The sequence below is a fragment of the Arcticibacter sp. genome, assembly GCF_053551015.1.
In genome coordinates, this window is sequence record NZ_JBMQOB010000019.1 from 1 (window position 1) to 57671 (window position 57671).

The window sequence follows — 57671 nt, forward strand, 5'->3', positions numbered from 1 at the left end:
CGAAAATTAAAGCCGATCAGGCTAAAACGGATCCGGTACTTGCTAGCTGATTTTCTGATGCCCGGGGGTACCCGGATGTCCGTCTTGGAATCAAACGCTCCCATAAACACACGGATCTTCCCTTGTTCATCACGCTCTACCTGATGATTGAACTGCAGCACTTCCTTCAATGGGCTGTTGATATTGAATTCCATTCCCACGATACTGCTCAAGTCTGCATCATGAAGGTCCCTCCTGCCTCCACTGCCACTCACGCTCCCCCGGATGCCCCGGTACACCAGTTGTGTGCTCCTACTGGCCGCCTGGCCATCCCGGTGGACATACGCTGGCTGGAAGGCTTGACGAATAACCGCAGCGGTCGTACTGGAAAGGCCAAACTCCGTAGCGGCACGAATACTTTCCGTGGTCTGCTTAAACTTACGGGGCTTTCCCTGAATAATGTTCATATTACGGTATCTGCGATATATTACAGATCCGGCAGTGCCATGCACCATGCCTTTGTTGTCTACTTTTGCCATTGCTATGCTTTTTTGTTGGGAACAAGATAGGGCAGACAATGGCAGGTGTCGATTTTCTAGCAATTTAAAACCGAATCTTCCCAAATAGAGCGCGTTTTTCTCAAAGTTGGGCCCCTGTCTTAGCATGGATATCCACTCTATGAGCACCCGTACCTTGAGACAACAGGCAGTATAAAGTCCCACGTTTTGCTGCTACAGTCGGACTTATCCGGGAAGTAATCCGGCCCGATATGGCGCATAAATAGATTTTTTTCATGCTTTTAGTAGGGTTGGTTAAACAACATATGGATGCGATTCAAGATGAGGGCCGGATTTTCTTCTGAGTAAAGTTCTTTCACCTACTGTTCTGGGCAGAAATCCTGAAGGAACCGATAGCAATCACAACAGGCTCGAAAATCCAAATCTCATGGATAACAGACCTCTACTGATCGAAAGGCATCACCGCCTTAATAAGAAATCTTCTGAGGCTTCCAGCTAGGACCGTCTATTACGAAAATTCCATCCCTGAAGTACAAAGGCTCAATACCCATCTGCGGTATGGGTTGACCTGTTTCATCTGTCGAATCGAAGGTCTTTCCATCAAAGATCATATAATGGCATGAACTCCAGAGTTTACCGTCGGGGCCTTCAAAAATAGCATTGTGGCCTGTTTCGCAATAAGGGTCCTTCGTATCATCGAACTGCAAATTTGCGTAACCTCCACTTTTGGCCATCTCCTCCCGGTACTTCCGTTTTCGGGTACCAAAGATCGGTTCAGGTGAGGCTAATTCCCAGGGACCTAAGGGACTGGGCGCCTTTAAAAGACCCACTTCATATCCGCGGGTCCATGCAGAAAAAAACATATAGTAAACACCTGCTCTTTTAAGCACAAAGGGGCCCTCAATCCCACCGACCATCCAACCGGGATTGCCTGCATCTTTTGCTCCGCGGATCTTCTCAAGTTCGCCGATGATCTTACCTGATGGCAAGTCTATTTTTGCCTGAAACAGTCCGTTTCCGCTGCAGTACATATACGTTTGTCCGTCTTCATCTTCAAACAGCGTAGCGTCGTTGTTGTATTGAGGTGTTAGGGGCCCGTTGACCAGCTTGTAGGGACCGGTTACTGCATCTGCAACAAATAGCCATACACTATGCGTGCTCATTCCTTTGGGATCCTGCTCCGTAACCTTTCCGCTGTTTACGGTTAGCCAAAACTTGCTCTGGATATAGTGTATTTCCGATGCCCAGAAACGGCCGTTATAGGGACAATCTGCAGGTAACTTGCTCCCGTCAATAATGAATGAATGTTGTTTCCAGTTAATCATATCGTCCGAGACGAGTAGTCTCACGCCGGGATTATAGCCGGTCCAGACAGGGGAGGAGGTCCCTGTAGCATACCATTTGTCTGCAACCTTGATAATGAAATGATCGCGCATTGCTATAGAGGTATCGCGTATGATGGGATTGGTGTAGCTGAAAGCAGAGATTTTCTTTTTTGCCTGGTTCTTCTGCGAGGGTACAACATTCCCTGACCTGATAAATACGGGTCGCTCATCTGTACTTACTACCTGCGCCTGAAGAGGGTTAAACGCATAAAGTTGAATGCATGAAAGGCATACAAACACAAATTGAGTTGCTCTTTTTAATATTTTCATCGTTATCGGCAGGCTTGGGTTTCAGACGCGTACTTATCGGTAGAACCACCAGGTGGGTAATTCAACTGATTAAAAAATCTTCTTCTTATTCACCACCACATTCTTCAGCTTGAAGTTCTCGATGATCGATGTGTCAATGTCGAGGTACTTCTCCGCGCTTACGTCGATATTTTCGAACCGGAAATCCGCCAGTTTATATTTGAAGCCTTTTCCACCTGCATTGTCACCAGATGCGCCCACATTAAAGAAGTTTTCACAGTCGAGTTTGATATTGCGCATGGTAATATGACGACCGTTTGAGGTTCCGGCAACGTCTTCTCCTTTTAAATCGAAAAATTGTGTCCAGGGACGGATGAAGATGAAGTTGCCGATATCACTGCCCTGGATGTCTTCTACCAGCACATATTCATAATTCTGCGGAGTATCCGGACGCATTTTCAGCCAAAGCAGACGCTCTGCATGGTTAATCTTGATGCGACGCAAAATGATGTTGCGGTCTTGCACAGACTCACTTCCGAAAGTCAGAGCACCGTGACAAAACCCGTAGGTGCAATCTTCGATAATGATGTTTTCATTGCTTCCGTTAGTAGGATCTGTATCTGCATGAGGGCCTTTTCCCCCTTTTAACGCCACAGCGTCGTCGTTTACAGACATATAGCAGTTCTTAATCAGAACGTTTTTACAAGCGTCTATATCCACGGCGTCTGTGCTGGGCGCCTTAACAGGCTCTTTAGGTGAGTAGATGTACAGGTCAAGAAGCTTGACATTCTCGCATTTATAGAGGTGGGTTGTCCAGAATGGGGAGTTCATCAGGCGTACCCCCGAAAGCTGTACGTTTTTGCTGTTCGAGATATATACGAGGCGGGGTCTCATCTCGTCCATATTGGTACATTTAGGATTGAACTGCCTTCTTAACCAGAATGCTTTCCAGTAACGGAGCCCGTTCCCGTCAATAGTTCCTTTGCCAGAAATAGTAAATCCGTCGAGCCCGTCTGCATTTACCAGTGCTGCGAAGTACTTAAGAGTTTGACCTTCCATGCGGGTCATCACCAGAGGAAAATTGGTAATGTCATCACTGCCTTTTAACTTCCCCCCATCTTCTACGTGCAGGTGAGTCCCTTTTTTGAAGAACAGGGATCCACTTAGAAACGTTCCCTTCGGAATCACAATTACTCCGCCGCCATTTGCCGAAGCCTGATCGATAATGGACTGGATGCGTTGTGTCTGGATAATCGTGCTGTCGTTTTGGACTTCATAGTCGGTTATACGATAGTGTTTTCCAAGCTTGCTGATATCTGTAGGTTTGTTCTGCCGGAACCATTCAGGAATGGGTGTTCCATCCGGAAATACTTCTTTGGAAAAGGCATCTAGGTTTAGCGATAATGAAAATAGGAGCAGCAGGGCAAGCCTGAATTTCTTCGTCATCATGAATGGTTGGTTCTTGGGTTAAAATGGTTAGGAACGGTTTGAACATTCCTTTTAATATAAGTTTACGCGCCAAATCTACAAAAAGGCAGCAGTTTCAAGGTATCTCTGAGGTAACTTAAATATAACGGAAGCGAGTCGTAGTGAGGTCCGGCATGTTTTCTATACCCTCCTGATGTATCCGGAGTAGATCATCTCCTTATCAATTTTTTCTCAACGGTCTCCCGCAGGCCTCTCCGGTTTTTTCCTCATCGGGATAAACTTTGCAGAAATGTGACGACTGTCATTTTTTACTTCCCCTAATAGTCTCTCTTTTGCATAGAAGACAAATTTGTCTTTTAATATCAAAAGGCGAGAATACTTCAAAACCCAGGCTTATGAAAAGGAATAAAAATCTTGTAGAACTATCAAAGGATCACCACCATGGATTATTACTGGGGTGGAAGATAAAACAAGGCTTAAAGTCAGGAGTACCTCTGTCTGAACTGACCAGCTATGTTAAATATTTCGCTTCAGCCGCACTATTTCCGCACTTTGATGAAGAAGAGAATCAGTTGCTGCCTTTCCTTGATGCGCAGGACTCGTACCGTATCCGCACCATACAGGAACACCTGCAACTGAAACAAATGATTGGAGAGCTGTCGGGGTCTGAGCCGACTGATGAAGCTCTTCTTCTTGCATTTACCGGCGCCCTGGACGCGCACATCCGCTTCGAAGAACGTGAGCTTTTCCCCTACATGGAGAAGCTGTTGGATGATGAGCAACTGGAAGAAGCCGGAAAGCTTCTGGCTGAACAGCATCAGCCTTATGTTGAAAGTTATCCGAATGAATTCTGGTCCCGCTAACTCCATTTTGCCGATTAGATTATGAGTTTCATCCATCGCATCAGCTTTGAACGCTGGACCTTCCTCAGCTTCATCATCCTCGCATTTTTCGGAGCTATCCTGAGATATATGCTGTGCTATCCATTGCACGGTCTCAACTATATGAACATCCTGCACGCCCATTCGCATTATGCCTTTGGCGGATGGGTTTTTCTTGCTTTGGTTATCCTTGTCAACCGCAACCTGCAACGGCCAGTTTCAGCCTCTATGAAATGGCTCCTGCTTTTCGCGCTGATCAGTTCGCTGGGCATGCTGGTCAGCTTCTCGCTGCAAGGGTACAAAGTTGTTTCTATCGCGTTTTCAACACTCTTCTTATTGGCTACCTACTGGTTCGCAGTAATCACGCTGCCCAGGCTTCGTCTGAAAGATCATCCGAACGCCGTGCTGCTGATAAAAGCGGGGATTTGGTGTTTGGTCATCTCTTCTATAGGTCCCCTGGCATTGGGTGTACTGAAGGCCACCGGAAATACTGGTGCGATATACCAGAATGCCATCTACTTTTATCTCCATTTTCAGATGAACGGATGGATGCTGCTGACTGCCCTGGGGCTCGTAGTTAAAGAATATCTCTCTGCTGGCCGCTCCCAGGCATCTGTTCGTCCCTGGCTGTACACCTTTATTCTGTCGACCTTTCCGCTGTTTATTATTTTTACCCTCTGGTCAAAGCCATTTCCCTGGATCAGTGAGCTTGCCTTTATAATCGCACTGGTCAACGCGGTCAGCTGGTTCGGTATGATGCAGAAGATGGGAGGCCTACTGAAAGGCTTGCCTCTCCTGATCCGCATCGCACTTCTGGCGGTCTCTCTTAAGGTGCTTTTTCAGATCCTCGTTTGTATTCCTCAGGTAGGACAGTGGACCTTCTCTAATCGTAATCTCATTATCGGCTATGTGCATCTGATCACCCTCGGCTGTGTAACGCCCGTTCTCCTGCATCTTTTCACACGGAAACTGCAGATTAAAAAGCTGGAGATGCTGTACATCAGCCTTGTGGTGATATACCTTGTTCTTCTTTTTATTCAGCCGCTGCTGAGCCTGTATCGTATTTCAATCCCCAACTACCAGCAGCTTCTGCTTGGAATCTCGGTCTTGTTCTGCCTCTCGGGCCTGTGCTATTACATAAAGCTATTCTGCCGACCTCAAACCCGGAAATTCACTTCACAACCATTTAACATATCACTTCAAAACAATTTTAATTTATGAAAGCAACAACCAGACTATGGTGGGCCTTCGGGCTGGTAGTGGGGATATCATTTGCGGTACTCCTCTACTATGGATTTGAAATCTACCAGAAGGCACCGCCTGTACCTTTGAAGGTAGTCACCACTCAAAATGAAGAGCTATTCAGGGGTCAGGATATCAAAGACGGGCAGAATGTATGGCAAAGCATGGGAGGTCAGGAGGTTGGTTCTATCTGGGGTCATGGTGCGTATGTAGCTCCCGACTGGACTGCCGACTGGCTTCACCGTGAAGCCTTGTTTATTCTGAATCTTTGGTCTGAACAAGACTTCGGAAAAGGCTATGATCAACTTTCTGATGAACAACAGGCCGGTTTACAGATCCGCCTTCAAAAGGAATTGCGCATCAATACCTATGATCCTGAAACGAAGATCCTGACGGTTTCTCCAGTCAGAGCACAGGCATTTGAGCACCTCCGTCAATATTACTCGGCCCTGTTTACCGACGATCCTGCCTTCAACCAGCTGAGAGACGATTATGCTATTGCAAAAAACTCAATTAAGGACCCCGTGCGAATGAAGCAGATGAATACCTTTTTCTTCTGGGCTAGTTGGGCCTGCGTGACCAATCGTCCGGGCGAAACAGTTTCTTATACGCACAACTGGCCGCCTGATAAGCTGATCGGCAATATTGCTACCGGAGACCTTATCATGTGGACAGGCTTCAGCGTGATCATGTTGCTGCTAGGTATCGGGATCCTGGCCTTCTACAATGCCAAAACCAATGAAGCTGAGCATGAAGAAGAGGTGCCTGAGACTGATCCGATGATGAACAGCTCGTCCACACCATCTATGCGGGCCACATTGAAATACTTCTGGATCGTATCGGCACTGATGCTCGTACAGGTGATACTGGGCGTTGTGACTGCGCACTTTGGCGTGGAAGGAGGGGGCTTTTACGGCATACCTTTAGACGAAGTGATGCCTTATTCGCTAAGCCGCACCTGGCACGTACAGCTGGGTATCTTCTGGATTGCTACGTCATGGCTGGCAACAGGACTCTATATCGCACCGGCTGTGTCTGATTATGAACCGAAGTTTCAGAAGCTGGGCGTAGATGTCCTGTTTATTGCCCTGATCATTGTGGTGGTAGGTTCTATGATTGGCCAGTGGTACGGCGTGATGCAGCGCCTGGGACTGGCAGAAAACTTTTGGCTTGGCCATCAAGGCTATGAGTACGTGGATCTTGGTCGTCTATGGCAGATCCTGTTGTTTGTGGGATTATTCCTTTGGTTATTCCTGATGGTCAGAGCCCTGCTTCCGGCCTTGCGCAAAAAAACAGGAAGCCGTCACCTGCTGATCATGTTCATCATCGCTTCAGCAGCAATTGCCCTCTTCTACGGTGCCGGTCTGATGTGGGGACGCCAAACGAACCTGGCTATCGCCGAGTACTGGCGCTGGTGGGTTGTCCATCTGTGGGTAGAAGGCTTCTTCGAAGTATTTGCCACCGTAGTCGCCGCCTTCCTTTTTGTTCGCATGAAGCTGCTGAACGAGAAGTCGGCCACCCTGAACGTTCTTTTCGCTACCATCATCTTCCTTTCCGGTGGTATCCTGGGCACGTTTCACCACCTCTACTTCTCAGGTACGCCGAAGGCCATCATGGCCCTGGGTGCCAGCTTTAGTGCGCTTGAAGTGGTACCATTGGTGCTCATCGGTTACGAGGCCTATCATAACTACCGCCTTAGTGGTAAGAAAGGCTGGGTGCGAGGTTACAAATGGCCGATATATTGTCTCATAGCGGTGGCCTTCTGGAACTTCCTGGGTGCCGGGATCTTCGGGTTCATTATCAATCCGCCTGTGGCATTGTACTACATGCAGGGTCTGAATACGACTCCGTTGCACGGACATACTGCTCTCTTCGGTGTGTATGGGGTGCTGGGAATTGGTCTGATGCTCTTCGTGCTGAAAGGACTCTACCGCCAGAATGTGTGGAAGGATGGCTTGATCGGTTTTGCTTTCTGGTCCATCAACATCGGTCTGATGCTCATGGCTTTGCTCAGCCTGCTGCCTATGGGTATGCTTCAGGCCATCGCCAGTGTGAACGAGGGGATGTGGTACGCCCGCTCTGCCGAATTTATGCAGCAGCCGCTGATGGAAACCTTCCGCTGGCTGAGGGCGATAGGGGATACGATCTTTGCTATCGGAACGGTAGCGCTCGCCGTGTTCGTGATAGGTCTGAAGTTCGGTTGGAGCTTCAAAAAAGATGAATTCGACATCCGCCAGGATAAAAAATAGTCATTCTGGAAGAAGCCGCTGCCGCCCGCTAGCGGCTTCTTCTTTTTAAGAGATCATCGGGGCTAAAAGCTTTCATACTCTACATTTGGCGTTCCCGTAGCACTGTTCCAGGCCCTTATTCCGCCTTCGAGATAATAGATATTGTCGAATCCCTGTCGCTCGTTCATCTCAACAGCCAGCTGGGCTGCACGCTCCCCGTCTTCTGATAAAAGCACAACGATAATATCCTGGTGAATATCATCCAGCTTATCGGCAAACTGACGTTCGGGTATATGCAGGTAGTTCCATGACTCATCAGGGCTTCCGATCGGCGTGTCGCGGAGATCAACCAACTGAAGTGGCTCTTTATACCTGATTTTGATGTCCAGCAACTTCGGACTAATCGAACGTATTCGCGAGGGTTCAGAGCGTTGCTCCGTTTCTGCCGCCAGATAGATGGATTGCAGGGATGTCAGATTCCGGTATTCTTCTACCGGCTCCACGCGCAGGGTACTCAGCTGATTACTGAACACATTAAACGTAACCAGTTTACCGCTGCTGATCTGGCCGATCTCAGCGATAACCTTTACTGCTTCATTTGCTATCATGCAGCTGATCAAGGCAGGCAAGGTAGCCAGGCCGATCTTAGCAGATCGCTGTATCAGCGGACCCGCATCCTTGTCTTTGATCAGGCACCTCAGCGTTGCGCCCCCCTTATAGTTCAGCACGCTATAACTTCCCGAAGGGAAATCGAGGACGCCATAGATCAGGGGTTTACCCACAATCACACAGGCGTCATTGATCAGGAGGGAGCGTTCCGGTACCTGCGCCACATCCACCACCAGGTCGTATCCGGCAATCAGATCCAGTACACTTTCCCTGTCTGGAGCTTGTTCATGCAGACGGATGCGTACGTCCGGATTGACTTCACGGAGCCTGGAAGCAAGTATCTGCGTTTTCAGCTTGCCTTCGTCGCCGCCGCGAAAAACAGGCTCGGAGGGCAACTCGCCCCGCCGGATCTTTTGGTCTGAAATAATACCCAGATGACCGATGCCCATCGAACAGAGATAGGTGAGCAGGGGAGATGCCAGTGCACCTGCGCCGTTAACAAGTACCCGCGCGTTATTCAACGCTTCTTGTCCCGGCACGCCGAAGCCCGGTATCTGGATGTGATCTCCATATTGTTGAAGGAATAAACTGGTGTCTTCCATGTTGAATAAATAGGAGGTGAATGGATTGCCGAGATGTGTCGGGCATATTTTCAGAAAACAAAAGCCATAGGGTCTTGTTTAAAAAATGTTGTAAGCTGTATTTACCTATGGCCCCGACAGGATATCCTTAATGGATCCAAGCCAATTAGTTCACTAACGCGACGACGCTATGTTTTCACTAAATAAACAAGCTTTAATCAACGCTACCGTAGTTTCCGCTATCACCATAGCTCTTGTTTTTTACGGTTCGCGCGAGCTCCAGAACTTCGATCCGGCACTGATTGCTTATCTCTTCGGAACCGTTTTTGCGTTCTTCGGAGTAGTTTACCGCTATTCAGTCTGGCTGCAGCGACCCCCCACCCGCATGTACTATAAACGAACCTGGGAGCTGATCTGGAACCGGCAGTTCTTTTCGCACCTCGCCTTTTTTATCAAAGAGTTCGTTCAGAATATCGGTTTCCAAAAGTTCATCTATCCGCGCGGCAGAAGCCGCTGGATCGGCCATTTTCTCATGGCGGCAGGTTGTACGCTCGCCTTTCTTATTACCTTCCCGCTGACCTTCGGCTGGATCCACTTTACCCTGAATCCGGAATCGGCAATTAACCCTGCCGACACAAAGCTCTACGAGGCGCATTTCTTCGGTTTTAAAGTCATGGAATTTGAACTGGGATCCTTTATGGCATTCATGACCTTTCACGCCTTGAACTGGTCGTCATGGATGGTCATCATCGGTGTCCTGATCTTTATGAGGCGTCGGCTGACCAAGCCGGGGCTGATCTCCACACAGTCTTTTGAAGGCGACTTGCTGCCGCTGATCCTGCTCCTGGCTATATCGGTAACGGGATTGGGTCTGACGTATAGTTATGAGTTCATGAAAGGTTTCGCCTACGATTTTATGGCAGTCACGCATGCCATCACCGTCATCATGTTCCTCATCTGGATTCCTTTTGGGAAGTTCTTTCATATTATCCAGCGCCCCGCTCAGCTCGGTGCGCATATCTATAAGCGCGAAGGTATACGCCGTGGCATGGCGGTCTGTCCGCATACCGGTAAAGAGTTCGCTACCCAGATGCATATAGATGATCTGAAGGACGTAACAAAGGAACTGGGCTTTGATTTTACCCTGGAGGATGGTACGTCTCACCTTGACCTCAGTCCCGAGGGCAAGCGCTCCCGACTGGCTATGGCACATTTGAAAGCTCGTCAGGAAAATGGCGGAAAGCTATTTGGTTAACATCTTTAAACTTGAATTATGGCAAGATTGCCTGTACCAGCAGAAAAACTGATTGATGAATTTGGTCCTCACCTGAATTATCCGCCGAAAGAAGGATATTCCGGGAGGGACGAACCGGATAAGGAGGTAAAGACCCATTGCTGTTTTTGCGGCATGCAATGTGGGATGAAGCTTTTGGTGAAGGATAATAAAGTAGTAGGGTTTGAGCCCTGGATGGAGTTTCCCTACAACCAGGGGCGGCTTTGTCCCAAGGGTGTGGAACGATATCTGCAGAATAACCATCCCGACCGGCTCCTATATCCGCTGCAAAGAGAGGAGGGGCTCGGCTTCAAAAGGCTATCCTGGGATGCTGCCATGGAGAAGACCGTATCTGAGATCAAACGTATTCAGCAGCAGCACGGCAACAATGCCTTTGCCATGCTCTCCGGCGTTTCTTTGAGTAATGAAAAAAGCTACCTGGTTGGCAAGTTTGCGCGGGTTGCGTTGAAGACAGCCAATCTTGATTATAACGGGCGTCTTTGCATGGTTAGTGCAGGTGCCGGGAATAAGAAGGCCTTCGGTCTCGACCGGATCTCCAACAGCTTTGAAGATCTGGAGCGCGCCGAAGTCATCATCATCACGGGCGCTAACGTCAGCGAAACATTCCCTACGCTGACTCATTGGATCTGGAGAGCGCGGGATTACGGTGCCAAGCTGATTGTGGTCGATCCGCGTATGATCCCGCTTGCCCGTACAGCAGACCTGCATCTGCCCGTCAGACCGGGAACGGACTCCGCCCTCTATGGGGCGATCCTGAAGTATCTGGCAGATCACGATATGCTCGACCACGACTTTATCGATAATCATACCAGCGGTTTTCAGGAAGCTCTGGATGCCGTGCAGGATTATACGCTGGAGTGGGCGGAAGAGATTACCGGAATTGAGAAGGAAAAAATTGAGCTCGCCGCACAGTGGTGGGGGAAGGCCAATACCAGCTTCCTGTTACACGCCAGAGGCATTGAACACCATACCAAAGGTGTGGATAACGTGTTAGGATGTATCAACATCGTGCTCGCAACCGGCAGGATCGGAAAGCCTTATTGCGGTTACGGCACCATAACCGGTCAGGGAAATGGCCAGGGCGGACGTGAACACGGACACAAATGTGATCAGCTGCCGGGAAACCGGGATATCACCAATCCCGAACACCGGAAGATCGTATCCGATATCTGGGGCATAGACGAAAAGGATCTTCCCGGCAAGGGGCTGACAGCCTATGAGCTGGTTGAAGCCATTCACCGCGGCGAGATCAAGGGCCTGATCTCCATCTGTTTCAATCCGATCGTGTCTCTTCCCAATAACAATTTCGTGCGTGAGGCTTTCGAGAAGCTGGAGTTCTATGCTTGTATTGACTTCTTTATGAACGAAACCTCGCGACATGCCGATATTATCTTTCCAGGTTCTCTTCAAGAGGAAGAGGAGGGAACCGTCACTTCTGCTGAAGGACGTGTTATCCGGGTAAGGAAAGTGGTTGATTGTCCGGGGGAAGCAAGGCCCGACACATCTATCATTCTGGAGCTGGCTGAACGCCTCGGTGCGGGAGATAAGTTTAAGTTTGAAACCTCTGAAGATATCTTCAATGAGCTGCGTGTCGCCTCCCGCGGAAGTACCGCCGATTATTACGGCATCACCTATAAGAAGATTGAGGATAACATGGGCATCTTTTGGCCATGTCCTACACTGGATCATCCGGGAACGAAGCGACTCTGGGAAGACAAGAAGTTTTGTACTCCCGATCAGAAGGCCCATTTCAACCCCGTTAAATATCGTGAGCCGGGTGAGGTGACCGACGAAGAATATCCGGTAGTGATGACCACCGGTCGTGTGGTGTCGCAATACCTCAGCGGAACGCAGACCCGTCGTATCGGTAAGCTGGTGGATAACTTCCCTGAACCCAAGGTAGAAATCCACCCACTGCTGGCTAAGAAATACAATATCCGACAGGACGAAATTATCAGGGTGGTGACGCGCCGCGGCACAGCAGAGTTTCCGGCTAACATAGTGGAAACGATCCGTACAGACACGATCTTCCTGCCGTATCACTGGCCGGGACGTAAGTCGGCCAATCAATTCACTACCGGAAACCTGGATCCGATATCCAAGATTCCTGAATTCAAAGTCTGTGCATGCAGGCTGGAAGGTACCGGTACCTTTGCTGAACCATCAACCGATTCAAAGGCTTACGCCAGCACTTAACCTATTTTGAGATCTTAAACGAACAGATATGCCTGTAACAAATTATATGACCAACCAGGAGTTCTTTGTGGACATGCAACGTTGTATCGGATGCAAAGCCTGCGAGATGGCTTGTGCCGAATGCGAAACGAACGGCCACGAGTCGATGATCCATGTCAACTATGTTGACCGTGCCGTAACCATCCAGACTACCGTTCAGGTTTGCATGCACTGTGATGATCCTGCCTGTGCGAATGTTTGTCCCGCCGATGCCATTTCCAAAGATGAGTTTGGCGTTGTTCATACAGCTAACACAGCCAGATGTATCGGCTGCTCTAACTGCGTGATGGCTTGTCCGTTCGGCGTTCCTAAAAAGAACGAAGCATATGACCTGATGATGAAGTGCAACATGTGCTATGACCGCACCAGCGCAGGCAAAAAGCCGATGTGCGCTACGGTTTGTCCCACTCAGGCGCTCTTCTACGGAACCCGCGCTGAGATGGCTATGATGCGCCCGAACAGCACGCCCGTTAATAACTTCATCTTCGGTAACGAAAACGTCAGTACCAAAGTCAATATCATGATGCCAAAAGGCTCAACAGTTTTACGAGTAGATTAGATAGTATGGCTACAGATAACAAGGATAATCACTGGAAAGAAGATTTCCCGATCCAGCAACTGGAATCCAGACAGGTCACCAGGAGGGATTTTGCCAAATTCTTATGTCTTGTTTCGGGGGGACTGGCTACCGGAAGTGGCTATGTTGCTGCGAAAGCCCACCTCTTTCCGGAAGAAGAAATGGCCGGCGAACACTTCGTTTGCAGAAAGGATGAACTCCCCCTTGGCGGCACGAAGTCCTTCGTGATCCCGGGTAGTACCATCCCTTATGTCCTGATTCACCTGGAAGACGGCGAACTGCGTGCTTACGAACAAAAATGCACACACCTGTCATGTGCCGTTTTTTATAAACCGGGAACGGGACATATCGAATGTCCTTGCCACAATGGTTGGTTTGATGCCCGCACGGGTGAAGTACTGGCAGGGCCACCCCCAAGGGCGCTTCCGCGGCTTGACGTGGTAGTAAAAGGCGATGACGTCTTTGTTAAAGCCTTTTCGGGCTCAGATGAACAGGTTCAATCTTAAAAAAGGATAATATGAGTACTTTCAGAGAAGGACAAAATCAGGCGCATCCTAACAAAAGCAATACGCTCATTCTGGCTTTGATCGTCATCCTGATGGTTAATGTCAGTATTCAGATCTGGTTGCTATATACCGCTCTTAATAATGCGCTGGCACAGAATAAACACATTGCCATTCCAGCATTCCTTGCCTCGCTCTTCTTATTCCTGATCGGATTTTTCTGGTTGTATTACCTGCCGACAGGAGCTAAAAAGAGAAAGGTCAAGCAAAACGTTAATTATTCAGACACTTACCATTGAAGATTACTTCTCCGGTAAGTGTTCAAACTTATCCTGAAGGTCAGGCGATCGCCTGGCCATCATTTTCGTTATCACCAGGTGCATCCAGACGAGACATATCATCGAAAGTACCCAGATGAACATCCATGAACTTGTCCAGAGTCCCGTTCCTGTTAACAGATAGCCGAAGAGGATCGGTCCAACGAAACCACCGAGTCCGCCCATTAGGCCCACCATACCGCCAACAAGGCCGATCTGAGTAGGGAAATACTCCGGAATGTGTTTGAACACCGCAGCTGTACCGATACCCCAGGTTACGCCTACGAGCAGCACCAATACAATGAAAACCGACATATTTGCCTGGAAGTAGATTCGCGTGGTACCTTGTGCAATCAGCTGTTTCTTCGTTACTTTATCGCCTGGTTTTACGAGTACCTCATGCCAGGTTTCTTTGCTCGGGAAAATCATGGTTGTATTCCGCGTGTGGTCAAAAATACGGTCCTTTGGCTTGATGGTATAGGGTTTTCCGTCGACAGCTATTGAATGTGGCGTCACAGCAGTTACCGTTCCCGCCCTAGTTGCCATTATACCGGCCCCCGGAGAAGCGATCTCCATGCGCGGAATGATCAGGAAGAAGCTCAGGATAACAGACATCCCCAATACACCGTACATGACCTTACGGGCGCCGTACTTATCGGAAAGGAAGCCGCCCACCGCTCTGAAGAGTCCCGCCGGAAGGCTGAAGCATGACGCAAACAGTCCGGCCATAACCAGATTCGTCTGATACACGTTCACGAAGTAAGGTACCAGCCATTGTGAAAAAGCGACGAAGCATCCGAATACCAGAAAATAATACAGCCCGAAGCGCCATACGCGTACTTCGCTCAGGGGCGAGAGAAGCTGCATAAGGGATTTGCCTGTAGCCATGGGTTTTCTGTTCTCAGCGAAAAGAAAAAACAGGATGCCCACCAGCAGCAGGCAAGCCGCATAAATGACCGGCATTTGCCGCCATCCATCCGGGTTAGCCCCATGGTCGGTCAGTGTATTCAGAAGAGAGGGGCCGACCAGGGTGGTTACAGAAGCACCTGCAGCTCCCGTGCCGAAAATGCCTATCGCCCGACCTTGCCAGCTCTGGGGATACCAGACCGAGGTATAGGCTACACCAACGGCGAAGCTGGTACCAGCCAGTCCGAAAAAGAAGCTTAATATCAGAAAAGAGGTGTAGCTATTGGCGTAAGAAAGGAGAAACAAGGGGATGGAACAAAATACCAGCAGGGTCCCGAAGACCCACTTTCCACCGAATTTATCGGTCAGAATGCCGATGGGCAGACGCAGGAGTGATCCTGTCAATACCGGTACGCCGAGCAGCCAGCCAATGTCAACCATGCTCCATTCAAAGATGCCATTATCGGTAAGGTAGGTTACCAGTACACCATTGATCATCCAGGCAGCAAAGCTGACAAGGAACCCGAGTGTATTCAAGAAAAGAATCCGATGAGATTTAAGTCCTGGTTGAGTCTCTGTTATCATGGTAGATGAATTGGAGTTTCTATACACTACAGTCTAAACGGCCTGAATGTTTGTTGCGGGCGGCTTCGAGCGCCCTTGAAAAGCTCGATACTCCTGTTCTGGGCTGTGCCTTAGCTTTAAAACCTCTACGGAGATCAGCAATCTGCTTCCGGGGAATATGCAGATCTACTGCTGTTTCTGCCAGACAAGGGGCAAGTAGAAGCTTGCGTTATTTTCAAAGTTACCTTACAACAGATCCTAATTTTATTTGTTAGATATAGCTAACTTTCTATATTTGATTTGCAAAACAAATAATTTAGATCATATGAAAGTGCTCTCCGCTTTAATACTTATAATTCTCTGTTCAGTGTCGGCACGTGCTCAAACCGGTACGCTAATGGGCAGGGTGACAGATTCGTACGGTCATGTCATAGAAATGGCTTCGGTGTCTCTGCCGCAGTTAAAGATCGGAACGTCAGTAGATAGCCTGGGCTATTACCGCATCACGGGAATACCGAAAGGTCACTGGAAGGTTCAGGCGTCCTTTGTTGGATACCAGCTTTGGTCGGGCCATATTGATGTGGACGACTCCATTACAGTGACCCGTGACATTGTACTGCAGGCATCGAATGCCTCGCTGAATGAAGTGGTGGTATCTGGAACCATGAAGGAAGTTTCTAAACTCGACAGCCCGGTGCCTGTTGAAGTATATACATCGAAGTTCTTCAGAGCCAACCCCACGCCTTCGGTCTTTGATGCGCTTCAGAATATCAATGGTGTTCGTCCCCAACTGAACTGCAATGTCTGCAGTACCGGCGACATTCACATCAACGGTCTGGAAGGGCCCTATACCATGATCCTGATTGACGGCATGCCGATCGTGAGTGGCTTGTCTACGGTTTACGGACTGAGTGGTATCCCGCAGTCGCTGATCGATCGTGTCGAGATCGTAAAGGGACCTGCCTCTACCTTGTACGGGAGTGAGGCGGTAGGCGGACTGATTAACATTATTACCAAAAACCCGGTAAGCGCGCCCCTGGTATCGGCAGATGTTTTTGGCACGAGCTGGGCGGAGGTAAATGCCGATCTGGCGGCTAAGTTTCAGGTCGGTAAGAAAGCGCATTCACTGATCGGTGTGAACTATTTCAATTATCAGAACCCGATCGATAATAATAAAGACGGCTTCACGGATATCACCTTGCAGAACAGAATTTCAATATTCAACAAGTGGAGCTTCAACAGAAAAGAGAACAGGATCTTATCGATGGCTGCGCGCTATGTATATGAGGATCGCTGGGGAGGTCAGATGAACTGGAACCGGAATTATCGGGGAGGAGATGAGGTATATGGGGAAAGCATCTACACCAAACGGTGGGAGTACTTCGGGACTTATCAGCTCCCTGTGAAGGAGAAAATCACCTTTATGTTCAGCGCTAACGGACATGATCAGAACAGCGTTTATGGAACGACCATCTATCATGCCGACCAATATGTAGGTTTTGGACAGCTCTCCTGGAACAAAGGGATCGGGAGGCATGATATCCTGGCGGGACTGGCCTATCGCTACACGTATTACGACGATAATACACCGGCTACACGGTCGTTTGAAGATCCGCAAAGGAACAGACCATCGCATACCAGTCTGCCGGGTATTTTTCTGCAGGATGAGATTAGCCTGAATGAGAACAATAAGCTGCTTCTTGGATTGCGCTACGATTATAACTCCATTCACGGCAGTATCCTGACGCCCCGGATTAATTATAAGTGGAACTCTGCGGACAAGAACAACGTTCTGCGCCTGAGTGTCGGAAATGGCTACCGGGTGGCTAATGTGTTCACAGAAGATCATGCGGCACTTAGCGGATCAAGGGAGGTTGTGTTTCGCAGTGATCTTCAGCCTGAGACATCCTGGAATGCAAATATCAATTTCGTGAAAAAGATCTTCTTGTCTGACGGCGGTTTGCTCGGTCTTGACGCAACGGGATTCTATACCCGTTTCAGTAATAAGATTATTGCCGACTATGAGACTAATCCGCAGGAGATCATCTTCGATAATTTGTCGGGATACGCGGTTTCCAAAGGTATTTCTCTCAATATAGACCTTTCCTTGCCGAGCGGACTGAAGTTCCTGCTGGGGGGTACTGCAATGGACGTTTACAGTCAGGAGGAAGGCTTGCGGCTGCGCCAGTTGTTCACGGAACAGTTTACGGGTGTTTGGAATGTGGGGTATGCATTCAAAGGTTTGGGAATGACGGTCGATTATACAGGGAATTTATATGGCCCCATGCGCTTACCTTTGCTTAGTGATACAGACCCGCGTCGGGATCATTCGCCCTGGTGGAGCATCCAGAATATTCAGCTGACGAAAGCGGCGGGTAAAGGTCTGGAGATCTTCGGAGGTGTGAAGAATCTGTTGAACTGGACACCGAACAGGGGGAATCCCTTCATTATTGCCCGTTCGCATGATCCGTTTGATAAGCAGGTGCAGTTTGACATGCAGGGCCAGGTGGTGGTGACGCCTGAGAATCCGTATGGACTGACTTTTGATCCTTCGTACGTATATGGTCCGAATCAGGGGATACGGGGCTTCTTAGGGGTCCGTTATAACCTTTTCAAGTAAAAGAGAATGGGTATATTGAAGTTATTGGTTCGTTTCCGTGCCGTGCCGATTGTATTGTCCGTACTGGGAGGGATGTGCATTTCGCACGCAGATGCGCAGGTGCGTCCGCTTGAATTCAGGAACCTGCAGGATAGTTTGGTTATAGAGCCCAGGCCCGTTCTCCTGCTGATCACGACGGATTGGTGTGTGTATTGCAGGATGCAGAAATTTCATATCCATAAAAATAAGCAGTTTGCAAAGAACAGGAGCCATTTTTATTATGCCGAGCTTGATGCTGAAGACAGAGACCCTATTCAGTTCAAGGGGCGAAGCTACCGCTATCTGCCGGGAAGCGAGTCGTCGGGTGTTCATGAGCTGGCTGTGGCATTGGGCCGGCACAACGGCTCGCTGTCATATCCCACATGGGTAGTGCTGGACCGCGATCTGCGCGTCATTTACCGGCATAGTGGTGTGTTGAACCGGAAGGAACTGGCGCTCATGACCGAGTCGCTAATTAAATGGGACCAAGAGAAATAACTTATTCCGGGTGCTGTAACATTTGTTGAGGGGCTGTATCTAACCCGGCGTAAATAAAAATAAATCGTGGTTCAGCTTATTCAACATGCCATCATTCGAAGAAATTTATAACCGCTATTCTGCCCAGATATTCCGGGTTTGCATGGGCTATACCAATGATGCTGATCATGCAAAAGATCTGGTACAGGAAACCTTCATTTCGGTATGGAAGAACTTGCCGGGTTTTCGCAATCAGTCGCAGATCAGTACCTGGATCTTCAGAATCGCTACCAACCATTGTTTGCGGGCGATGGAAGTCGCCAAACGGATGCCTGCAGCGGAGCTGCCCTTTCATTTAGCGGAGGTGGAGGATGAGTCTGAAGAGGAGAAGCTGAGCATGCTTTACCGTTGTATTGCTGAACTGGAGGAGACAGACCGGATCATCATCTCTCTCGAACTGGAAGGTTTGCCGCAGGCAGAAATTGCCGAAGTAGTGGGATTAAGCAAGGGCAATATCCGCGTGAAGATTCATCGGATAAAAGATAAACTGACTCAAAAATTTGAAGCATATGGACAATTTAAATGATCTGAAAGCCATATGGCATACGGCAAAAACAGACAAACTGCCCAGTTCATCGGAGATGTTGCAGCTGATCGGCACATTTCGCCGGCAGAAACTGAGAAATAAATGGGGTGCTATTGTCGGGTCCATATTTTTTAGCTGTTTGATACTCGTAGTACTCGTGGCGGTCGACTTTCGCCTGCTAACGACCTATGTGGGCGGGGCGTTGATGATTCTTTCGGGCGTGCTGATAGCCGTTTCGAATATCCGCTCACTTAAGCGGTTTAATCAATTGCTGGATTGCAGCAATCTGGAGTTTCTCGCTTTTATAGACCAAACCCGTGAGAATCAGGCTTATTATTATAAGAAGACGATGGTCAGGATTATATCGATTTGCTCAGTAGGCTGGCTGCTGTATCTTTATGAGCCCATCCATAGGCAGTCACTTTGGCTTATAGGAGTGTACTATGTCATCGCCCTGACCTACCTCGGGGTGCTGTGGTTCGTTGTGCGGCCGCGAACTTTCAGGAAACACACACTTAAACTGGAAGCAACGAAGAAGAGATTTGAGAATATATCTAAACAACTTAATTAATATGAAACGTACCACAATTCCAAAACCAGCCCTTCTGTACCTGATTAGCGGACTGTTAATCACCACCCTGACACCTGTTTTGGCGCGGTATTATCCAATGTCTGATCTCCTGAGAGGTTTCTGTACGGGCCTCGGTCTAACTCTGGAGGTGATCGCTCTTATTTTGATCCAGCGAAGCAGAAAAAATCAAAAATGCCAGAATTCCGGTGTTTTTAGAAAACTTAGATAAGAAACAGAGTATGCAAATTGAAGTCCACCTTCTCGGCGCTAAGAAAATTGCCGAACTATTTTCTAAGCAGATGATCATAAGCAGTGTTGATGATGCGCTTGAATTGATAGGGAACCTTTATTATCAGGATTTTGATGCGATACTGATTGATGAGCAAAATATCTGCCCCGAATTTTTTGATCTGCAAAACGGAATGGCGGGCGAGATTCTTCAAAAATTCTCCAATTATCGTCTACGTGCTGGTATAGTCGGAAGTTTTTCAAAGTATGAGAAGAAGAGTTTTCAGGACTTCATGAAGGAGAGCAACAAGAATAAACATATCAACTTTGTAAGTTCGCGCGATGATGGTCTAAAGGTCCTTTCACTCTAAGCTGCGTTTATGTGATGCTTCCGGTAGTAGGGAAGTACTTTTTTCTAAACCGGACCGACTGATCGGGGAACTTGTAAATGAGAGTTGATTCGGAGATCAGTAAGCTGGTAAACCGTACCTGCTCGCCCCCCTTCATGGTCAGAACGAAGATCCGGCAGTCAAACCAGGGACTCCTCGAGGCCGAAGTTCCATAGGAATCAATCGCAATGACCTCTTGTTTGCTATAGACCTTCCCCTGATCGGCGGAGGAGTAAACAAATTCGTCATGACCTCTTGATATCTCCAGATAGCTATCACCGTCAGCTTTACGGTAATCAAAGTACAGGTAGAGAAGCGGGGCCCATAATATGCTGAGCAGGAAAATAGTCATGATGGATGCGAATAACATCATGTTACCCGCAGTTTGAAAGCAGGCAAGGAGAAGCAAGCTTAGAAAAGGAGGGGTGCTTATCAGGGGGACTGTAAAAAAGACCAGCTTTGCCCTTGTATCAGTTGTGTACCTGAATGTCTTTGTTCTGAAATGATCTGCCGGCCTGATGGTGAATGAATATTTTTCAAAGGCTGGTAGGTCTCCTTCTTGTTGAACATAGTTTGCGACGCAGAAACAAACCTCTTCCAGGCTGCCGGCGATCTGGACGTATACCTTGTTGCGCCGGTCGAGCAGGTAAAGAGCAAATTTTGAAGAAAAGTATGGGCCGATCTTGAGGCAGGAGCCCGCTGGATGTTCGAGGGTAACGGAGGGACAGGTGAGTTGTACCGGAACACCGTTTCGTTCCCTGGCCCAGGGATAGCTTTTGATCAGGGCTTGGGTATCCTCCAGATTTCGTTCTGCAATGTGATGGAATTCTCCTTTTTCACTATTTTTGTATTGTAGCTTAGATATCACTTTCAGGTGCTTAATTCAATGGTAAAATATTTTGAAGATAGCTTTTCTCTTCAGCAGATAAAAATTCTATATTACATCTGAATTAACACACACGAAAATTATGAAACTAAACCTATCACTACTGGTGCTGGCGCTCGCCTGCATATCAGTGGCGCGTGCGCAAACCGAAAAAGGAACCAAGAATCCGTTGGCTACACGACACAAAAGAACAGTTCAGAAAACTCTGAGCAAAAAGCAAAGTTGACAGATGTTAATATCGGACCTACATTTAGCTATTTTATCGCTGACCGCCTGGATTTGGGCGCTAGCCTAAGTTATCTTCGTACTGAACAGGATTTACCAGGGTTCTAACTTTTATTCAAATGGTAGCAGTATGGATCAGGTTGGTGCGTCAGTATTCCTGAGGAAACACATCATGTTGTCTGAGCAGTTTGGGATACGCACCGGACCCTTTGTGACGTTTACCAAGGGTGAATCAACTCAAGCCTATAGCAACGATGCTGATAATACTGTGAAGTCTAACTCGTTCAGCGGCGGAGTGAATCTCGGAATTGAGTATTTTCCTGTTAAGAGAATTGGTATAGCAGCGAATCTGGCTAGCCTTTCTTACGGACATTCGAGGATGAAACAACAACAAGGAACCCGAGAGGTAACGAAAGTCAATTCCTTTGCATTCGATGTGACGAATGGTCTTAATTTGTCGGTCTTCCTGATTTTTGGAGGTAATAGCAAATAGCGATTCATGAACGACAAAGTCAACCGATGCGCCAAATACGACACAGCGAGAGCTGTATTACAGTATTACTCCGGCTTACAGTTACTTTTTTGCAGATCAGTGGGAACTTAAAGGTGGCTTGGGACTCTCCGTTTCCAGTGTTCGCAGCAAAACAGATGGAGACATCTCGAAAGCCTCAACTTACGCCCTGGTTCCTTCTATTGCTCTTAGAAGACATCTGATGCTAACCCCTAAGTTAGGTATTGCCGGTGGTCCCTACGCGCTTTATGCGTTTAATAAAACCAACTACCCGTCTGAAGAAAACACGGAATTTAAGCAGTACAATATTGGTGCAGACCTGCATATCGAATATTTTCTGATGCAGCGTTTTGGCGTTTCTGCGAGGTTGTTTGGTGTTTCCTATAGCAAAATGCGCACCGATCCAACAAATTATTCGGGTTTTAAGTCCAGCTCATTTAATGCCGGTTTAACCAATCAGTTGAGCCTGCGGTTTTTTTATGTATTTGGAAAGGGTTTCGGGAAGTAGGACGATCGGTTGTGAATTAAGCAGCTTCGAAAATAATTTAGCTTTTTATCTATGAGCTGAAAAATTATTACCTTGACAGGCGCTTAAACTAACCAAATTATATGCTCTTGATTGATCCGAAGGATAAGCTTCCCAAAGTAACTCAGATTGTGCAGGCGATTGTACGCGATATTGAAAAAGGTGTGCTGAAGAAAAATGATCGCCTGCTTTCCATTACAGGTTTCAGTAAGAAACACAAGATTGCCCGGGACACTGTTGAACGCGCTTATAAGCGCCTGAAAGACGAGGGATACATTATTTCTGTTCCGGGAAAGGGGAACTATATCGATGAGGTCGACCAATCCAGCATCCGAATCCTGATGGTGCTCAACAAGCTTAGTTCTTATAAGAAAGATGTGTATGAAGCCTTCACCAGGACCCTGGGGCGAAAGGCGAAGGTGGACCTACAGGTTCATCACTATGACCCGAAAATGTTAAAGGAAATTCTGGATGGGGCAAGAGGCAGGTATCATTACTATGTGATTATGCCCCATTTTTTTCAGCATCTGGAAGAAAAGGAGTTCACAGATATCCTCGCCGAGGTCCCTTCACATGAACTTGTGTTGCTCGATAAAAATGTGTCTTTGGATATTGGCAATTATATTGCCGTGTATCAGGATTTTAAAAAGGACATCTATAATGCCCTGAGTTCAGCTACAGACCTGATATCTAAATACAGCAGCATCACCATTATCTTCCCGGAACACAGTAATCATCCTACTGAAATAACAGAGGGCATACAGCAATTTTGTAATGAGAATAAAAAACAGTTCTCTATCGTGGCGGATGTGAGTCATACCACGTTGAAGAAGCGACATGTTTATATTACCCTTACGGATTCAGATCTCGCGTCGCTGATCAAAAGTGTGCGATTAAAGGGGCTAAAAATAGGGGAGGAGATCGGTATTATTTCCTTCAATGAAACAGCATTGAAGGAATTGCTTGACATTACCGTTATCACGACTGATTTTGAGGCAATGGGCGAGACTACCGCGCGGCTGATCATGGACAAAGACTATGTTCAAGTCCATAATCCATTCAAATTAATCAAACGGCAATCACTATAGATATGTATAGGAAGATCTTTTGAACGCGTCTTCCTGATACATATCAAATTGGGTGTTTTAAAGTTTCATACTTATGGCAGACCTTGCCTAAAAGCACTTTGTAGTTAACTTAAGCGAATAATTCGGTTCTAGCGGCTCGTTGGTTTGAATCAGCCTTTGTGCACCGGTGTTAGCGGGACAGGCTATTGCATTCGGTGCGTCGTAAACCAGCTCTGACACTTTTTCGGCAAGCTCTTGCGGTACATAAATCTGGGTTTCGGTAACGGAATATCCACTTGGAATAAAGCGTATGTAATAGCCGTCAGGATGCAGAGACCAGGTACCGGAAGGGAACTCTCTATCTGCTTCAGGTACAAGTCCTGCGAGCATAGCATATCGCTCCATGTCTTCATAAGTGGAAGTGCCCGATGCAGCCAACCGGCGGATATTATTTTCAGCTTCGAATATAGCCTGTAGTCCCTGTGGGAGTTCCGCTTTCGCTTTCGCCACCATATTGTCGGGTAATATACCCAGGGCGCCACCTTCCAGTTTCAATAGCTCGGCCGGGCTAAGCAGGATCGTTGCTGTGCGTTTAATGCGGGTGTTGTAATCAGCAAAACGCGTACGGGCAATGATTGCCCAGAGCAGCTCCTGAATTTCGCGCTGACTGACATTGGGATGGGTTTCCGCATTCTTCAGGATGGAGATGACCACTTCTTTTTTCGGACCCAGAACGGGAGCAAGCATGTATCCATCTCCGCTGCTGGGACCTCTGGTGCCTGCCTGCAGGCAGTAACTTTTATTAGTCATGGTAAAATAGCCCACACAAAGCTTAAAGCCACCGCCCTCGGCTTTAGGTAAGAGGTAGAGCGGTTGAGCTTTCTGTCCCTCAACGAACGAAGGTGGCTTTTTGCCGGCGGTGCTGACATCCTTGAAATTGGTTGTGATAGCAGCTCGCGGCTGAATGAGTTTGCCGAGGCCGCCGCCGGTCAGTTCTGTACCTTTGTCCATCAGCTTCTTGCCGAGGCCACCGAATTGTGCATGGATGTTAAAGGAAATGGTAGAAAATAGAGTAAGGAGTAAGAGTGTTTTTTTCATTTAGATGGGTATTGTAACGCAAGATAAAGAAATTTTCGTATCTGGATAAACTTGAAAAGCCGTTTAGGGTTTGACAATATTTTTGCAAACGCAAGGGAGATGGCTGGTTGTGATATTGGATTAAATCAAAGGCCGATAAAATTAAACATCTTATGATATTTGCAGTAGCTTTGCTGTAATGGAAAGCAGGTTAAACACAATTCAGGAAGCAATAGCTGACGTTCAGAATGGTAAGATCGTCATTATAGTCGATGATGACGACAGAGAGAACGAAGGAGATTTTATGGTTGCGGCCAGGTTTGCCAGTCCCGAGGTGGTGAATTTTATGGCTGCGCAGGGCAGGGGCCTCATTTGCGCACCTCTGACAGGAAGCCGCTGTGATGAGCTTCACCTTGAATTGATGGTGGGAACCAATACGGCAACCCATGAAACCAATTTTACAGTATCTGTTGACCTGATTGGCAAGGGTTGTACCACTGGAATATCTGCTTCTGACCGTTCCAAGACGATCAGGGCGCTGATCGATCCCCTCACTCAGCCTGCTGACCTGGGGCGACCCGGACATATTTTTCCTTTGCGTGCGAAAGAGGGCGGGGTTTTAAGACGCGCCGGTCACACCGAAGCTGCGGTCGACCTGGCTAGTCTGGCGGGACTCGAGCCTGCAGGCGTGATCGTAGAGATCATGAACGAAGATGGGGAGATGGCGCGGCTTCCTGACCTGCTTAAGCTTGCTGAGCAGTTCAATATGAAAATCATCTCGATCAAAGATCTGATCGCCTACCGCCTGAGTTCAGAAAGTTCCATACGCAAAGAAGTGGCCATCAACCTTCCTACGGAATGGGGGAATTTTAATATGGTAGCTTATACCCAACTTGATTCTGGAGACCATCATCTGGCCCTGGTAAAAGGAGAATGGGCGGCAGACGAGCCCGTCATGGTGCGGGTGCATCGCTCCTGTATTACGGGGGATATTTTTGGATCCTGCCTCTGCGACTGCAACAATGTTCTTCACAAAGCCATGGAGATGGTGGAGAAGGAGGGTAAAGGTGTGGTGATCTACATGAACCAGGAGAGTTTTGGTACAAGTTTGCTGGATAAGCTTTATAAATACAATGGCATGGAGGCTGGGCAGCGCGCTCCTTCAGCACCGGGAACGGTAACAGCCGATCAGCGGGATTATGGTATTGGAGCGCAGATTCTCAGGAGCCTGGGTATTTCGAAGATGAGACTTTTATCCAACAATCCGAAGAAAAGAGCGGGTTTGCGCGGATATGGAATTGAGGTGGTTGATATTGTGCCGATCTCCTGAGGCTGTTAATAAAGATTTTTTTAACATTTAAGATGTGTACATATTTGAAATTTGCGTTTTCGGCTATCCTGATCTTTTGCTTGTCAAGTGTTTATTCACAGGATCGTCTTGTAACGGCAGAGGGGACAACCATCAGGGGAAAGATCACCGGTGTGGGCACATCCTCAATTAAGCTGAAAACGGAAGATGGGAAAACAAAGAAGTTTAGCCCCCTGCAGGTAGCCAGCTTTTATGATGATGGCAACAGGTATCTGAGCCGCCAGGTGATGGACAAGAAGGACGCTGTCTGGCGATTTGTACGTGTCGTTGATGCTGGGGCGGTGAATCTGATGACCATTGATGAAGGGTATTCCCCCGGCTTACAGGTGGGAACGGCAGTTGCCTCCATGGGTATGGGCGGAATAGGTGTTTCAGTTGGTGGCGGCAGGAAAAAGCCCGCCTATTATATACAAAAGAAAGATAGCACCAATGTTCTTGAAGATATTCTTCCCGGATTTCTTGCCGGTGAGAGCCGTAAACAAAAGGTTGTAGAGATCCTTCAGCAGGCGATGGGAGATATTCCTGAGATTGCAGAGCGGATCAATCTGGACATGAAATTTACTTCCAAGATGCTTGAAACCCTTGTTAAAGACTATAACGATTTGGCAGATCGCAAGCTGTATTATATCAAGGAATCAAAGTGAATGGGAAACTGATTGATCCTTTTTCCTGTTGCGTGATAAACAGCGTTCGCGATCGCCGGCGGTATGGCCACGAGGCCGATCTCACCGACGCCCTTTGTTCCCAGCTCATTCACAATCTCATCCGTTTCTTCTACAAAGATGACGTCGAGCTCATGAAGATCGGCATGAACCGGAATATGGTATTCCGCGAGGTTCTGATTCATGTATTTTCCAAGTTCATGATCGGTGATCGTTTCTTCCCGCAGGGCTTTGCTGATCCCCCAGATCATGCCTCCTAAGATTTGGCTGCGTGCCGTCTTGGGGTTAATGATGCGTCCGGCTGCCACTGTAGTGAGCGCCCGGGTGACGTTAATGATGCCCAGCTCCTCATCAACTTCCACCTCGACAAAGGCTGCACTATGCGCGGCTCTAGTGTATTTTTTCAGCTTCAGTGCTTTCGGAACGGAGAGGTTCGTTGTTTTGATCACCTTCCCTTTGTTCGCCTCGATGATCTCGCGGAAGCTGATGGAATCGTGGGGATCTGTTTTCAGACTGACAGCTCCCCCGTGGAATAGTACATCCTCGGGTTTTAGCTTTTTCCATGTAGCTCCCTTTATAGATTGCGCTTTTTGAAAGATCTTTTTGCGCAGGGCTGAACCTGCCGCCTTGATGGCAGAACCTACGGTAGATACTGTAAAGGAACCTCCCTGAATAGGTGCGAAAGGCATTTTGCTGTCACCGTATGAGAAGCTCACGTCTTCGATAGGTAATCCGAGTTCGTCCGCGGCAATCTGTGTCATGACGGTGAGGGTTCCGGTGCCGATGTCCGTCACGGCGCTCAGCACGTGTAGTTTTCCTTCTTTGGTAAGGCGTGCTTCTGCACGCGCAGGAAGCTGCATGGATTCCCAGATGCCTGTGGCCATTCCATATCCTACCAGCTTATTCCCACGCTTCATGCTTCGTGGCTGTGGGCTTCGCTCACTCCACCCGAATTTCTCTGCGCCCTGCAGGTAACACTGTCTGAGTTCTTTGCTGGAAAAAGGGCGTCCGGTGCTTTCATCCGTTTCCGAATAGTTGATGAGACGCAACTCCAGGGGATCCATATTTAGCGCATAAGCGAGCTCGTCCATCGTACTTTCTATGGCGTGACTGCCTGTGCTGCCTCCGGGAGCACGCATATCCAGCGGCGTAAACACATCCATCGGCACCAGCTTGTATTCCATTAGGGTATTGGCTGAAGGATAGATCATATTGCTCCAGTTGACCACCACCTCAGTGTAATCTTCAAACCGCGATGTTTCGGCGTAGGCGGCATGATGGAGCGCCTGTATCTTTCCTGTAGCATCCGCCCCGAAATGCGTATGCTGCAGCGTAGGCGGGCGATGTCCGAAGGTAAACATCTGATGCCTGTCCAGCGTTACCCGCACCGGCCGTTTCAACTCCAAAGCTGCCATGACAGAGAAGAACAGCTGGAACTGGGGACGGAGTCCGGATCCAAAAGCACCGCCCACATAGGGTGATATAACCTGAACATTCTTGTACTTGAGTCCGAATACGTTAGAAACATACAGCTGACAGTTGACGGTGCCCTGAGTTTTGTCATAAATCTTCAGCTTACCTTCGCCCTCATATATGGTTGTCGTAGCGAACAGCTCAAGGGGGTTATGATGTTCGGTGCCGTGAAGAAATTCTCCCGAAGCCTTGGCGTACGACTGTTCGTAGGCTTTTCTGTAGTTTCCGACAGGTTTGGTCGGGAGCGGTTTCAGAAACGTTGCAAGTCCGACTTTTGGAGACCGGGCCTTGTTGAGGTTGTCGATCAAGTTTGTGTCAAACGCTTCTTCTTCGTACTCGAACTTTACAAGGGTAGCGGCGTATCGTGCCAGTTCGAATGTTTCGGCTACGACAAGAGCAATCGGCTGACCGTTATACAAGATCTTCGCATCTGCCAGGGGCTTGAATGCATTCCCCGGAGGAGCATCCATGTCTGAATATTGAAAATCAAACCAGGCCAGGGAAGGACGGTTCTCATGGGTAAACACTTCAATGACGCCTTCCAATGCCTTCGCAGGAGTGGTGTCGATATGCTTTATCTGTCCTTTGGTGATGGTGCTGTTGACAATATAGCCGTAAACAAGGTTTTCCGCAGGATACTCTCCGGCGTATTTTGCTGCTCCGGTCACTTTTAGATGTCCTTCCAGACGGCTGATGGGTTTTCCTATAGATGGTTGAACTGACATGCTGCTGATTTTAAAGTGAAGGTTGTGCCCCAGGTAATTGAGAAGCGGGATCGAGTGCCATTAAGCAGTTGCGGATAATCGCTTTTTTCGCCAGCCCGATCTTGAAGCTGTTGTAGGTATAGGGGATGGCGTTTTGAAGGATGATATCCGAACAGGCAGCAAAGCTTTCCCTTACTGCAGGTTTACCGACGAGATATTGCTCCGCCTCGCGACTCCGCCAGGGCTTGTGGGCTACTCCCCCAAGAGCAATGCGCGCATCTTTGATGATGTTCCCTTCCAGCTCCAGAGCTGTAGCGACAGACACCAGCGCGAACGCATATGAGTTGCGGTCTCTGAGCTTCAGGTATGAGTAGTGGCTGGAGAATCCTTTTTCCGGCAGTTCGATGCCGGTAATGAGTTCACCAGCTTTCAGATTGTTGTCCAGATGGGGTGTATCGCCTGGCAGCCGATGGAATTCCAAAAACGGAATACTTCGAGTGCCTCCGGGACCACTTACATGTACTATGGCATTGAGAGCAGCCAGTGCAATACACATGTCCGATGGAAATACGGCAATGCAGTGTTCGCTGGTTCCGAGGATGGCCATGATGCGGTTATACCCCGGAATAGCTGAACATCCTGTACCCGACTCTCGTTTGTTGCATGGGCTGTTTGCATCATAAAAGTAATAGCAGCGGGTTCTTTGCAGCAGGTTGCCTCCGTTGGTGGCCATGTTCCTGATCTGGGCAGAGGCACCAGCCAATATCGCCCGGGATAGCAGCGGATAGCGGCTTTCTACCAGGGGATTGTAGGCGGTATCAGCGTTTGTCGCCAGAGAACCAAGTAGTAATCCCCCGGATTCTGTTTCTACGATATTGTGGTGAGTACCGGTATGGTTGATGTCGACGAGCGTGTCGGCCGTCGTCAGAAAGTACTTCATCAGATCGATGATATTCGTGCCTCCGGCAATGACCTGATGGCCCTCTTTTTCGCTGAGCAGTCTGGTCGCCTCATCGAAGGAAGCTGCTCTTACGTAATCTGCGTTATTCATGAGTTCCCCCTTCCATCACCTCCATGATCGCGTCTATGATGCCGATGTTGGCACCACAGCGACACAGGTTTCCGCTCATCAGCTCTTTAACCTCCGCACGCGTTCTGGCTTTTCCCTCTCCAATCATCCCAATAGCGCTGCAGATCTGTCCCGGTGTGCAATATCCGCATTGAAAGGCATCATGGTCGATAAAAGCCTGCTGCAGCGGGTGAAGCTTCTCTCCCTCGGCAACTCCTTCAATAGTCGTTATGCTGGAGCCGTCTTTCATGACGGCAAGCGTCAGGCAGCTGATGATTCTCTTTCCATCACAAAGAACAGTGCAGGCTCCGCACTGCCCGTGGTCACAGCCTTTCTTGGTTCCGGTTAGCTGCAGATGCTCCCTTAAAGCATCGAGAAGTGAAACCCAGGGAAGGACCTGCAGTGAATGTTTTTCTTTGTTGACGTGTAAACTGATCACACGGGCTTGAGGTGCTGCCATACGAAGGAATTAAGAGGTAGATGATCTGTATGCTAACAAGGAACAGCTCGCGTGCTAAAAAAGTTTTATTCAGGCGGCATGCTGCCGGAAAGTTGATCATAATCAGCGGGCGTGTCCAGGTCGATCTCCCCGCCGGGGAAAGGAACATTCGTGAGCTTATCCGCATGGAGAGTCAGCAGCTTTTTCGCCCCTTCGTGACCGCGCAGCATCATCAACTCAGGAAAGTATTGCGCGGGGAAGAGAGCCGGTACACCTGCCGTACCCTGATAGCTGGATGCGATAATATGCGAGGGGGCATTCTGATGGGCCGCAATCAGGTTAATGAAGATAGCGGAGGAAATAAAAGGCTGATCGCACACGCTGATGATGCATCCGGAGACCGGCAGATTTTTCATTTTCAGTTCCTGAAGACCCCTTTGAATAGAAGAAGCCATACCGCTCTCCCAATCGGGATTATGGCAGATATGTAAGTGCGGGCGATTCAGGTGGGGACTGATGAGATCCGCGTGTGCACCGGTGACAACGCACACGAATACTGAGGGTAGTTTAAGTGCTTCATCGATCGTGTGGTTTAGCAGCGTTGTGCCATTTACCTGCAACAACTGTTTGGGCCGTCCCATTCTGCTGGAGCTGCCGGCGGCTAGGATGATGATGGCGTAGTTGTGCATATTTTCTAAACCTGATCTTTTTGAAGTTTGGCGTGAATGGGGGCTTCTTTGTCGCGAAGAAAACGGCCGTTTGCAAAAGAAAATGCGGCTTTTATCTCTGCGGTGATAGACAGCGCGATTTCTTCGGCTGTCTCAGCGCCTATATCCAGGCCAACTGGGCTGTACAGGTTTTCCTGCAGGGCAGGAGGGATCCTATCTCCGATCGCTTCCAGATCATCGGTCATCCTGATGAATTTCCTCTTAGGGCCCAGGATACCTACGTAAGCACATTCCATGACGGTGAGCTGTCTCAGTACTTCGAGGTCATAGTTGTAGTTGTGCGTCATGAGCAGCAGGGCCGTCCTGCTGTCGAGTGGTATTTCGCTGAGCACCGTGTCTGCTTTGGCAACGATGATGCGGTCTGCGTCAGGGAAGCGCTGGGGGGTAGCATGGGTATAACGTCCGTCTGCAACGGTAGTGCCCCAACCCAGGATACCTGCAATCTTCAGTATGGGAAAAACATCGTTTCCTGCTCCAAAAATCACCAGGTTGAGCTTAGGTTCAATGACCTCAATAAAGGCAGTGAGGTCGGGACCGTACTGTTTCACCTGGCTGGTTTGTGTCTGCCAGGCGGCCTGTGCGTCGCCGGGCAGATCAACTGGCAGCGAATGGTGTTCGTCGCCTTCACTGAGGGCAGCGCCCTGATCATTCAGGAAATAGCTGGTTCCCGGTTGAAGATGATGATGTACAAGGGAAAAGAGCGTTACAAGCACCGAACAGTTGCGGGCAGTGGCAGCTTTCCGGAGCGGGGTTATGGGATTGTATGAAGCCGTTTGATGAAGAGGCTCGAAGAGAATGTGGATGGTTCCGTTGCAGCCCAGCTGTACACCAAAACGTGCATCATCCTCGTTTGTGGTGTCGTAGGTTACGAGTTTGTTCCGGCCCTCGTGGATCGCCAGCATCGCCTTTCGAAGCGCGTCGCCCTCCAGACAACCGCCGCTGATGGCGCCGGTCAGCGCACCTGTTTCGGTGACCAGCATGCGTGCTCCGGGTCTTCTGTAAGATGAGCCTTCTACATGGACCACAGTGGCCAGCGCTGTTTTCTGTTGATGTGCAGAGGCCTCGTCGTATGCCTTGATGATGTCGTCTATTTCTTTCATGTGAGCCTGGGGATTCTATGAAGACCGGTTTTCTAAAACATCCGGACGACCGGGATGTTTTCACTTACCTTTGTGCGGGGGAAATTTTATATGATACATCAAAATCTGTTGCTGATTCTGACGCTGTTCTTTGCTATGGCCTTGTTATACCTGCTGAGTCAGAAGCTTAAAATATCATACCCCATTTTCCTGGTGATTGGTGGCCTGGGGATCTCCCTGTTGCCCGGGATGCCGGTGATCAGCATAGATCCGGACCTGGTGTTTCTGATCTTTCTTCCTCCTTTGCTGTTTGAGGCTGCCTGGAATACGTCCTGGCAGAGTTTCTGGCGGTGGAAGCGACCGGTGTTCTCGCTTGGATTCGGTCTTGTTTTCTTCACATCGCTTGCTATTGCCTATTTCTCCGCAAGCATCATTCCAGGTTTTACACTGGCTCTGGGTTTTCTGTTGGGAGGAATCATATCGCCACCGGATGCTGTGGCGGCGACCTCTGTATTGAAGGGGCTAAATATGCCCAAGAGGGGGCTCGCGATATTGGAAGGGGAGAGTCTGGTGAACGATGCGGCATCGCTGACGGTATTCCGGTTTGCCACGGCTGCAGTGCTGACCGGGCATTTCGTTATGCGGGAGGCGGCTGTCGAGTTCGTTGAGCTGGCCGTCATGGGCGTGTTTGTAGGATTGGCCATTGCACATATTCTTTACTTTATCCTTCGGTTCTGGGCACGCTCTTCGAGTATCACGACACCGATCACACTGATAGCACCATATCTGATGTATATTACGGCAGAAGAATTTGAATGGTCGGGAGTTCTCGCCGTGGTCAGTGGCGGACTGTTCTTGTCGTTCCGTTCGAGGGAGTTTCTGAACTATCATACGCGCATCCAGGCGAAGGAGGTGTGGGAGACCGTCGGCTTCCTGTTAAATGGCTTTGTATTTATCCTGATCGGACTGGAACTTCCGCTGATCATGGGAGGACTGGGTGACTATTCGCGGGAGCAGGCCATTACCTATGGACTCATCATCAGTGGCATTGTAATCCTGATCCGCATTATTCTGGTTTATTTGTCGACCTTCCTGCCGCGCCTGCTCAGTAAAAAAGTCAGGCAGGAAGAGAACCATCCCGGCTTCAAGCTTCCGTTCATCATCGGTTGGGCGGGGATGCGGGGAGTGGTGTCGCTGGCTTCGGCTCTCGCTATTCCACTCACTCTGGAGAGCGGGGAGGCGTTTCCTCACCGCAATTTGATTTTAGTCGTCACCTTTGTGGTGATCCTGGTGACGTTGGTTTTTCAGGGCCTAACCTTGCCACTGTTCCTGAGATGGCTTAAGGTAGAAGAGGTTGATGATTATACCCCTGCGGAGGAGCAATTTGAAGCCATCAGGCTTCAGTTGGCCAGGCATTCGGTTGCCTATCTGGACAAGCACTACAGCAAACAGATGTCTGAATATGAAGCCATCCATCGAATTAAGGAGCAGCTGGAACGCATGATTCGCGTATCTGAGCTCGTGGAACGCGGTGACCTGAAGATGGATATCGGCTCCGTTAAAATGCTCTACAAGCGGATTATGCTGGAGCTAATCAATCTACGGAGGAATGCATTGCAGACAATTAGTGAGGAGAAAAGATATGATGAGGAGGTGCTGAGGGATATGGAGCATAATCTTGATCTGGAAGAGGCACGTCTGAACAAACAGTAGGCAAAAAAACATTGACCTTTTTTTAAGTTGGGCGCCGAAACGTTATATTTATGCGCCTAACTTATCATCAATGAGAAGATTTTTCTTCAGTGTGTTGCTATTGGCAGCACCTTTTCTAACCACGAGCGCCCAGGATTTTACTTTCGGACAATTCAGCCTGGAGGAACTTGATTTAAAAAAGTACGACCGCGACACGACAGCCAACGCTGTAGTGCTCCGGGAATTTGGTACCGCGCGTATCAGCAGCGGCGATGATACTCCTCTGATCTTTACCCACCACGTGAGAATCAAGATCTTCAACCGGAAAGGCTTTGAACAAGGAAATGTTGTAATACCGACATATAAAAGCAGCAATGACCGTTTTGAAACGGTATCGAAGATTAAAGCTGTGACTATTGGTAAAGACAAAGACGGAAATATCACGAAAACTCCTCTTGACCTGAAGCTGGTATACGAGGAGAACAAGAACAAGCATTGGGACCACGTGAAGTTTGCTTTGCCCAATCTGAGCGAAGGGTGTGTCATTGAATACAGCTATGAGATGCAGTCGCCTTACATCTTCAACTTCAAAGGTTGGGTTTTTCAATGGGATATCCCGAAAGTACGTAGTGAATATATTGCAGAGATCCCGGCGGTGTATAACTACAACGCGATACTAAAGGGTGCCCTGAAGCTTACGTCTAACAAGGCTGAACTGCTAAAGGAGTGTTTCTCGCCGGGGGGCGGACTGAAGGCAGATTGTTCCAAGATGACCTACGTGATGGAGAATGTGCCTGCCTTGGTGGAAGAGGACTATATGACGGCTGCAAAAAATTTCCGTTCGGCCATCTCATATGAGCTGGTGGATTATACCGACTATAAGGGGTATAAGCGAAAAGTGACACAGGAGTGGAAAGATATCGATTATGAGCTGAAGAAAGATTTCAACTTCGGAGCGCAGATCAAGAAAACGGATCTTTTTAAGGAGCGCCTGGTACCTGTGTTGCAGGGTGCGGGAGACGAGCTTAGCAAGGCGATGGCTGTCTATACTTATATCCAAAAATGGTACAAATGGAATAATATGCGATCGGCTTACAGCGATGAAGGTATCAAAAAAGCCTTTGACCGGCATAGCGGCAACTCGGGAGACATCAATCTGTCTCTGCTGGCTGCTCTAGGCGCTGCGGGTCTTGACGCAGATGCCGTCCTGCTGTCAACCCGCGACAATGGCCTGATCAATAAGTTGTATCCGGTATTAAGCGACTTTAATTACGTAGTGGCAAAAGTGAATATCGGGGACAAGAGCTATCTTTTGGATGCTACGGATCCGCTGCTTCCATTCGGATTGCTGCCTATTCGCTGTATCAACGATCAGGGCCGGGTGGTCAGTCTGAACAAGCCATCTTACTGGACGGATCTGAAAGCATCTCAGAAAGAGAGCAAGGTCTATTCTATGGAGCTGAAGCTGGAGGAAACCGGAAAGATACGCGGTACGATCACCGGATATTCGATGGGGTATGAAGCATATAACAAGCGGGTAGCTATCAGGAAATTCAATTCAACCGAAGAATATGTGGAGAACATGGACGAAAAGATGCCGAAGATCAAGGTAGTGAAGTTTGATATCCGGAATATTGACAGCCTGCAGAACCCACTGGTGGAAACCTACGAGGTGGAGATCGATGCATACGACAACCTGAACAAGCAGCAGATATCATTTAATCCTTACTTCATCAATCCGATGGAAGAAAATCCCTTTAAGCTGAGCAGCCGTTCATATCCGGTGGATTGGGGAGCACCATCGGACATCCGCGTTCATGTAAACCTTAGCTATCCCGAATCTTTTGAGCCGCTTATCCAACCGGCTAATGTTGGGCTGGCCTTGCCTGATGGTGGAGGAAGATATATGGCCGGAGTGGAACGGGTCGGAAATCAACTGACGATTTCTCAGATGACGCAATTAAATAAGTCCATTTATGAACCCGACGAATACCCGGCATTGAAGGAGCTGTTTAACAAGATAGTTCAGACGCAGAAGTCGGAAGTGATATTCAAAAAGAAATGATGAGATTGTTGACAGTTATCTGTCTTTTGCTGGCTTTTTCAGGCGCAAAAGCACAACAGAACTATGCCGTTGGTACTATATCATCCGATCTGAAGGCACGTGCAGGCGCTGTAGTGCGCAATGAAGAACTGACGATTGAGGTTAAGGCGCTGAACCAGGTCGATTATCGTTACAAGAAAGCCGTGACTATATTCAACAGTAGTGCTGACAGGGAAGCGAGGATTGCAGTCTGGTATGATAAAAGCAGGCACATTAAATCAATAAAGGCGACGATTTATAATGAATTCGGGATGGCTATGGGTAAGATTCAGGAAAAGGACTTCAAAGATGAAAGTGCTGCAAGCAGCTACTCTCTGTTTGAAGACTCAAGAGTCAGGCGTTTTCATCCTGCTGTAACATCTTATCCCTACACGTTGGAGTATGAATATGAAGTACGCTCGAAACAGAGCCTTGTCTTCCCGGAATGGTCGGCTATTCAGGAAGAGGGTGTTTCGCTGGAGAACTCACGTTTTACGTTTATATGCAGACCAGACTTTGATATACGTTACAAGGAGTTCAATTACCCGGGAAAAGTAGTCGAAAGTCTTGGTCCAAAAGGAGAGAAATGCTACACCTGGGAGATAAAGAACATGAAAGCCCTGAAAGAGGAACCTTACAGTCGTGATCCATCCTTGTCTTTGCCCTCAGTTAAAGTGGCCCCCAGAAAGTTTACGTACCAGGATGTAGCAGGATCGTTCAGTGACTGGAAGGAGTACGGGCTATGGATGAACCAGACGCTTTTGAAAGGAAAGGAGAAGCTTTCTGAAGCAACGCTGGTACGGGTAAGGGAGTTGGTGGCAGGCATTCAGGATTCGAGAGAAAAGGCGAGGAAGGTTTACGAATATGTTCAGGAGAAGACCCGCTACGTGAGTGTGCAGATTGGAATCGGCGGTTTTGAGCCTAGCCCGGCAGACGAAGTGGACAGGCTGGGCTATGGAGATTGTAAAGGGCTGGTTAATTATACCGGGGCGCTTCTGGCAGCTGTGGGCATTAAGTCTTACTATACATTGGTAGAAGCGGGAGATAACAAGACAGACGCGATACCGGATTTTGCGAGCATGAATCAGTTTAACCATGCTATCCTTTGTATCCCTTTTGAGAAAGATACTGCATGGATTGATTGCACGAGCAAAACTGCGCCTTTTAACTATTTAGGTAGCTTTACAGATGACCGTCTGGTATTGGTTTGTACGGAGGATGGAGGAAGGTTATTACGTACTCCGAAGATGAAGACCGAAGATAATCTGCAGATGCGGAGTGTGAAGATCAGGCTTGGGCCAGACGGGGGACTGGAGGGAGAGATGACGACGACGTTTTCGGGCTGGCAGTATAACAACAGAGAACACCTGGTTGGGGAGCCATTTACCGAACAGCTGAAAGTACTGCGGGAAATCTACCCGCTGAACAATCTGGAAATTGCGTCTTTTCAGCTTCAGCAGGATAAGGGTGAGCATCCAAAAACAACAGAAAAGTTTCAGTTCCATGCTCGTGACTATGCATTGATCAATGGTGAGCGATATTCGATCATACTCAATTCCATTAATCGTGCGCGTGGTGTCAAAGAAGTCATCAACAGGAAAAATGAGGTATATATAGACCGGGGCTATGTGGACATTGATGAAATTGTTTACAAGCTCCCCGCGGAATACCGGCTTGAATCAAAGCCGACTGACCAAATTCTGAAGAGTGACTTCGGAGAATTCAGTTTGAATATTAGGCTGGTTGATGATACGCTCGTTTACAAGCGTACAATTCGCTTAAATGAGGGACTTTACGCGGCAGAGAAATATGCCGGACTGGTTGATTTCTACCAGCGTGTTTATAATGCAGACCGGACCAGCCTCATGCTGGTGAGAAAGTAGGTATTGATATAATGATCTGTTTTTGTTAACAGGTTGTTATTCATGTGTTTGATGAATATGCTTATATTTATCAAACGCGTATGACCAGGTATGAAGAAGAAGTCGGTTTGATGCTGCAGTTCTGGCAGTATAAAATGAAACGTAAGCCGTCATTAACAAACAGGCTATCTAAAAGTATTCAGAATAAGATCAACGGGTTTATTCCCGACAAAGTACATCGTGCTATAACCGTGTCAATTGAAAAAATGGTTAAAGCTGTGCTCTTTGGTGCTAAACACACCACGTTCATGAAGATGAATGAGACATCTTCCTTGTTTCTGCGGGAAGCTAATGTTAAACAGAAGATTGCATTTTATCAGAAGACGGCCAGCGTCGAGGGTGCCGTTACCGGTGCAGGGGGCATACTGATGGGACTGGCAGATTTTCCGCTGCTCCTGGGGATCAAGGTTAAGCTCCTGTTTGAAGTTGCAGCCTTGTACGGGTATGATGTCAAGGATTATCGCGAGCGACTGTATATCCTGCATGTCTTTCAGCTTGCCTTCTCCAGTCAGCAGCGCAGGAATGAAGTGTACAGAATCATAGAGGACTGGGAGAGCTATAGCCGTTCCCTGCCGGAAGACGTAGACCACTTTGACTGGCGTACCTTTCAGCAGGAATATCGTGATTATATCGATCTGGCTAAGATGGCCCAACTGGTGCCTGTGATCGGCGCGGCGGTAGGAGCAGTTGCTAATTATCAGTTGGTAGCCTTGCTGGGTGATACGGCGATGAACTGCTACAGAATGCGAAAGATGCCACCATTAATCATTAAAACGCCATAGAATGAAAAAGCAACAATTTAGAGGACAAGCCCCGCTGGGTTTGCTCATGCTCATGATTCTTGTCTTGTCCTCCTGCGGCAGAGACCGGCTCGCGGCGAATAAAAATATCATTACGGAGAGCCGGGATGTATCTGGTTTCGAGCAGGTAGAAGCCGGTGGAGGCAATAATGTGCATGTGAGTTATGGCGAAAATTTTAAGGTCGAATTACGAGGCTCATCAAACCTCATTGCTGTATTTGAAGCCCGGGTCAACAACAAAGTGCTGAGTTTGGGCTATAAAGATGACGTGAACATTGAGGACGATGATGTCGAGGTTTTTGTGACCATGCCTGCGCTGAATGGCGTTTCGCTGAACGGGAGTGGAGATATAGAAATACGCGGATCATTCCCGGATGCAAAAAGGTTTTCAGTAAAGATTAATGGCTCGGGCGATGTAGGCATCGAAGATAAATTCAGGTGTTCTGTACTGGAGGTGGACATATCCGGATCAGGAAAAGCTGAGTTGTCGGATCTGCAGAATGCACGTTCAAAGGTCAAAATTTCAGGAAGCGGTGATACCTACCTGCAGGTTGAAGAAGAGCTCGATGTGAAGATTGACGGCAGCGGAACCGTTTATTATCGTGGCACCCCGAGGGTGAGCAGCGATATAAACGGTTCGGGCCAGGTAAGGAGGATATAGCGGCCAGATTGCTGAATTGTAGACACTTTACTCTGTGATCCTGAAGAAGTCGAAATCTGCATATCCCTTTGAGGGTAGCAGATGAGGGTTGAGGCAGGCGATACCAACTTTAGCACCAATCCATGTTCCTTTTTCCGTGGCGTATTCTGCTCCAATGGCTTTGAAGTTTTTCCCATCGGTACTGTAGGTGTACCGGCACATTTCCTTTTCATCAACATTTACGCGAAGCCACACTGTGCTGACGTTCAGAGGGAGCCGTAGGAGGACTTTGGGAGCGAGATATTTCCGGTTTTCACGCCTGCCTTCGTAGATAACGAGGGAATTCCCATTCTCCGTTTTCTCCATACAAAGGAAGGTATAATAGTTTCCTACAATAGCGAGACCTGCGCGGTCTCCAGCGTTTTCGGGATGAAATTCCAGTTTTGTGCTTGCTGTAAAAGATGGAGAACTGAATTTCTGCAGCAGCAGATTGGGAGCGTAAAAAAGGCTGGCAGTATCGGTGGGGTTTGATGCGGCATACAGGCGGATATTTCCTTTAGATGCGTCCATGTCAAACCATTCCTTTCTTGGTGCAGCCTGCCACTGCCATTGTAATCCCAGGCTTGCCGAGTTAAATTCGTCAGTGGTCTGCGGCGCTGAAGCAGGATAGACTTTCCCGACATTCGGTTTCCTATAGCTGAGTACAGGTTCTCCGGTGCCGTCTCCGTCGGGGTCACTGCCTATCACTGGCCATCCTTCTTTCCAGCTTACCGGCTGGAGATGCACAATCCTGCCGTAGGTGCCTTTATCCTGAAAGTGCATGAACCACCATTCACCCGTCTGCGTTTCTACCAGTCCTCCCTGGTGTGGGCCATTCACTGGGGTATTACCTTGATGCAGTACGATCTTATCTTCGTAGGGGCCATAGATGTTTTTAGAGCGGAAGACAGCCTGCCAGCCGGTAGCTACACCTCCGGCAGGCGCAGCGAAATAGTAGTAACCATCTCGTTTATCCATGAACTTAAATCCTTCCAGGATTGGTTGTTTTTTATCATCCTGGTAGATCAGCCTGCCATTGTCGAGAAGCTTTTTCCCGTCCGCGGACATCTTGTGGAGTATAGCCGGACCGGCGCCAACCTTTCCGCGAAGCAGATAGGCTTGTCCGTCTTCATCCCAGAAAGGACATGGATCCTCCCAGTTACCTACATCCTGGACATGCGTCAATGACCACTTGTCTCTGGGGTTTGCGGCTGAGGCCATAAACAGGCCTTCTTCTGGTGTACAGAAGTATACATAAAAGAGACCTTTGTGATAGCGGATGGCAGGGGCCCAGGAGCCCTGTCCCGGTTGCATCTTCTCGTAACGCTGCTGCGGCAGGCGATCATAGATGTGGTTGATGATGGTCCAGTTTACCAGGTCTTTGGAGTGCAGAAGGGGAATCCCAGGCTGGGTGTTGAAGCTGGATGCGACCATGTAATAGTCGCTGCCGACCCTGATGACATCGGGATCTGAGTAATCAGCGTGTATAACCGGGTTTTTATATGTTCCGTTTCCCTTGTCAGGCATCCAGACCTGCGCTTCCAGACAGAGGTTTATACAGCAGAGCACAAGGGCAATTAACGATGATTTATGCATAAGTAAAACTGGTTAGTGAGTGAAGATGGAACTGTTGAACAGACCCGTTCCGGGAGTATAAAAAAACGAACAATATTTCTGGGAAGCAAATGAAGAGTTGATAAAGTCGTTCAACAGCTATATATTCGTTACAAGGATTAACCCATTATGCACCTACTGCCCCAGTCAGATGATGAAGGTCTTTTGACCCTTCTCCATGAAGGTCATGAGTATGCTTTGGCCCGTATTTACAAGAAGTACTGGGATCGGCTCTATCTGAGTGCACACGCCATTTTGAAAGACAGCCAGGCTTGTGAAGATATTATCCAGGAAATCTTTCTTAAGCTTTGGCTGAACCGGGAGGTCATTTCTATTGAGACATCATTGCCCGCCTATCTTCATGCCTCTGTTCGGTACGCTGTTTTCCGGCAGATCAGGTCAGGAGGCGTAAGAGAAGATATTTTTGACCACTTATATGAGCGGATTCAGGCTGGATCAGACTATGACAATATCGAGTATAAGGAGCTTGCTCAACAAATAAATGACCTGGTTGATCGCCTGCCCGACAAGTGCAGAGCGGTTTATAAACTGAGTAGGGAGCAGCACCTCAGCCACAAGGAGATCGCATTACAGATGAATATCTCTCCGAAAACGGTCGAAAATCATTTAACCAAAGCTCTCAGCTTTCTACGGGTATCCCTGGGTCAGGTTCTCACTATTGAACTTCTCTGTACGTTCTTCAAAGACTAAAAATTATTTTGTCAGCAAGTAGGGGATACGCACGTTAGTAGACTCTTTACTGTACAAACGACTTATTTTGGATAAGAACGAATTTCTACGACTTGTTGATCTGTATGTTGCAGGAAAGGCTTCGGAGGAGCAGGAAGAGATGCTGCTCCGCTTCTTTGATAGCTTTCAGGCTGATGCCCGATGGGGAGAGCAGATGACAGCACTCCGGGAAGAGCTTGAATCCAGAATGTTAAGCAGATTGATGACCTCCATTCAAGCACAGCAGTCAGCAGCACACCGATCTTCACATACTTTTAACAGAAGCATCCTGTTTCGTGTTGCAGCTGCGGTGGTTCTCTTATTAGCAGCAGGCAGCCTGTATTTTTTTAGCGGGTCGGTAAAGACCTGGTATGCGTCAAAGGATAAAAAAGAGATCGTAGAGCCGCTTCAGCCGGGTGGCAACAAGGCTTTGCTCAGGCTTGCGGACGGATCAACTATTGTTCTGAACAAAGCGACGAACGGAGTACTTGCCATGCAGGGGTCGACCGTAGTGAAGAAGACCGACGAGGGGGAGCTGATTTATGTGAGCAACCCTGCTGACGGAGCAGGTCATAGTAAAATAAATGTGATTGAAACTCCTAAGGGAGGGCAATATCAGCTTACCTTACCTGACGGCACCAGGATTTGGCTGAATTCAGAATCTTCGCTTTCTTTTCCAACCTGCTTCGGTCCGGATGAGCGACGTGTAGAGCTGCGCGGGGAAGCTTATTTTGAAGTGGCGGCGAACTATAAGCCCGGTGCAAAGGTCAGGAAGCCCTTTTTTGTGAAGTCTGGAGCGATGACTATTGAGGTGCTGGGTACGCACTTCAATATTACGGCATATCCGCGCTCGGCCAGGCAAGAGGCTACTCTGATGGAAGGATCTGTGATGGTGGAGGCGGGGACGGTGAGACGGAAGATTAGTCCGGGACAGCAAGCATTCATCGAACGAAGCGCTTCTTCTTTAAAGGTTCGTGAAGTCAATCTTGAATCTATACTCGCCTGGAAAGAAGGCTTGTTTATGTTCGATAATACGGATATCGATGAAGCCATGCAGCAGATTGAAAAGTGGTATGATGCAGAAGTGGTTTATGTGGGGCAAAAGCCGGAAGTGGCCTTTACCGGCGTGCTGCCAAGAAGTAGTGAAGTCTCGGAAGTGCTTGATCTGCTTGAATCTGCTCAGGGCGTGAATTTTACTGTACAGGGAAAGAAAATAATCGTCAGAAAAACTAATCAATAAAATCAAATGAAAGCATACGGAGAACCTTAGAAAACAGTTTTGCCTGGTATAAAGCAAGCTTACCGGATTGCGGCCGGTAAGCAGGATGTTTGGCCAGACAAATAAGAACAGTATGGTACGTCGTACCATAGACTTATCAGTTAACCACCAACTAATCAAATGTATGAAACTTAATGTACATTGTAAAGCTCCTGTTTTGCAGTATGAGGGAGCGTATTTCAGAACCAATTATCTACAGACAGCAAGGAAAGTCCTATTCATAATGAAGCTCACGGGTATCATATTATTAGCTGTTACGCTGCATGTGAGTGCGTCGACCTTTGGCCAGAAAGTGACAGTAAACGTTAGGGAGAGCAGCCTCAAGAATGTACTGAACGACATCAGGAAGCAGACAGGTTATTACTTTATCTACAATAAAGGGGTGATCCAAAAAATGCGGCCTGTGACCATTCAGGCGAGCAATATGCCCCTTGAAGATCTGTTGAAAAGCATCCTTCAGAACCAATCACTCAGCTATCAGATCAAGGATAGAGTCATCATCATTACACGCGATGAAAGGCAGGCTATTCCGGCAGTGAGTCCTCCTGTAAATATCCGGGGGCAGGTAACAGACTCAAAGGGGCAGCCTATGTATGGTGCATCGGTCAGGGTTAAGGGCAGTCAGATGGGGGCAGCCACAGATGCGCAGGGACATTTCAGCCTGCAGGGGATACCCGATAATGCTGTGTTGGTTGTCTCGTACGCCGGCTATCAAAGTGAGGAGCTTTCTATAGCAGGGCGGACACAGCTTACGATCGTTTTAAAGGAGGATGTTAAAAATCTGAGCGATGTGGTCGTTGTAGGTTATGGTACGCAAAGCAAACGTGCTGTCACAGGAGCTGTAGCTTCTGTGAACTACGAGCGGTTTAAAGATCGTTCGTTCAGCAACGTGACGCAGGCCCTCGCCGGACAATTGCCGGGAGTGAATATTTCGCAGGCCCAGGGCGCTCCCGGTTCTGCACCAATCGTACGGATACGGGGGACCAGTTCTATCACGGCAGGTACGAATCCGCTTTATGTTGTTGACGGATTGCCTGTGGAGAACTTCAATCTGAACCTGATTAACCCTCAGGATATTGCATCCGTTGAAGTACTTAAAGATGCCTCTTCGGCGGCCATCTACGGGTCACGTGGAGCCAATGGGGTTATTATTATCACGACCAAGTTGGGAAAAGCAGGGCAGACGAATGTAAACGCTATATATGAGTTTGGTACGCAGGAAGTAACACGTACCGCAGAAATGATGAACGCTCAGCAGTTTGTGCAGTACTACGTTGATGCGCATAACAATGCCTGGGTAGCAGCGGGAGGGAAAGCCGGTGATCCGAACAGTGTGCGGGGGGCAGCATTCCGGATACCCGAGGACTTTACGACCAACCCGCAGCAATTTGGGACAGGAACAGACTGGCAGGACGTCATGTTCAGAACAGCACCTTCTCATAACGCACAGGTCTCTGTTTCGGGCGGCTCAGAAAAAACACAGTTCCTGCTTTCCTCAGCTTACCTGGATCAGGATGCGGTGCTGGATGAGAACTACTACAAGCGGCTCGCGGTGAGAGCTAATCTGAAGCATGCCATCTCCGACAAGATTACGATTGGAGCTAATCTGGCGCTAACGAGCATCTATGACCGTACGGACGGGACACTTGGAAAGGCGGATGTGGTGAGTCTTGCTCTGACAAACGTTCCTATTTTTCCAATCTACAATGAGAATGGAAACCTTGGTTTTCGGGATCCCAATTCAGAATGGTACCGGTTTACTCAGTATTCGGATTTGCAGCTGTGGCATCCTTTTTCGCTAACGAGGGAAATTGACAAGCGGAATAAAACATATAATACGCTGGCAACAGGGTATGCGGAGTATAAGATCATTGAGGGGCTTCGGTTCCGGTCGAGCATCAATGCGAATCTGACAAACAGCCGCTACAATTCCTATCAGAATGCCCTTCAGAAGTATGGCTATTCGTCGGCAGGGCCGGCCATAGCCGAGAGTAACAGCACTTCGGTGTTAAACTGGCTCGCGGAAAACACGCTTACTTATGAGAAGAAATTTGATAAGCATGGGCTAACTGCATTGATTGGCTATACTGCGCAGCACCAGCGGGATGAATATGCCCAGGTAGCCGCAGGTAATTTCCCCAATGACCTGGTTCATACGATCAATGCAGGTACCGTAACCGGGGGAACCTCCCTTGCTTCGGAATGGGCGCTGATATCTTATCTGGCACGTTTAAACTATAATTACGATAACAAGTACTTCTTAACCGCGACCCTACGGCGGGATGGTAGCTCACGGTTTGGCGGGAATAATCAGTACGGATACTTTCCATCGGCCTCTGTAGGCTGGCTGATCTCAGAGGAAGGTTTTATCAAAGATAAGGCGCAATGGATCAGTAATCTCAAGCTACGCCTGAGTTATGGGTTCGCAGGAAATAACCAAATTCCAAACTACGGATCTATTGGTCTACTGGCAGCCTCTAATTATACCTTTGGCAACGATGTGTCTAACGGGCTTAATATCACGAATGTATTGAACCCCGATCTGAAATGGGAGCGGACCTCTCAGACCAACCTGGGATTGGATATCGGTTTATTCAGCAACCGGCTGAACATCGGGTTTGATGCCTACTATTCGGAAACGAAGGATCTCTTGCTCAATGTACCCGTTCCTGACATCACCGGTTTTGCTACTCAGCTGACCAATATCGGTAAGATGCGCAATAAGGGTTTGGAGCTGAATATCTCATCGCGGAATATTGCACGTGCATTCACCTGGACAACGGATCTGAATTTCTCTATGAACCGGAACAAGGTACTGCAGCTGGGCCCGAACAATGCGCCGCTAAATTACAATGATTTTTCTGTAGCGGTACGCACAGAGGTGGGGCAGCCAATTTCCAATTATTACGGTTATATCTTCGACGGGGTATACCAGAACCAGGAACAGATTAATGGCAGTCCGCATGTGCCCAGTACTACCCCCGGGGATCCTGTGGTACGCGACGTTAACGGAGATGGAGCGATCACTGCAGATGACCGCACAATCATCGGGAATTATCAGCCTGACTTCATCGCGGGGATGACTAATACGGTAGGCTATAAGGGCTTTGAGTTTTCATTCCTTCTGCAGGGGACCTATGGAGGCGAGATCGCTAACCAACTTATTCGTTACAGTGGCTTGTGGAATGGAGGCAGAAATGCATATGCAAGTGCCTATAACTACTGGAGGTCAGAGAGTGATCCCGGAGATGGTACGCATTTCAAGCCGACGGTAGATCCGAAGGGACTACAGAACCAATTTTCGAGCTATTGGATCGAAGACGGTTCTTATCTGCGGCTAAAAAACATCCGTCTGTCTTATGCGCTTCCGGGATCATTATTCAGGAACTTTGCAGGAATTAAGGGGGCACGAGTTTACGTGAATGCAGAAAACGTACATCTGTTTTCGAAGTACACGAATTATGACCCGGAAAATACAACCTATACGGCGACCACCTATTCGCCAACAGCCACTACCGCAGCGGCAATACCTACAGGAGCGTTCCTCGGTGTAGACTATGGGTCATACCCGGTCCCGAGAGTGATCACGCTGGGAGTAAAGGTGGACTTTTAATTATCTAAAAAAGAGTGTTATGAAAAAAGTATATAGTTTGCTGCTGGCAGGTTTGATTGGGGTGCTTTCTGCCGGCTGTGATAAGTCGTTTCTGGAGCTGGCGCCGATATCCAATTCGAATGCAAGTAATTTCTACAAGACACAGGCAGATTTCGATCTGGCTGTAAGTGCGGCTTATGCCACGCTCTATGTGTTTTATCATCCGCAGGGTCCGGTTTCTTATTTTTCGGAGCAGATGTCTGACAATGCGACGATCTATAATATCAACGGTATTCAGGCGGATAAGAAGGCTTTTAAGGATTTTAACCTGAATTCGTCCAACTCTCAGGTATATACCTTCTGGCAGCAGTGCTACAGGTCATTGTTCAACGTGAACATTGTGCTGGACAAGATAGAGGACGCGAATATCGATGCCGCATATAAAGAACGCATCAAGGGCGAGATGAGGTTTCTGCGTGCACTATATTACTTCAATATGGTGCAGATGTGGGGAGACTTGCCCCTGGTGACTAAGGCACTAACAGCAGAGGAAAGCTATGCGGTATTGCGCTCTCCGCAGGCAGACGTTTACCGGCAAATTGTTGAAGATCTGAATTCTGCAATAGCTGCGCTGCCTGCGAAGTCAGCTGTCGCGGTTGCCGGGCATGCTTCTAAGGGAGCAGCACAGTCTCTACTCGGTAAAGTGTACCTGACGCAAGGTAATAAGGCGGCCGCAACCCAGGTGCTGACGGAGGTGGTTAACAGCGGACAATATAGTTTGCTGCCGCAGTATTCTTCACTATGGATAGTCACTAATAAGAATACGGCAGAATCCATCTTCGAGATTCAATTTAAAGGTGGGGCATCAGGTGTTCCTTTGAGCGATTACTACAATGAATATTCACCCTATGAGAATTTTTCGTTTACCTTGTATGCAGGAGGTATGAACCAGGTGACGGATGACCTCTATAACGAGTTTGAAGCAGGGGATGCCCGTAGGGACATTACCATAGCGCCAGGTTATACCAACAAGACGGGAACCTTCATTGCGATTAAATACCCGAGAAAGTGGACCGACGCAAATGCCCCGATCATTAACTCGCGGGAAGCGAGTAGCAACAATTTCATTGTGCTCCGCTATGCAGATGTGCTGTTGATGCTTGCTGAAGCCAGCGGAAGTGCGACTTATTTGAACGAAGTGCGTGCCAGAGCCGGTGTGCCGCTGTTTGGATCGGCTGCCTATCCTGCAGCCACATACCCTACTCTTGATCTTGCTATCGAACATGAGCGTCGTGTTGAGCTGGCAATAGAGTTCCAGAGGGGATTCGATCTGAGAAGAACAAACCGCGCTGTACCTGTACTTACAGCCAAGGGAAAGTCGGTTAATGCGGATAAGTTGTTGCTGCCAATCCCTGAGATCGTACGTCAGCAAAATAGTGCTATTACTCAGAACCGGGGCTATTAATATCTTGCGGTTCTTTTTACGATAATTAAATAAAAATATGCATTTAAGATCCATTGTCTGTATTGTTCTGTCTCTTATTAGTTGTTCTGCTTTTTCGGAAGACTATAATGTCAAAACGTTTGGTGCTGTAAGTGATACTACGCAGCTGAGCACGCAAGCGATCAACAAAGCCATAAATGCTTGTTCAGGAAAGGGTGGAGGCAGGGTAGTGATCCCGGCAGGGCAGTACAAGAGTGGAACTATTACCTTAAAGAGTAACGTAGAACTGCACCTCGAACGGGGTGCAGTTCTGTATGCCAGTACCCGGCATGAAGACTTCCCCAGACAGGCGCGCCCTGCATACCGCTCCCAGAAAGATCCGGGCGGATGGTTCGCCTTAATATATGCCGAGGGACAGAAGAATATTGCGCTGACGGGTGCAGGTACAATCGACGGCAGAGGAGCATGGCAGATGCCTCGTCCCGAACTTCCTGGGGGAGATCTCGACGGCAGGCCGCGCAATGTGCTGTTTATATCCTGCCAGGATGTGACTGTATTGGATGTATCCATGCGAAACGCAGGAATCTGGAACCAGCACTATCTGAATTGTGAAGATGTAATTGTTGATCGCATCCGGGTATATAATCATGCCAACCGAAACAATGACGGGATTGATATAGACGGTTGCAGACGGTTCGTTTTATCGAACAGCATAATAGACTCAGACGACGATGCCATTGTTCTGAAGAGTACGGGCCGGGAAGGATGTTCTGACATCGTGATTAACAATTGTATAGCCAGCAGTTTTACCAATGCGATTAAGTGTGGAACAGAATCGACCGGAGGTTTCAGGAACATCACGATTTCCAATTGTGTTGTGAAAAAGTCGAAGAGTACAACCCCTCCGATCTTTGGGCGTACGAACATTGGAATAACGGCCATATCGCTCGAGATTGTGGATGGGGGAATCATGGACGGTGTCCATGTTGACAACGTGGTTATTGAAGCGACAGAATGCCCTATTTATGTCCGCCTTGGCAACCGCGCCCGCAAGTACATGGAAGGTATCGCTACTCCCGGAAGAGGTATCATGCGGAATGTGAGCATTAGCAATGTTATTGCACACAGTGCTGGTAATTATACCTCATCGATAACCGGTGTTCCGGGTTCGAAGATCGAGAATATCCGGCTGGATAAAATCACACTGATCAACCAGGGGGGATTGAAGCCCGGAGAGTACATTGCGCACGCGGGCCTGGTAGATGAAGATGAAAAAGGCTATCCCGAGCCCACCGTGTGGAAGAACCTTCCGGCGTCGGCACTTTTCATCAGGCATGCAGAGGACGTCTCGCTTTCCAACATTACCATCGGCTCGCAGGCAGCAGACCCGCGTGTGCCTTTGATCGGCGTCGACATCGATCGTCTTTACGTGAGTAGCTTGAGGAACAGGAGTAATCCGGAGGCTGTGAAGCTGGAATTAAAGGATGTACGATTTAAAAAGATAGAATAGAAGATGTTTAAAAATGTCATATATGTTATTGTTGCCGGATTATTCTCCGGTGCAGTATCCGCACAGTCAAGCCGGGCAAGCAAGTCAGTTATTCCGGTAGGTACCATGCTAACGTTAAAAAAGTCCTTCGCTAACTATTTCCCCATTGGCGTTTCTGTTTCCCCGTCAAACCTGGTTGGTCGCGAAGCGGAACTGATCGCGCAGCAGTTCAATAGCCTGACTCCCGAGAATGTCATGAAGTTCGGTCCCCTGCATCCTGAGGAGAATCGATATAACTGGGGTGGAGCAGACTCAGTTGTCGCTTTCGCGGAAGCGAATAAGATGAAGGTAAGGGGACATACGCTGATATGGCATCAGCAGAATCCGGCCTGGTTGTTTCTGGATGGCAAGGGTGACACGGTAAACAAGGAAGTGCTGCTCAGCCGAATGAAGAGTCATATCGAAACTGTGGTGAAAAGGTACAAGGGGAGGGTTTATGCCTGGGATGTTGTGAACGAGGCTCTGGACGATGATAGTACGCGCTACCTGCGGAATTCGGCCTGGTTCAATATCTGTGGCGAAGACTTTATAGAAAAGGCCTTTCAGTATGCGCATCAAGCGGATCCTGAAGCAATACTGTTTTACAACGACTACCGCACGGAACATCCCGAGAGGAGAGAGCGGATATACAAGCTTCTTAAACGATTGAAGGATTCAGGTGTTCCGGTGCACGGAGTGGGCCTGCAGGGACACTGGAACCTAAAAGATCCCTCTCGGCAGGAACTGGTGAAAACGATAGATCGCTTCCGTTCGCTTGGTTTGCAGGTTCAGGTAACTGAGCTTGATATCTCCGTACTCCCCGAAAAAAAGGATCGGGATTCTACATGGCTCGCTGCACCTGATGTGTACACGGCTGAGATTGAACAGCAGCATATCGCCCAGTATGAGCAGATTTAATGTTTTCAAGGCTTATAAGGATTACCTAAGCGGTGTGACTTTCTGGAATCTTTCTGATAAGGATACCTGGTTAGACCAGACCCCTTCGGCAAAAGGCAAAAGAAATTTCCCCCTGCTGTTTGACGCAGATCTGCAGCCGAAAAAGGTCTTTTATCGTGTGATTGATGTAGTGAAGCCCTGAGCAAGGGAGGTCGTGTTTCCTGACTCGGAGGATTACATGAAAAAAATCAACTTGCAGGAAGCGATAGCCAGAACCGCGGTCAGCAGATAGCGCACAGTCATCTGATGAAGACGCTGGCTGCCTATATAAGAACCCAGGAAGCCTCCCGCAGCAGCACTTATAAACCATACTGAAGACTGTGAGCTCATCGTGATCGGATCGGCACTTCCCAATAGCCCTCCGATGGAGTTGAGAACAATAAAAAGAGCGGAGGCGGCAGCCGCTTCTTTGGCGTTTGCCCATGACAGCAGGATGAGTACCGGGCTGAGAAAGATCCCACCGCCGATGTTCAGCATTCCCGACAGAAAACCGAGGACAGCACCCCAGACAAGAGGGGCAATCAGTGGAATGTTTTTCCTTTCTTTTGAATCAGCTGGCAATACTCCCATCAGTTTGATAATCGGTATAATTAGTGCCAGGCCAAGCAACAAATTGTAAACATCACCGTGCAGGGGAAATCTCGATCCGATAAATGCCGCGGGAACCGATGTGAACAGAAAGGGCCGGCAAATTTCCCACTTGAAATATCCTGCTCTTCTGAACTGGTAGAAAGCCATTCCGGCCACAAGTATATTCAGTACGAGTATCACTGGCTTATAGATACCTACAGGAATAGCATAGAGGGAAAGGACGGCTATGTATCCGCTTGCACCGCCATGGCCTACTGATGAATAGAGGAAGCCAATAAGAAACAGCGATAGTGCAATCAAGATATCTATAGTCATTCGAACCTGATATAAGTTGTATGTAGTCTTCAGAATAAATATCGGAAACTTCTGATTAAGACAACCACAATCAACACGTTTGTGTTTTCAGGCTAAAGGGAGAAAAACTGTACAGGATGCTACGGGTTGCAGATGCCAGATTTAGGTTGTAAGATAGCAATGAGATTAACGGGTGGACTGAAGAGGGTCGGCTCGTTTTGAAGCCAATTATTTTTTAAAACGCTTATTATAAACGAATTAGGTATTGTCGGAAAAGGCTTGTTTGTTGGTGATGACTCCGGTCATATCCCCTGAACTTGTTCTTCAAGGCTATGAAGGGAACGACTAGTAGTGGTTTTTTTGAAAAAAAGCTGTTACAAACACCACCTCCATTACGGCAATACTGCAACTGTACTGATTTTTTGATAACCATTAAAAACGAACATTGAAAAGGAAATCTATTTACCAGGCTGGCCTGCTTTCTGCAGTCATTCTGTTATCATCATTTGTGTTGATCAAACCGGCTGATAAGCCTACGCTCTTTCTGATCGGCGACTCTACTGTTAAAAACGGACAAGGTAACGGAGGGGGCAACCAGTGGGGATGGGGGAGTTTTATCGCTGAATACTTCGATACCACGCGGATTCATGTGGAGAATCATGCATTGGGTGGCACAAGCAGTCGCACATTCAGAACACGGGGACTTTGGAACAAAGTGCTTGAAAAGGTTAAGCCTGGTGATTATGTGATGATGCAGTTTGGGCACAATGATGGCAGCCCCCTCGATGATACAGCCCGTGCCAGGGGTACGATTAAATCAACCGGCGACGAGGTTAGAGAAATCTACAACCCCATTACCAGGCAGCAGGAGGTCGTCCACACATATGGCTGGTATATGTCGAAGTTCATCGCAGAAGCACGCGAGAAAGGAGCCATTCCTATTGTTTGTTCACCGGTTCCGAGAAATAATTGGGAAAATGGGAAGCTTAAAAGAGGCGGCGAAGGTTATGGGAAGCTTGCCGAGGAGACTGCCAGAACAGCCGGTGCGTACTTTATTGATCTCAATCAGCTCGTCTCAGAGCGCTATGACAGCCTGGGAGAAGAAAAGGTGAAGCTGATGTTTCCAGCCGATCATACCCATACGAATGGAGAAGGTGCAAAGCTTAACGCAGCTGCAGTGGTACAAGGTCTGAGAAGCCTGCCGGCACTTACCCTGAGTCAATATTTAAACAAAGCCAAAAATTAATCAATACGTACATTATGAATAAGTCCATTCTGGGAAGGTTTCTGATTGTCCCAATTCTTTTAGTTTCTCTAGTTCTTCAGTCATCCGCGCAGACGCTTCCAAAGAAGAAGCAGATTCTGAAGCAAATGAGATTGACCAATCAATATTTCATGGATAAATGGCCTGACGCAGGTAAGATCATTGTCACCAATAAAGCCCGCCCAAGTAATATATGGACGAGAGGGGTATATTATGAAGGGCTGATGGCTCTGTATGCTATTGATAAGAAGAAGGACTACTATGACTATGCAGTTCAGTGGGGAGAGAAACACAATTGGGGACTTGCGGGTACAGTCAAAACCAGACATGCCGACAACCATACAGCTGGCCAAACCTATATCGACCTGTATATGATTGATAAGAAGCCTGAACGTATTAAGGATATCAAGGAAAGTATCGACCTGATGGTGCAGAGCGACAAGAACGACGACTGGTGGTGGATTGATGCTTTTCAGATGGCAATGCCCGTGTTCACCCGTTTAGGAGTTCTCTATAACGATAATGCTTATTTCAATAAAATGTATGACCTGTACAGCTATTCCAAGCACCAGCATGGAGGAAATGGTCTGTACAATGCTGCCGATAAACTGTGGTGGAGAGATAAGGATTTCGTAGCTCCTTACAAGGAGCCAAATGGCGAAGATTGTTACTGGGCACGCGGAAACGGATGGGTTGTAGCTGCACTTGCCCGTACGCTGGAGATGTTGCCTAAATCAGATCCTCACTACAACGAGTATCTGCAAGATTATAAAGACCTGATGGCTGCGGTACTTCCTGTGCAGCGATCAGACGGCTTTTGGAATGTCAGCTTGCATGATCCGAATCATTTCGGGGGTAAGGAGACTACAGGTACAGCATTGTTTGTGTATGGTATGGCCTGGGGGATCAACCATGGCATCCTTGACAAAGCTACTTACCTGCAGCCACTAACCAGAGGATGGAACGCGATGGCTAAAGAATCTGTTCATTCGAACGGTTTTCTTGGATATGTTCAGGGTACAGGCAAGGAGCCGAAAGATGGTCAGCCTGTTAGTTATACAAGCAAGCCCGACTTCGAAGATTATGGCCTCGGATGTTTCCTTCTTGCGGGCACAGAGGTTTACAAACTGAAATAAATCCAATATTTTCCCTGGACGGAAGCGTGAATTGCACGGGACTTCAAATCGTTTATAACATGTTCTATAACAAGAAAAAGAAAATTTTAACCGCTGCTATGTTTGCTGCGATTATTCTCGCTGGCGCTGATCTGGAGGCTCAAACTCCGGTATGGCCTGCTGTTAAAAAGGAAATGAAGCCCTGGACCCGCTGGTGGTGGATGGGTAACGCCGTCAATGAAACCGATATCAAAGCTTCGTTGACATCCTTCCAGCAAGCTGGAATAGGCGGCGTCGAAATTGCCCCAATCTATGGCGTCAAAGGGATGGAGGACAAGTATATTTCTTATCTGAGTTCTCCATGGATGAAAATGCTTAATGCAACTGTCAATACAGCTGATTCGCTGAACATGGGAGTTGATTTGACAAATGGAACAGGATGGCCCTTCGGAGGTCCTCAAGTCAGTCTGAATGAAGCGGCCTCGCGCTTGATAGTGCAAACCTATCAGCTGAAAGCAGGCGCGCGTTTAGCGGAAAAAATCAGCGTTAAAGAGCAGAAGCAAGAATCTGCTCCTTTACAATTTTTAACTGCTTACGGCAGCAAGGGCGAAATAGTGCAGCTGATTGATAAAGTTCGGGCAGACGGTACATTGAACTGGTCACCTAAGACAGGCACCTGGGAGCTATATGCCGTTTTTAATGGAAAGACCCGTCAAATGGTTAAACGTTCTTCGCCGGGAGGAGAGGGCTATACACTCAATCACTTTTCCCACAACGCCCTGAACGTTTATCTCAAACGGTTTGATGATGCTTTTCAAGCCTCGCCACCCAACATCAGAGCATTTTACAACGACAGTTACGAAGTTTATGGGGCCGACTGGTCTGCAGAATTTCTGGACTTGTTTCAAAAGAACAGAGGCTACGATTTCAGACAGTATATCAGAGAATTCGTAAGTAAGGAGCCAACGGTGCATCAAGCCCGTTTAAAGTCTGATTACCGTGAGACGATGTCTGAAATGCTACTCACAAACTTTACTGAACCCTGGACAAGCTGGGCTCGCAAGCACAAGGCGATCACGCGCAACCAGGCACACGGTTCCCCTGGCAATCTGCTCGACCTGTATGCGGCGGTAGATATTCCTGAATGCGAAACCTTCGGCTCCAGCTTTTTCCCCATCCCGGGACTCAGAAGAGATAGCGCCGATATTCGTAACGTGGATCCGGATCCGGTTATGCTGAAGTTTGCTTCGTCCGCAGCGCATGTTGCCGGACATAATCTGGTATCATGCGAGACATTTACCTGGCTTACGGAGCACTTCAAAACCTCTCTGTCGCAATGCAAGCCCGAGGTGGAGCAGGTATTCCTCTCCGGTATTAATCATGTCTTCTTTCACGGCACCACCTATTCGCCACCAAAAGCCGAATGGCCGGGCTGGCTGTTCTATGCTTCTGTCGATTTTACACCTGCAAACAGCTTCTGGCAGCATATGCCGGGACTGACATCCTACATCACCCGGGTTCAATCTGTTTTGCAATCAGGGAAATCAGATAATGAGATTCTCATTTACTGGCCGGTCTTCGATGCCTGGAACAAGGCTCAGGGTAGGGATATGCCACTAAAAGTGCACGATATAGACGAATGGCTGCACCCAACACCTTTTTACAAGAATGTGAAGGATCTGCAACAGTCCGGCTATTCGGTTGATTTTGTGTCAGATCATTTGCTAAGTAAATCATCAGTCCGCAATGGTCTGATCAGCACTGCAGCGGGTGCCTCTCCGTACCGGGTTCTTGTTGTTCCCGAGGCGAAGATGATGCCCCTGGAAACCTTGCAGCAGATACTTGCGCTCGCCAGGGAGGGCGCAACGGTGATCTTCCAGCAGTTGCCGGCAGACGTACCCGGATTGGGAGAACTGGAGAAAAGACAGGCGCTGTTGAAGGAAACACTTTCAGGTTTGTCATTTACCGATGGTGACAGTGATATTCGTCAACTCAGGCATGGTAAAGGAAAGCTGATGTTATCTGCCAATATTCAGAAAGCCTTGCTTGCCGAGAATATAGAAAGGGAGGCACTAACTGACGCTGGACTTGCTTTTATCCGCAGGCAAGACGGAACGAACAAATACTACTATCTGGTAAACCATACCGATCGGGTAATTAATCAAGACCTGCCGCTCAATGCCCAGGCCGAGGCTGTCGTTTTGATGGATCCGCAAAGCGGATATTCAGGACTGGCATCTTTCAAAGCAGACGGAAGTAACCGTATTCTGGTGAAGGTGCAGATGAAGCCCGGAGAGGCAATGATCGTGAAGGCCTCCACAGAGAAACTTGCGGGCATTGAACCATGGCGTTATCTTGATCAGCCAAAACCTCAGATTGCTGTGGATGGAAAATGGAGATTGCACTTTGCCAACGGTGGCCCCGTGCTTCCTTCAGATAGAACACTGAACACCTTAGCCGACTGGACTTCCTTAGGCGATGCCGACCTGGAGAACTTCTCAGGAGCAGGCGAGTACAGTATCACGTTCCAGGTGCCTAAAGCTAAGGCTTCCGAATATATTCTCGACCTCGGCGCCGTGCATGAGAGCGCCAGGGTATGGGTGAACGGACAAGATGCCGGTATTCTTTGGAGTATTCCTCATCAGGCCCGAATCGGGAAATATCTACGCCCGGGAAAGAATACCCTGCGTATCGAAGTGACCAACCTGATGGCCAATCGTATTCGTTACATGGATAAGAAAGGGATTGAATGGAAGAAGTTTCACGATATAAATGTGGTGGATATCAACTACAAGCCGCTTAATGCATCAAACTGGAAAGTCCAGCCATCAGGTCTGGCGGGACCCATCACGATCACTCCTTATTAAACCCAGGGATCCATAACAATATCTTAACCCATGAAAGAGCAGTATACCTGCTCTTTTTTTGTTTCCTTTTTTTCGCTCTTCAGTGCTGTGATTAAGGTCAACAAATCTGCTTTCCTGGAGTTAATATAGGATAACATAATCAGGATGGCAGTTGATACATTCATTAAGGAGATTAGAATCCTGGAAATTATCAAGGAAACAGATGATTCCAGGACGTTTGTTCTGGAACCTGCAGGAGACTGGCTGCCGTCCTACAAAGAAGGACAGTTTTTAACCCTTGTATTTTACACCAAACACGGTGAAAAGAGAAGATCCTACTCCATATCCTCCTCAGCGCTGCTCGCTGAACCGCTAAGTATAACAGTTAAAAAAGTGGAGAATGGCGAGTTCTCCCGTTTGCTGATCATGTACGCGAAGCCCGGAGATATTCTGTACACCTCCGGAATAAGTGGTTATTTTACGCTGCCCGAAAAGATTGAGCCTGATAAGCAGTTATTCTTTATCGCTGCAGGGAGCGGTATCACACCTTGTTTTTCCATTCTGAAAGCTGTACTGAAACTTCATGAGAACCATGTGGTGCTGATTTATAGCAATAGGACAGAAGCCGATGCTTTGTTTTACGGGCAGCTTCAGAAGTTGCAGCATGAATACCCTGAGCGTTTCCGGATTCACTTTCTCTTTAGTTATAAACTCGATCTTTATCATTCGCGTCTGAGCAGCTGGCTGCTTCTACAGTTGCTTGATCGCTATCTGGAGGTCGGCAGCAAAGATGCGCTCGTTTACCTTTGCGGTCCTCCGGACTATATGAGGATGGTAAAAATAGCCCTGGCGGGTGTCATACCCGAAAGTAATATCTTCAAAGAAAGTTTTAGTACCGAAGCAAGGAAGGTGACACTCGTGCCCGAAGATACATCTGCTCATCAGGTAATTATCCATACCCGGTCCGAAACATATACCGTCACTGTTCAGTTTCCTCAAACGATCCTTTCTGCCGCCAAAGCGCGGCAGATTCAATTGCCCT

The 57671-nt window shown here is 48.2% G+C and carries 47 protein-coding genes and 1 pseudogene (1 of these 48 running past the window's edge); 34 read left to right on the forward strand and 14 right to left on the reverse strand.

All coding sequences use genetic code 11. The annotated features are described in order from the left end of the window. The 3 genes and pseudogenes from ACO1NU_RS13005 to ACO1NU_RS13015 all read right to left on the reverse strand — a co-directional run. A pseudogene (locus tag ACO1NU_RS13005) lies at positions 1-518 on the reverse strand (hypothetical protein); the annotation flags it as partial. A gap of 446 nt (positions 519-964) precedes the next feature. Then, entirely contained in the window at positions 965-2152 is a 1188-nt protein-coding gene (locus tag ACO1NU_RS13010; protein WP_448818923.1) for a glycoside hydrolase family 43 protein, read from the reverse strand. Positions 2153-2221: 69 nt separating this feature from the next. Next, positions 2222-3580: a rhamnogalacturonidase gene (locus ACO1NU_RS13015; protein ID WP_448818924.1), complete on the reverse strand. Its 1359-nt coding sequence runs from the start codon at positions 3578-3580 to the stop codon at positions 2222-2224. Positions 3581-3954: 374 nt separating this feature from the next. Here ACO1NU_RS13015 and ACO1NU_RS13020 point away from each other — a divergent pair, with 374 nt between their 5' ends. From ACO1NU_RS13020 to ACO1NU_RS13030, 3 genes are read left to right on the forward strand one after another with little or no spacing between them, the layout of a single operon-like run. Then, positions 3955-4422: a hemerythrin domain-containing protein gene (locus ACO1NU_RS13020; RefSeq protein WP_448818925.1), complete on the forward strand. Its 468-nt coding sequence runs from the start codon at positions 3955-3957 to the stop codon at positions 4420-4422. A 21-nt stretch (positions 4423-4443) separates the two neighbouring features. Further along, a complete protein-coding gene (locus ACO1NU_RS13025; RefSeq protein WP_448818926.1) occupies positions 4444-5661 on the forward strand; it encodes a hypothetical protein in 1218 nt (405 codons plus the stop codon). After that, the gene (locus tag ACO1NU_RS13030) at positions 5658-7931 is read left to right on the forward strand and encodes a nitric-oxide reductase large subunit (protein WP_448818927.1); all 2274 of its coding nucleotides are present in this window, start codon (positions 5658-5660) and stop codon (positions 7929-7931) included. Before ACO1NU_RS13025 ends, ACO1NU_RS13030 begins: the two co-directional genes overlap by 4 nt. A gap of 62 nt (positions 7932-7993) precedes the next feature. On the opposite strand, the gene ACO1NU_RS13035 is transcribed toward ACO1NU_RS13030, so the two are convergent. Beyond that, the gene (locus ACO1NU_RS13035; protein WP_448818928.1) at positions 7994-9121 is read right to left on the reverse strand and encodes a ThiF family adenylyltransferase; all 1128 of its coding nucleotides are present in this window, start codon (positions 9119-9121) and stop codon (positions 7994-7996) included. A gap of 169 nt (positions 9122-9290) precedes the next feature. Between ACO1NU_RS13035 and ACO1NU_RS13040 the strand changes: the two genes are divergently transcribed. The 5 genes from ACO1NU_RS13040 to ACO1NU_RS13060 are packed head-to-tail and all read left to right on the forward strand — an operon-like array spanning position 9291 to position 14008. Next, positions 9291-10355, forward strand: coding sequence for an MFS transporter (locus ACO1NU_RS13040; RefSeq protein WP_448818929.1), 1065 nt, complete (start codon positions 9291-9293; stop codon positions 10353-10355). Positions 10356-10373: 18 nt separating this feature from the next. Then, entirely contained in the window at positions 10374-12590 is a 2217-nt protein-coding gene (locus tag ACO1NU_RS13045) for a molybdopterin oxidoreductase family protein (protein WP_448818930.1), read from the forward strand. 28 nt (positions 12591-12618) lie between these two features. Next, positions 12619-13188 (forward strand): 4Fe-4S dicluster domain-containing protein, encoded by a 570-nt coding sequence (locus ACO1NU_RS13050; RefSeq protein WP_448818931.1) that lies wholly within the window; start codon positions 12619-12621, stop codon positions 13186-13188. A gap of 5 nt (positions 13189-13193) precedes the next feature. Then, complete coding sequence (locus ACO1NU_RS13055; protein ID WP_448818932.1) at positions 13194-13712, forward strand: Rieske (2Fe-2S) protein; 519 nt, start codon at positions 13194-13196, stop codon at positions 13710-13712. 11 nt (positions 13713-13723) lie between these two features. Next, positions 13724-14008: a DUF6755 family protein gene (locus tag ACO1NU_RS13060; RefSeq protein WP_448818933.1), complete on the forward strand. Its 285-nt coding sequence runs from the start codon at positions 13724-13726 to the stop codon at positions 14006-14008. A gap of 3 nt (positions 14009-14011) precedes the next feature. On the opposite strand, the gene ACO1NU_RS13065 is transcribed toward ACO1NU_RS13060, so the two are convergent. Continuing rightward, positions 14012-15517: an MFS transporter gene (locus tag ACO1NU_RS13065; RefSeq protein ID WP_448818934.1), complete on the reverse strand. Its 1506-nt coding sequence runs from the start codon at positions 15515-15517 to the stop codon at positions 14012-14014. A gap of 304 nt (positions 15518-15821) precedes the next feature. Between ACO1NU_RS13065 and ACO1NU_RS13070 the strand changes: the two genes are divergently transcribed. The 5 genes from ACO1NU_RS13070 to ACO1NU_RS13090 all read left to right on the forward strand — a co-directional run bounded on the left by ACO1NU_RS13070 (position 15822) and on the right by ACO1NU_RS13090 (position 20367). Beyond that, positions 15822-18116, forward strand: coding sequence for a TonB-dependent receptor (locus ACO1NU_RS13070; protein WP_448818935.1), 2295 nt, complete (start codon positions 15822-15824; stop codon positions 18114-18116). A gap of 6 nt (positions 18117-18122) precedes the next feature. After that, a complete protein-coding gene (locus ACO1NU_RS13075; protein WP_448818936.1) occupies positions 18123-18632 on the forward strand; it encodes a thioredoxin family protein in 510 nt (169 codons plus the stop codon). Positions 18633-18717: 85 nt separating this feature from the next. Continuing rightward, positions 18718-19197, forward strand: coding sequence for an RNA polymerase sigma factor (locus ACO1NU_RS13080; protein WP_448818937.1), 480 nt, complete (start codon positions 18718-18720; stop codon positions 19195-19197). Then, positions 19181-19768 carry a hypothetical protein gene (locus ACO1NU_RS13085; RefSeq protein ID WP_448818938.1) on the forward strand — a complete coding sequence of 196 codons (588 nt, stop codon included), beginning with the start codon at positions 19181-19183 and terminating at the stop codon, positions 19766-19768. Before ACO1NU_RS13080 ends, ACO1NU_RS13085 begins: the two co-directional genes overlap by 17 nt. 239 nt (positions 19769-20007) lie before the next feature. Further along, on the forward strand, positions 20008-20367 hold the full coding sequence (locus tag ACO1NU_RS13090; protein ID WP_448818939.1) for a DUF4180 domain-containing protein: 360 nt from the start codon (positions 20008-20010) through the stop codon (positions 20365-20367). A gap of 7 nt (positions 20368-20374) precedes the next feature. Here the strand turns inward: ACO1NU_RS13090 and ACO1NU_RS13095 are convergent, their stop codons facing one another. Then, positions 20375-21253 carry a hypothetical protein gene (locus tag ACO1NU_RS13095; RefSeq protein ID WP_448818940.1) on the reverse strand — a complete coding sequence of 293 codons (879 nt, stop codon included), beginning with the start codon at positions 21251-21253 and terminating at the stop codon, positions 20375-20377. Between the two features lie 373 nt (positions 21254-21626). On the opposite strand from ACO1NU_RS13095, the gene ACO1NU_RS13100 reads away from it, so the two are divergent. The 3 genes from ACO1NU_RS13100 (at position 21627) to ACO1NU_RS13110 (ending at position 23621) form a co-directional block, all read left to right on the forward strand. Further along, complete coding sequence (locus tag ACO1NU_RS13100; protein ID WP_448818941.1) at positions 21627-21989, forward strand: hypothetical protein; 363 nt, start codon at positions 21627-21629, stop codon at positions 21987-21989. 118 nt (positions 21990-22107) lie between these two features. Beyond that, positions 22108-22515 (forward strand): hypothetical protein, encoded by a 408-nt coding sequence (locus ACO1NU_RS13105; RefSeq protein WP_448818942.1) that lies wholly within the window; start codon positions 22108-22110, stop codon positions 22513-22515. 101 nt (positions 22516-22616) lie between these two features. Next, a complete protein-coding gene (locus ACO1NU_RS13110) occupies positions 22617-23621 on the forward strand; it encodes a GntR family transcriptional regulator (protein WP_448818943.1) in 1005 nt (334 codons plus the stop codon). An 87-nt stretch (positions 23622-23708) separates the two neighbouring features. Here ACO1NU_RS13110 and ACO1NU_RS13115 read toward each other — a convergent pair whose 3' ends face one another. Then, positions 23709-24698, reverse strand: a complete 990-nt coding sequence (locus ACO1NU_RS13115; RefSeq protein WP_448818944.1) for a hypothetical protein — start codon at positions 24696-24698, stop codon at positions 23709-23711. A gap of 178 nt (positions 24699-24876) precedes the next feature. Between ACO1NU_RS13115 and ribB the strand changes: the two genes are divergently transcribed. Both ribB and ACO1NU_RS13125 read left to right on the forward strand, forming a co-directional pair. Further along, the gene (gene ribB / locus ACO1NU_RS13120; protein WP_448818945.1) at positions 24877-26007 is read left to right on the forward strand and encodes a 3,4-dihydroxy-2-butanone-4-phosphate synthase; all 1131 of its coding nucleotides are present in this window, start codon (positions 24877-24879) and stop codon (positions 26005-26007) included. Positions 26008-26039: 32 nt separating this feature from the next. Continuing rightward, positions 26040-26690, forward strand: a complete 651-nt coding sequence (locus ACO1NU_RS13125) for a hypothetical protein (RefSeq protein WP_448818946.1) — start codon at positions 26040-26042, stop codon at positions 26688-26690. Here the strand turns inward: ACO1NU_RS13125 and ACO1NU_RS13130 are convergent. The 5 genes from ACO1NU_RS13130 to ACO1NU_RS13150 form a co-directional block, all read right to left on the reverse strand. Continuing rightward, the gene (locus tag ACO1NU_RS13130) at positions 26669-28906 is read right to left on the reverse strand and encodes a xanthine dehydrogenase family protein molybdopterin-binding subunit (protein WP_448818947.1); all 2238 of its coding nucleotides are present in this window, start codon (positions 28904-28906) and stop codon (positions 26669-26671) included. The two genes, ACO1NU_RS13125 and ACO1NU_RS13130, sit on opposite strands and share 22 nt — an antisense overlap. A 10-nt stretch (positions 28907-28916) precedes the next feature. Further along, a complete protein-coding gene (locus tag ACO1NU_RS13135; protein ID WP_448818948.1) occupies positions 28917-29936 on the reverse strand; it encodes an FAD binding domain-containing protein in 1020 nt (339 codons plus the stop codon). Beyond that, positions 29929-30414 (reverse strand): (2Fe-2S)-binding protein, encoded by a 486-nt coding sequence (locus ACO1NU_RS13140; RefSeq protein ID WP_448818949.1) that lies wholly within the window; start codon positions 30412-30414, stop codon positions 29929-29931. Before ACO1NU_RS13140 ends, ACO1NU_RS13135 begins: the two co-directional genes overlap by 8 nt. Before the next feature lie 65 nt (positions 30415-30479). Continuing rightward, positions 30480-31082: a nucleotidyltransferase family protein gene (locus ACO1NU_RS13145; protein WP_448818950.1), complete on the reverse strand. Its 603-nt coding sequence runs from the start codon at positions 31080-31082 to the stop codon at positions 30480-30482. Between the two features lie 5 nt (positions 31083-31087). Next, entirely contained in the window at positions 31088-32221 is a 1134-nt protein-coding gene (locus ACO1NU_RS13150) for an XdhC family protein (RefSeq protein WP_448818951.1), read from the reverse strand. A gap of 90 nt (positions 32222-32311) precedes the next feature. Between ACO1NU_RS13150 and ACO1NU_RS13155 the strand changes: the two genes are divergently transcribed. From ACO1NU_RS13155 to ACO1NU_RS13175, 5 genes are all read left to right on the forward strand, one after another. Then, complete coding sequence (locus tag ACO1NU_RS13155; protein WP_448818952.1) at positions 32312-33913, forward strand: Na+/H+ antiporter; 1602 nt, start codon at positions 32312-32314, stop codon at positions 33911-33913. 70 nt (positions 33914-33983) lie between these two features. Beyond that, complete coding sequence (locus ACO1NU_RS13160; protein ID WP_448818953.1) at positions 33984-35957, forward strand: DUF3857 domain-containing protein; 1974 nt, start codon at positions 33984-33986, stop codon at positions 35955-35957. After that, a complete protein-coding gene (locus ACO1NU_RS13165; RefSeq protein ID WP_448818954.1) occupies positions 35954-37858 on the forward strand; it encodes a DUF3857 domain-containing protein in 1905 nt (634 codons plus the stop codon). The genes ACO1NU_RS13160 and ACO1NU_RS13165 overlap by 4 nt, the downstream gene beginning before the upstream one ends. Before the next feature lie 80 nt (positions 37859-37938). Continuing rightward, positions 37939-38679, forward strand: coding sequence for an EcsC family protein (locus ACO1NU_RS13170; RefSeq protein WP_448818955.1), 741 nt, complete (start codon positions 37939-37941; stop codon positions 38677-38679). Position 38680: 1 nt separating this feature from the next. Beyond that, entirely contained in the window at positions 38681-39358 is a 678-nt protein-coding gene (locus ACO1NU_RS13175; protein ID WP_448818956.1) for a head GIN domain-containing protein, read from the forward strand. A 27-nt stretch (positions 39359-39385) separates the two neighbouring features. Here the strand turns inward: ACO1NU_RS13175 and ACO1NU_RS13180 are convergent, their stop codons facing one another. Further along, positions 39386-40972: a glycoside hydrolase family 43 protein gene (locus ACO1NU_RS13180; RefSeq protein ID WP_448818957.1), complete on the reverse strand. Its 1587-nt coding sequence runs from the start codon at positions 40970-40972 to the stop codon at positions 39386-39388. Between the two features lie 147 nt (positions 40973-41119). Between ACO1NU_RS13180 and ACO1NU_RS13185 the strand changes: the two genes are divergently transcribed. The 7 genes from ACO1NU_RS13185 to ACO1NU_RS13215 all read left to right on the forward strand — a co-directional run bounded on the left by ACO1NU_RS13185 (position 41120) and on the right by ACO1NU_RS13215 (position 50661). After that, positions 41120-41701, forward strand: a complete 582-nt coding sequence (locus ACO1NU_RS13185; RefSeq protein ID WP_448818958.1) for an RNA polymerase sigma-70 factor — start codon at positions 41120-41122, stop codon at positions 41699-41701. A 67-nt stretch (positions 41702-41768) separates the two neighbouring features. Next, a complete protein-coding gene (locus ACO1NU_RS13190) occupies positions 41769-42959 on the forward strand; it encodes a FecR family protein (protein ID WP_448818959.1) in 1191 nt (396 codons plus the stop codon). Positions 42960-43122: 163 nt separating this feature from the next. Next, positions 43123-46611, forward strand: coding sequence for a TonB-dependent receptor (locus tag ACO1NU_RS13195; protein ID WP_448818960.1), 3489 nt, complete (start codon positions 43123-43125; stop codon positions 46609-46611). 19 nt (positions 46612-46630) lie between these two features. Further along, on the forward strand, positions 46631-48055 hold the full coding sequence (locus tag ACO1NU_RS13200) for a RagB/SusD family nutrient uptake outer membrane protein (RefSeq protein ID WP_448818961.1): 1425 nt from the start codon (positions 46631-46633) through the stop codon (positions 48053-48055). Positions 48056-48092: 37 nt separating this feature from the next. Beyond that, a complete protein-coding gene (locus ACO1NU_RS13205; RefSeq protein ID WP_448818962.1) occupies positions 48093-49544 on the forward strand; it encodes a glycoside hydrolase family 28 protein in 1452 nt (483 codons plus the stop codon). A 3-nt stretch (positions 49545-49547) separates the two neighbouring features. Beyond that, positions 49548-50480, forward strand: a complete 933-nt coding sequence (locus ACO1NU_RS13210) for an endo-1,4-beta-xylanase (protein WP_448818963.1) — start codon at positions 49548-49550, stop codon at positions 50478-50480. Then, a complete protein-coding gene (locus ACO1NU_RS13215; protein WP_448818964.1) occupies positions 50467-50661 on the forward strand; it encodes an endo-1,4-beta-xylanase in 195 nt (64 codons plus the stop codon). The genes ACO1NU_RS13210 and ACO1NU_RS13215 overlap by 14 nt, the downstream gene beginning before the upstream one ends. A gap of 32 nt (positions 50662-50693) precedes the next feature. On the opposite strand, the gene ACO1NU_RS13220 is transcribed toward ACO1NU_RS13215, so the two are convergent. Beyond that, entirely contained in the window at positions 50694-51425 is a 732-nt protein-coding gene (locus tag ACO1NU_RS13220) for a sulfite exporter TauE/SafE family protein (protein WP_448818965.1), read from the reverse strand. Between the two features lie 424 nt (positions 51426-51849). Between ACO1NU_RS13220 and ACO1NU_RS13225 the strand changes: the two genes are divergently transcribed. The 4 genes from ACO1NU_RS13225 to ACO1NU_RS13240 all read left to right on the forward strand — a co-directional run. Continuing rightward, the gene (locus tag ACO1NU_RS13225; RefSeq protein WP_448818966.1) at positions 51850-52650 is read left to right on the forward strand and encodes a rhamnogalacturonan acetylesterase; all 801 of its coding nucleotides are present in this window, start codon (positions 51850-51852) and stop codon (positions 52648-52650) included. 14 nt (positions 52651-52664) lie between these two features. Next, on the forward strand, positions 52665-53804 hold the full coding sequence (locus ACO1NU_RS13230) for a glycoside hydrolase family 88/105 protein (RefSeq protein ID WP_448818967.1): 1140 nt from the start codon (positions 52665-52667) through the stop codon (positions 53802-53804). Positions 53805-53863: 59 nt separating this feature from the next. Beyond that, positions 53864-56650, forward strand: a complete 2787-nt coding sequence (locus ACO1NU_RS13235) for a glycosyl hydrolase (protein WP_448818968.1) — start codon at positions 53864-53866, stop codon at positions 56648-56650. A 144-nt stretch (positions 56651-56794) separates the two neighbouring features. Beyond that, a protein-coding gene (locus ACO1NU_RS13240; protein ID WP_448818969.1) for a flavin reductase family protein crosses the window boundary here: on the forward strand, positions 56795-57671 show its 5' portion. The gene runs 164 nt beyond the window's last position; 877 of the gene's 1041 nt are visible here — the first part of the coding sequence; the start codon lies at positions 56795-56797; its stop codon lies beyond the right edge, outside the window.

Coding starts and splice junctions, on each gene's coding strand:
- ACO1NU_RS13055 (WP_448818932.1), top strand. CDS start 13,194: ATGGCTACAGATAACAAGGATAATCACTGGAAAGAAGATTTCCCGATC.
- ACO1NU_RS13065 (WP_448818934.1), bottom strand. CDS start 15,517: ATGATAACAGAGACTCAACCAGGACTTAAATCTCATCGGATTCTTTTC.
- ribB (WP_448818945.1), top strand. CDS start 24,877: ATGGAAAGCAGGTTAAACACAATTCAGGAAGCAATAGCTGACGTTCAG.
- ACO1NU_RS13205 (WP_448818962.1), top strand. CDS start 48,093: ATGCATTTAAGATCCATTGTCTGTATTGTTCTGTCTCTTATTAGTTGT.
- ACO1NU_RS13080 (WP_448818937.1), top strand. CDS start 18,718: ATGCCATCATTCGAAGAAATTTATAACCGCTATTCTGCCCAGATATTC.
- ACO1NU_RS13200 (WP_448818961.1), top strand. CDS start 46,631: ATGAAAAAAGTATATAGTTTGCTGCTGGCAGGTTTGATTGGGGTGCTT.
- ACO1NU_RS13020 (WP_448818925.1), top strand. CDS start 3,955: ATGAAAAGGAATAAAAATCTTGTAGAACTATCAAAGGATCACCACCAT.
- ACO1NU_RS13170 (WP_448818955.1), top strand. CDS start 37,939: ATGACCAGGTATGAAGAAGAAGTCGGTTTGATGCTGCAGTTCTGGCAG.
- ACO1NU_RS13125 (WP_448818946.1), top strand. CDS start 26,040: ATGTGTACATATTTGAAATTTGCGTTTTCGGCTATCCTGATCTTTTGC.
- ACO1NU_RS13165 (WP_448818954.1), top strand. CDS start 35,954: ATGATGAGATTGTTGACAGTTATCTGTCTTTTGCTGGCTTTTTCAGGC.
- ACO1NU_RS13075 (WP_448818936.1), top strand. CDS start 18,123: ATGGGTATATTGAAGTTATTGGTTCGTTTCCGTGCCGTGCCGATTGTA.
- ACO1NU_RS13100 (WP_448818941.1), top strand. CDS start 21,627: ATGGATCAGGTTGGTGCGTCAGTATTCCTGAGGAAACACATCATGTTG.
- ACO1NU_RS13195 (WP_448818960.1), top strand. CDS start 43,123: ATGAAACTTAATGTACATTGTAAAGCTCCTGTTTTGCAGTATGAGGGA.
- ACO1NU_RS13175 (WP_448818956.1), top strand. CDS start 38,681: ATGAAAAAGCAACAATTTAGAGGACAAGCCCCGCTGGGTTTGCTCATG.
- ACO1NU_RS13185 (WP_448818958.1), top strand. CDS start 41,120: ATGCACCTACTGCCCCAGTCAGATGATGAAGGTCTTTTGACCCTTCTC.
- ACO1NU_RS13110 (WP_448818943.1), top strand. CDS start 22,617: ATGCTCTTGATTGATCCGAAGGATAAGCTTCCCAAAGTAACTCAGATT.
- ACO1NU_RS13025 (WP_448818926.1), top strand. CDS start 4,444: ATGAGTTTCATCCATCGCATCAGCTTTGAACGCTGGACCTTCCTCAGC.
- ACO1NU_RS13220 (WP_448818965.1), bottom strand. CDS start 51,425: ATGACTATAGATATCTTGATTGCACTATCGCTGTTTCTTATTGGCTTC.
- ACO1NU_RS13145 (WP_448818950.1), bottom strand. CDS start 31,082: ATGCACAACTACGCCATCATCATCCTAGCCGCCGGCAGCTCCAGCAGA.
- ACO1NU_RS13030 (WP_448818927.1), top strand. CDS start 5,658: ATGAAAGCAACAACCAGACTATGGTGGGCCTTCGGGCTGGTAGTGGGG.
- ACO1NU_RS13060 (WP_448818933.1), top strand. CDS start 13,724: ATGAGTACTTTCAGAGAAGGACAAAATCAGGCGCATCCTAACAAAAGC.
- ACO1NU_RS13155 (WP_448818952.1), top strand. CDS start 32,312: ATGATACATCAAAATCTGTTGCTGATTCTGACGCTGTTCTTTGCTATG.
- ACO1NU_RS13035 (WP_448818928.1), bottom strand. CDS start 9,121: ATGGAAGACACCAGTTTATTCCTTCAACAATATGGAGATCACATCCAG.
- ACO1NU_RS13015 (WP_448818924.1), bottom strand. CDS start 3,580: ATGATGACGAAGAAATTCAGGCTTGCCCTGCTGCTCCTATTTTCATTA.
- ACO1NU_RS13085 (WP_448818938.1), top strand. CDS start 19,181: ATGGACAATTTAAATGATCTGAAAGCCATATGGCATACGGCAAAAACA.
- ACO1NU_RS13135 (WP_448818948.1), bottom strand. CDS start 29,936: ATGAATAACGCAGATTACGTAAGAGCAGCTTCCTTCGATGAGGCGACC.
- ACO1NU_RS13115 (WP_448818944.1), bottom strand. CDS start 24,698: ATGAAAAAAACACTCTTACTCCTTACTCTATTTTCTACCATTTCCTTT.
- ACO1NU_RS13150 (WP_448818951.1), bottom strand. CDS start 32,221: ATGAAAGAAATAGACGACATCATCAAGGCATACGACGAGGCCTCTGCA.
- ACO1NU_RS13180 (WP_448818957.1), bottom strand. CDS start 40,972: ATGCATAAATCATCGTTAATTGCCCTTGTGCTCTGCTGTATAAACCTC.
- ACO1NU_RS13210 (WP_448818963.1), top strand. CDS start 49,548: ATGTTTAAAAATGTCATATATGTTATTGTTGCCGGATTATTCTCCGGT.
- ACO1NU_RS13010 (WP_448818923.1), bottom strand. CDS start 2,152: ATGAAAATATTAAAAAGAGCAACTCAATTTGTGTTTGTATGCCTTTCA.
- ACO1NU_RS13090 (WP_448818939.1), top strand. CDS start 20,008: ATGCAAATTGAAGTCCACCTTCTCGGCGCTAAGAAAATTGCCGAACTA.
- ACO1NU_RS13130 (WP_448818947.1), bottom strand. CDS start 28,906: ATGTCAGTTCAACCATCTATAGGAAAACCCATCAGCCGTCTGGAAGGA.
- ACO1NU_RS13140 (WP_448818949.1), bottom strand. CDS start 30,414: ATGGCAGCACCTCAAGCCCGTGTGATCAGTTTACACGTCAACAAAGAA.
- ACO1NU_RS13235 (WP_448818968.1), top strand. CDS start 53,864: ATGTTCTATAACAAGAAAAAGAAAATTTTAACCGCTGCTATGTTTGCT.
- ACO1NU_RS13160 (WP_448818953.1), top strand. CDS start 33,984: ATGAGAAGATTTTTCTTCAGTGTGTTGCTATTGGCAGCACCTTTTCTA.
- ACO1NU_RS13215 (WP_448818964.1), top strand. CDS start 50,467: ATGAGCAGATTTAATGTTTTCAAGGCTTATAAGGATTACCTAAGCGGT.
- ACO1NU_RS13040 (WP_448818929.1), top strand. CDS start 9,291: ATGTTTTCACTAAATAAACAAGCTTTAATCAACGCTACCGTAGTTTCC.
- ACO1NU_RS13050 (WP_448818931.1), top strand. CDS start 12,619: ATGCCTGTAACAAATTATATGACCAACCAGGAGTTCTTTGTGGACATG.
- ACO1NU_RS13045 (WP_448818930.1), top strand. CDS start 10,374: ATGGCAAGATTGCCTGTACCAGCAGAAAAACTGATTGATGAATTTGGT.
- ACO1NU_RS13230 (WP_448818967.1), top strand. CDS start 52,665: ATGAATAAGTCCATTCTGGGAAGGTTTCTGATTGTCCCAATTCTTTTA.
- ACO1NU_RS13070 (WP_448818935.1), top strand. CDS start 15,822: ATGAAAGTGCTCTCCGCTTTAATACTTATAATTCTCTGTTCAGTGTCG.